General features: G+C 41.7%; 57 protein-coding genes (2 of these 57 cut by a window edge). 36 read left to right on the top strand and 21 right to left on the bottom strand.

Annotated features, from left to right (window positions below; all coding sequences use genetic code 11):
* Positions 1 to 132: the 5' end (the start) of a glycerol-3-phosphate 1-O-acyltransferase PlsY gene (gene plsY, locus KO511_RS06815; protein WP_215986710.1), read on the bottom strand. It extends 465 nt beyond the left edge of the window; the window shows 132 of its 597 coding nt (coding positions 1-132); it begins with the start codon at positions 130 to 132; the stop codon falls past the left edge of the window.
* 160 nt (positions 133 to 292) lie between these two features.
* Here plsY and folB point away from each other — a divergent pair, with 160 nt between their 5' ends.
* The 11 genes from folB to rpoS all read left to right on the top strand — a co-directional run bounded on the left by folB (position 293) and on the right by rpoS (position 7942).
* Positions 293 to 646: a dihydroneopterin aldolase gene (gene folB / locus KO511_RS06810; RefSeq protein ID WP_215986709.1), complete on the top strand. Its 354-nt coding sequence runs from the start codon at positions 293 to 295 to the stop codon at positions 644 to 646.
* Positions 643 to 1140 (top strand): 2-amino-4-hydroxy-6-hydroxymethyldihydropteridine diphosphokinase, encoded by a 498-nt coding sequence (folK, locus tag KO511_RS06805; protein WP_215986708.1) that lies wholly within the window; start codon positions 643 to 645, stop codon positions 1138 to 1140. The genes folB and folK (KO511_RS06805) overlap by 4 nt, the downstream gene beginning before the upstream one ends.
* Before the next feature lie 7 nt (positions 1141 to 1147).
* Positions 1148 to 1951 (top strand): undecaprenyl-diphosphate phosphatase, encoded by an 804-nt coding sequence (locus KO511_RS06800; RefSeq protein ID WP_215986707.1) that lies wholly within the window; start codon positions 1148 to 1150, stop codon positions 1949 to 1951.
* A gap of 92 nt (positions 1952 to 2043) precedes the next feature.
* A complete protein-coding gene (gene ftsB / locus KO511_RS06795) occupies positions 2044 to 2322 on the top strand; it encodes a cell division protein FtsB (RefSeq protein WP_215986706.1) in 279 nt (92 codons plus the stop codon).
* A gap of 2 nt (positions 2323 to 2324) precedes the next feature.
* Positions 2325 to 3029 carry a 2-C-methyl-D-erythritol 4-phosphate cytidylyltransferase gene (ispD, locus tag KO511_RS06790; protein WP_215986705.1) on the top strand — a complete coding sequence of 235 codons (705 nt, stop codon included), beginning with the start codon at positions 2325 to 2327 and terminating at the stop codon, positions 3027 to 3029.
* Between the two features lie 3 nt (positions 3030 to 3032).
* On the top strand, positions 3033 to 3509 hold the full coding sequence (gene ispF, locus KO511_RS06785; RefSeq protein ID WP_215986704.1) for a 2-C-methyl-D-erythritol 2,4-cyclodiphosphate synthase: 477 nt from the start codon (positions 3033 to 3035) through the stop codon (positions 3507 to 3509).
* Between the two features lie 32 nt (positions 3510 to 3541).
* Complete coding sequence (gene truD / locus KO511_RS06780) at positions 3542 to 4588, top strand: tRNA pseudouridine(13) synthase TruD (RefSeq protein ID WP_215986703.1); 1047 nt, start codon at positions 3542 to 3544, stop codon at positions 4586 to 4588.
* Positions 4585 to 5349, top strand: a complete 765-nt coding sequence (gene surE, locus KO511_RS06775; RefSeq protein WP_215986702.1) for a 5'/3'-nucleotidase SurE — start codon at positions 4585 to 4587, stop codon at positions 5347 to 5349. The genes truD and surE overlap by 4 nt, the downstream gene beginning before the upstream one ends.
* Entirely contained in the window at positions 5346 to 5972 is a 627-nt protein-coding gene (locus KO511_RS06770; protein ID WP_215986701.1) for a protein-L-isoaspartate(D-aspartate) O-methyltransferase, read from the top strand. The genes surE and KO511_RS06770 overlap by 4 nt, the downstream gene beginning before the upstream one ends.
* A gap of 2 nt (positions 5973 to 5974) precedes the next feature.
* The gene (locus KO511_RS06765; RefSeq protein WP_215986700.1) at positions 5975 to 6892 is read left to right on the top strand and encodes a peptidoglycan DD-metalloendopeptidase family protein; all 918 of its coding nucleotides are present in this window, start codon (positions 5975 to 5977) and stop codon (positions 6890 to 6892) included.
* A gap of 66 nt (positions 6893 to 6958) precedes the next feature.
* Positions 6959 to 7942 (top strand): RNA polymerase sigma factor RpoS, encoded by a 984-nt coding sequence (gene rpoS, locus KO511_RS06760; protein ID WP_215986699.1) that lies wholly within the window; start codon positions 6959 to 6961, stop codon positions 7940 to 7942.
* A gap of 53 nt (positions 7943 to 7995) precedes the next feature.
* Here rpoS and KO511_RS06755 read toward each other — a convergent pair whose 3' ends face one another.
* Together KO511_RS06755 and KO511_RS06750 are read right to left on the bottom strand one after the other, a co-directional pair.
* Positions 7996 to 9264 (bottom strand): HlyC/CorC family transporter, encoded by a 1269-nt coding sequence (locus KO511_RS06755; protein WP_215986698.1) that lies wholly within the window; start codon positions 9262 to 9264, stop codon positions 7996 to 7998.
* A 122-nt stretch (positions 9265 to 9386) separates the two neighbouring features.
* Positions 9387 to 10181, bottom strand: coding sequence for a cytochrome C assembly family protein (locus tag KO511_RS06750; RefSeq protein WP_215986697.1), 795 nt, complete (start codon positions 10179 to 10181; stop codon positions 9387 to 9389).
* A 210-nt stretch (positions 10182 to 10391) separates the two neighbouring features.
* Here KO511_RS06750 and ffh point away from each other — a divergent pair, with 210 nt between their 5' ends.
* The 5 genes from ffh (at position 10392) to rplS (ending at position 13992) form a co-directional block, all read left to right on the top strand.
* Complete coding sequence (ffh, locus tag KO511_RS06745) at positions 10392 to 11762, top strand: signal recognition particle protein (RefSeq protein ID WP_215986696.1); 1371 nt, start codon at positions 10392 to 10394, stop codon at positions 11760 to 11762.
* Positions 11763 to 11989: 227 nt separating this feature from the next.
* Positions 11990 to 12238, top strand: coding sequence for a 30S ribosomal protein S16 (gene rpsP, locus KO511_RS06740; protein ID WP_125319706.1), 249 nt, complete (start codon positions 11990 to 11992; stop codon positions 12236 to 12238).
* A 21-nt stretch (positions 12239 to 12259) separates the two neighbouring features.
* The gene (gene rimM, locus KO511_RS06735; protein WP_215986695.1) at positions 12260 to 12808 is read left to right on the top strand and encodes a ribosome maturation factor RimM; all 549 of its coding nucleotides are present in this window, start codon (positions 12260 to 12262) and stop codon (positions 12806 to 12808) included.
* A gap of 46 nt (positions 12809 to 12854) precedes the next feature.
* Complete coding sequence (trmD, locus tag KO511_RS06730; RefSeq protein WP_215986694.1) at positions 12855 to 13595, top strand: tRNA (guanosine(37)-N1)-methyltransferase TrmD; 741 nt, start codon at positions 12855 to 12857, stop codon at positions 13593 to 13595.
* A gap of 43 nt (positions 13596 to 13638) precedes the next feature.
* Positions 13639 to 13992 (top strand): 50S ribosomal protein L19, encoded by a 354-nt coding sequence (gene rplS, locus KO511_RS06725; RefSeq protein ID WP_045977783.1) that lies wholly within the window; start codon positions 13639 to 13641, stop codon positions 13990 to 13992.
* Between the two features lie 87 nt (positions 13993 to 14079).
* On the opposite strand, the gene yacG is transcribed toward rplS, so the two are convergent.
* The 8 genes from yacG to nadC form a co-directional block, all read right to left on the bottom strand.
* A complete protein-coding gene (gene yacG, locus KO511_RS06720; RefSeq protein ID WP_125319703.1) occupies positions 14080 to 14274 on the bottom strand; it encodes a DNA gyrase inhibitor YacG in 195 nt (64 codons plus the stop codon).
* Between the two features lie 33 nt (positions 14275 to 14307).
* Positions 14308 to 15048, bottom strand: coding sequence for a cell division protein ZapD (gene zapD / locus KO511_RS06715; protein WP_215986693.1), 741 nt, complete (start codon positions 15046 to 15048; stop codon positions 14308 to 14310).
* A 27-nt stretch (positions 15049 to 15075) separates the two neighbouring features.
* The gene (gene coaE, locus KO511_RS06710) at positions 15076 to 15690 is read right to left on the bottom strand and encodes a dephospho-CoA kinase (RefSeq protein WP_215986692.1); all 615 of its coding nucleotides are present in this window, start codon (positions 15688 to 15690) and stop codon (positions 15076 to 15078) included.
* Between the two features lies 1 nt (position 15691).
* On the bottom strand, positions 15692 to 16561 hold the full coding sequence (locus KO511_RS06705) for a prepilin peptidase (protein WP_215986691.1): 870 nt from the start codon (positions 16559 to 16561) through the stop codon (positions 15692 to 15694).
* Positions 16562 to 16610: 49 nt separating this feature from the next.
* On the bottom strand, positions 16611 to 17828 hold the full coding sequence (locus tag KO511_RS06700) for a type II secretion system F family protein (protein WP_215986690.1): 1218 nt from the start codon (positions 17826 to 17828) through the stop codon (positions 16611 to 16613).
* 12 nt (positions 17829 to 17840) lie between these two features.
* A complete protein-coding gene (locus tag KO511_RS06695) occupies positions 17841 to 19502 on the bottom strand; it encodes an ATPase, T2SS/T4P/T4SS family (protein ID WP_215986689.1) in 1662 nt (553 codons plus the stop codon).
* Complete coding sequence (locus KO511_RS06690; RefSeq protein ID WP_215986688.1) at positions 19499 to 19930, bottom strand: pilin; 432 nt, start codon at positions 19928 to 19930, stop codon at positions 19499 to 19501. Before KO511_RS06690 ends, KO511_RS06695 begins: the two co-directional genes overlap by 4 nt.
* Before the next feature lie 216 nt (positions 19931 to 20146).
* A complete protein-coding gene (gene nadC, locus KO511_RS06685; protein ID WP_215986687.1) occupies positions 20147 to 21034 on the bottom strand; it encodes a carboxylating nicotinate-nucleotide diphosphorylase in 888 nt (295 codons plus the stop codon).
* A 132-nt stretch (positions 21035 to 21166) separates the two neighbouring features.
* Here nadC and ampD point away from each other — a divergent pair, with 132 nt between their 5' ends.
* Positions 21167 to 21712 carry a 1,6-anhydro-N-acetylmuramyl-L-alanine amidase AmpD gene (ampD, locus tag KO511_RS06680; protein ID WP_215986686.1) on the top strand — a complete coding sequence of 182 codons (546 nt, stop codon included), beginning with the start codon at positions 21167 to 21169 and terminating at the stop codon, positions 21710 to 21712.
* A 94-nt stretch (positions 21713 to 21806) separates the two neighbouring features.
* On the opposite strand, the gene fldB is transcribed toward ampD, so the two are convergent.
* Entirely contained in the window at positions 21807 to 22328 is a 522-nt protein-coding gene (fldB, locus tag KO511_RS06675; RefSeq protein WP_215986685.1) for a flavodoxin FldB, read from the bottom strand.
* Between the two features lie 181 nt (positions 22329 to 22509).
* Between fldB and xerD the strand changes: the two genes are divergently transcribed.
* The 7 genes from xerD (at position 22510) to lpdA (ending at position 33517) form a co-directional block, all read left to right on the top strand.
* Complete coding sequence (gene xerD / locus KO511_RS06670; RefSeq protein ID WP_215986717.1) at positions 22510 to 23388, top strand: site-specific tyrosine recombinase XerD; 879 nt, start codon at positions 22510 to 22512, stop codon at positions 23386 to 23388.
* 37 nt (positions 23389 to 23425) lie between these two features.
* Positions 23426 to 24178: a thioredoxin fold domain-containing protein gene (locus KO511_RS06665; protein ID WP_215986684.1), complete on the top strand. Its 753-nt coding sequence runs from the start codon at positions 23426 to 23428 to the stop codon at positions 24176 to 24178.
* Between the two features lie 141 nt (positions 24179 to 24319).
* Positions 24320 to 26056, top strand: a complete 1737-nt coding sequence (gene recJ, locus KO511_RS06660; protein WP_215986683.1) for a single-stranded-DNA-specific exonuclease RecJ — start codon at positions 24320 to 24322, stop codon at positions 26054 to 26056.
* A gap of 394 nt (positions 26057 to 26450) precedes the next feature.
* On the top strand, positions 26451 to 27218 hold the full coding sequence (pdhR, locus tag KO511_RS06655) for a pyruvate dehydrogenase complex transcriptional repressor PdhR (protein WP_215986682.1): 768 nt from the start codon (positions 26451 to 26453) through the stop codon (positions 27216 to 27218).
* 48 nt (positions 27219 to 27266) lie between these two features.
* Positions 27267 to 29936 carry a pyruvate dehydrogenase (acetyl-transferring), homodimeric type gene (gene aceE, locus KO511_RS06650; protein WP_215986681.1) on the top strand — a complete coding sequence of 890 codons (2670 nt, stop codon included), beginning with the start codon at positions 27267 to 27269 and terminating at the stop codon, positions 29934 to 29936.
* Positions 29937 to 29955: 19 nt separating this feature from the next.
* The gene (gene aceF / locus KO511_RS06645) at positions 29956 to 31839 is read left to right on the top strand and encodes a pyruvate dehydrogenase complex dihydrolipoyllysine-residue acetyltransferase (RefSeq protein ID WP_215986680.1); all 1884 of its coding nucleotides are present in this window, start codon (positions 29956 to 29958) and stop codon (positions 31837 to 31839) included.
* 250 nt (positions 31840 to 32089) lie between these two features.
* Positions 32090 to 33517 carry a dihydrolipoyl dehydrogenase gene (lpdA, locus tag KO511_RS06640; RefSeq protein ID WP_215986679.1) on the top strand — a complete coding sequence of 476 codons (1428 nt, stop codon included), beginning with the start codon at positions 32090 to 32092 and terminating at the stop codon, positions 33515 to 33517.
* A 122-nt stretch (positions 33518 to 33639) separates the two neighbouring features.
* On the opposite strand, the gene KO511_RS06635 is transcribed toward lpdA, so the two are convergent.
* A complete protein-coding gene (locus tag KO511_RS06635; RefSeq protein WP_125319686.1) occupies positions 33640 to 34245 on the bottom strand; it encodes a LuxR/HapR/OpaR family quorum-sensing transcriptional regulator in 606 nt (201 codons plus the stop codon).
* Positions 34246 to 34549: 304 nt separating this feature from the next.
* On the opposite strand from KO511_RS06635, the gene hpt reads away from it, so the two are divergent.
* Positions 34550 to 35080 (top strand): hypoxanthine phosphoribosyltransferase, encoded by a 531-nt coding sequence (gene hpt / locus KO511_RS06630; RefSeq protein WP_215986678.1) that lies wholly within the window; start codon positions 34550 to 34552, stop codon positions 35078 to 35080.
* A gap of 102 nt (positions 35081 to 35182) precedes the next feature.
* On the opposite strand, the gene can is transcribed toward hpt, so the two are convergent.
* Entirely contained in the window at positions 35183 to 35842 is a 660-nt protein-coding gene (gene can / locus KO511_RS06625) for a carbonate dehydratase (protein WP_215986677.1), read from the bottom strand.
* 344 nt (positions 35843 to 36186) lie between these two features.
* On the opposite strand from can, the gene KO511_RS06620 reads away from it, so the two are divergent.
* Together KO511_RS06620 and KO511_RS06615 are read left to right on the top strand one after the other, a co-directional pair.
* Positions 36187 to 37101 (top strand): ABC transporter ATP-binding protein, encoded by a 915-nt coding sequence (locus tag KO511_RS06620; protein ID WP_215986676.1) that lies wholly within the window; start codon positions 36187 to 36189, stop codon positions 37099 to 37101.
* 1 nt (position 37102) lies between these two features.
* Entirely contained in the window at positions 37103 to 37873 is a 771-nt protein-coding gene (locus KO511_RS06615) for an ABC transporter permease (RefSeq protein ID WP_215986675.1), read from the top strand.
* A 68-nt stretch (positions 37874 to 37941) separates the two neighbouring features.
* Here the strand turns inward: KO511_RS06615 and panC are convergent, their stop codons facing one another.
* From panC to sfsA, 7 genes are all read right to left on the bottom strand, one after another.
* Positions 37942 to 38844 carry a pantoate--beta-alanine ligase gene (gene panC / locus KO511_RS06610; RefSeq protein ID WP_215986674.1) on the bottom strand — a complete coding sequence of 301 codons (903 nt, stop codon included), beginning with the start codon at positions 38842 to 38844 and terminating at the stop codon, positions 37942 to 37944.
* A gap of 10 nt (positions 38845 to 38854) precedes the next feature.
* Positions 38855 to 39649, bottom strand: coding sequence for a 3-methyl-2-oxobutanoate hydroxymethyltransferase (panB, locus tag KO511_RS06605; RefSeq protein WP_215986673.1), 795 nt, complete (start codon positions 39647 to 39649; stop codon positions 38855 to 38857).
* A gap of 22 nt (positions 39650 to 39671) precedes the next feature.
* Complete coding sequence (gene folK / locus KO511_RS06600; RefSeq protein WP_215986672.1) at positions 39672 to 40157, bottom strand: 2-amino-4-hydroxy-6-hydroxymethyldihydropteridine diphosphokinase; 486 nt, start codon at positions 40155 to 40157, stop codon at positions 39672 to 39674.
* Positions 40154 to 41524 carry a polynucleotide adenylyltransferase PcnB gene (gene pcnB, locus KO511_RS06595; protein WP_215986716.1) on the bottom strand — a complete coding sequence of 457 codons (1371 nt, stop codon included), beginning with the start codon at positions 41522 to 41524 and terminating at the stop codon, positions 40154 to 40156. The genes folK (KO511_RS06600) and pcnB overlap by 4 nt, the downstream gene beginning before the upstream one ends.
* A gap of 113 nt (positions 41525 to 41637) precedes the next feature.
* Positions 41638 to 42528: a tRNA glutamyl-Q(34) synthetase GluQRS gene (gene gluQRS / locus KO511_RS06590; protein WP_215986671.1), complete on the bottom strand. Its 891-nt coding sequence runs from the start codon at positions 42526 to 42528 to the stop codon at positions 41638 to 41640.
* Between the two features lie 70 nt (positions 42529 to 42598).
* The gene (gene dksA / locus KO511_RS06585; RefSeq protein WP_125319678.1) at positions 42599 to 43045 is read right to left on the bottom strand and encodes an RNA polymerase-binding protein DksA; all 447 of its coding nucleotides are present in this window, start codon (positions 43043 to 43045) and stop codon (positions 42599 to 42601) included.
* A gap of 138 nt (positions 43046 to 43183) precedes the next feature.
* Positions 43184 to 43897: a DNA/RNA nuclease SfsA gene (gene sfsA / locus KO511_RS06580; RefSeq protein WP_215986670.1), complete on the bottom strand. Its 714-nt coding sequence runs from the start codon at positions 43895 to 43897 to the stop codon at positions 43184 to 43186.
* Between the two features lie 81 nt (positions 43898 to 43978).
* On the opposite strand from sfsA, the gene hrpB reads away from it, so the two are divergent.
* The 9 genes from hrpB to KO511_RS06535 form a co-directional block, all read left to right on the top strand.
* Complete coding sequence (gene hrpB / locus KO511_RS06575) at positions 43979 to 46411, top strand: ATP-dependent helicase HrpB (protein WP_252724264.1); 2433 nt, start codon at positions 43979 to 43981, stop codon at positions 46409 to 46411.
* Positions 46408 to 48768 carry a penicillin-binding protein 1B gene (gene mrcB / locus KO511_RS06570; RefSeq protein ID WP_215986668.1) on the top strand — a complete coding sequence of 787 codons (2361 nt, stop codon included), beginning with the start codon at positions 46408 to 46410 and terminating at the stop codon, positions 48766 to 48768. Before hrpB ends, mrcB begins: the two co-directional genes overlap by 4 nt.
* A gap of 105 nt (positions 48769 to 48873) precedes the next feature.
* Positions 48874 to 51111, top strand: a complete 2238-nt coding sequence (locus KO511_RS06565; protein WP_215986715.1) for a patatin-like phospholipase family protein — start codon at positions 48874 to 48876, stop codon at positions 51109 to 51111.
* A 286-nt stretch (positions 51112 to 51397) separates the two neighbouring features.
* Positions 51398 to 53995, top strand: a complete 2598-nt coding sequence (gene acnB, locus KO511_RS06560; RefSeq protein ID WP_215986667.1) for a bifunctional aconitate hydratase 2/2-methylisocitrate dehydratase — start codon at positions 51398 to 51400, stop codon at positions 53993 to 53995.
* A 112-nt stretch (positions 53996 to 54107) separates the two neighbouring features.
* Positions 54108 to 54479 carry a YacL family protein gene (locus KO511_RS06555; RefSeq protein ID WP_215986714.1) on the top strand — a complete coding sequence of 124 codons (372 nt, stop codon included), beginning with the start codon at positions 54108 to 54110 and terminating at the stop codon, positions 54477 to 54479.
* A gap of 172 nt (positions 54480 to 54651) precedes the next feature.
* The gene (locus tag KO511_RS06550) at positions 54652 to 54990 is read left to right on the top strand and encodes a P-II family nitrogen regulator (protein WP_215986666.1); all 339 of its coding nucleotides are present in this window, start codon (positions 54652 to 54654) and stop codon (positions 54988 to 54990) included.
* Between the two features lie 25 nt (positions 54991 to 55015).
* The gene (locus tag KO511_RS06545) at positions 55016 to 56245 is read left to right on the top strand and encodes an ammonium transporter (RefSeq protein WP_215986665.1); all 1230 of its coding nucleotides are present in this window, start codon (positions 55016 to 55018) and stop codon (positions 56243 to 56245) included.
* Between the two features lie 143 nt (positions 56246 to 56388).
* The gene (locus KO511_RS06540; RefSeq protein ID WP_215986664.1) at positions 56389 to 57408 is read left to right on the top strand and encodes a Fe(3+) ABC transporter substrate-binding protein; all 1020 of its coding nucleotides are present in this window, start codon (positions 56389 to 56391) and stop codon (positions 57406 to 57408) included.
* Positions 57409 to 57546: 138 nt separating this feature from the next.
* Positions 57547 to 57671 carry the 5' end (the start) of an ABC transporter permease gene (locus KO511_RS06535; RefSeq protein ID WP_215986663.1) on the top strand. It continues 1501 nt past the right edge of the window, so the window shows 125 of its 1626 coding nt (coding positions 1-125); it begins with the start codon at positions 57547 to 57549; its stop codon lies beyond the right edge, outside the window.

Here is a 57671-nt window from a genome sequence, read left to right as displayed (position 1 = left end):
GGTGGCTCCCGGGTTTTGGGATCCAACACCACGTGGGTCAGGGAGTCTGAGCAATCGACAGATTAGAACCGCGCTCGATATCGAACCCAATAGATAAGCGAAGATGATCATGACAAGTGCGATAGTGGTCATAGTGCCGTTACTCATTATAAAGAGGTGTTAGCTGAGCAAGTAATTGATATCATATAGTGCTTGTAATCCCCAGACTACCAAGATAATGGTATTTGGAACAAAAATAGTACGACTTTTTATTTGATTTGGGTATCCGACCTCTTTAATAGGAATCAAACGCATGGATAAAGTATTTATCGAGCAGTTAGAATTGATCACAACAATCGGCGTCTATGATTGGGAACAGAGTATTAAGCAAAAGCTGATTTTTGATATTGAAATGGCTCACAATAATCAGGTTGCAGGTAAAAGCGATAATGTGGTGGATGCTCTTGATTATGCCAAAGTAAGTTCGGCGGTGTGTTCTCATATAGAACCTGGTCGCTTTTTACTTGTAGAGCGTGTCGCAGAAGAAGTTGCTGATATTATTGTTAATAAATTTAATGTGCCTTGGGTGAAGGTTCGTGTAACTAAACCTGGGGCTGTAGCGCAGGCTTCAGGTGTGGGAGTCGTTATTGAGCGAGGCCAGCGATGACAAAAGTATATATTGGTGTTGGTTCTAATATAGACCGACACAAGCATATCGAAGCGGCTATCCGTGAGTTGAATGACATTGGCCAAAATATACGCTTGTCAACGATTTATGAATGTGAAGCTGTTGGGTTTGATGGAGACGCTTTTTATAATCTCGTTGTTGAAATGACAACCTCATTGAGTTTACTAGATTTTTCGCAGCAACTACGTAATATTGAGCTAAAATGGGGCCGTGAAAACTACTCAGCAAAGCTTCAATCACGTACTATTGATTTAGATATTATTTTGTTTGGCCAGCTTATTTCGAGGCAAAGACCAGAATTACCACGTAGTGATATCTATAAATACGGGTTTGTTATTGAACCACTACATGAATTGTGCTCGGAACTTAATGTACCTAATGATGGTCGGACTATAAATCAAATATGGTCAGAACTCTCCTACCCAGAAACCTTAGTGAAAATAGACCTTTGGTTTGATTATTACTCTAGTTGAGAATCTAATGAGTTTTTTTGAAGCTTTTATGCTTGCCTTAATACAAGGCTTTACTGAATTTTTACCAATTTCTAGTTCGGCCCACTTAATTTTACCTTCCGCAATACTGGGATGGGAAGATCAAGGGTTGGCATTCGATGTTGCTGTACATGTGGGAACTCTTGCAGCAGTGATTATTTACTTTCGTAGTGAAGTCAAAACATTATTATCTGCTTTTTTGGCCTCTGTTTTCAGAGGTGAGAGTAGTAAGGAAGCTAAACTTGCATGGATGATTGTGATAGCGACAATTCCCGCGTGCTTCTTCGGCTTATTGATGAAAGATGTTATTGAACTTTATTTACGCAGTGCTTGGGTAATTGCCTCAACAACAATCATTTTTGGTTTACTACTTTGGTATGTTGATAAGTATGCGAGTCAAACTAAAGATGAGTATCAGGTTGATCGCAAGAAGGCTGTATTCATAGGTCTAGCTCAAGCAATAGCGATAATACCAGGTACATCTAGATCTGGGATAACTATGACTGCTGCACTTTATTTAGGGTTTACTCGTGAAGCGGCAGCTCGATTCTCTTTCTTGATGTCGATACCGATTATTTTGCTTGCTGGTGGATACTTAGGCTTGAAGCTTGTGAGTAGTGAGGCACCCGTTGATTTAAGGATGTTACTGACAGGTATTATGACTTCTTTTTTTAGTGCTTATCTGTGTATCCATATCTTCCTTAAGTTAATTTCTCGAATGGGAATGACGCCATTTGTGATCTATCGATTAATTCTAGGTTTAGGGCTATTTGTTTTTTTGTTGGCTCGGTGAGTACGTACGGTTACTTATAGCATTATGTCGCGTGACAGGCGGCGTTATGCTATACATGACTTTCCCCATCATTGTCATTGTTAGAATTATTTATGCGAATTTTTGCCCTTACTTTATTACTTTTACTAGCTTGGTTGCAGTATACATTATGGCTGGGCAAAAACGGTATTTCTGAGTTTAAATCTGTACAAGCAGAAATCGAGGTTCAGCACCAAGTTAATGGCAACTTACAAAATAGAAATAGCGAAATGTTTGCTGAAATAGATGATCTACGCCAAGGATTAGATGCAATAGAAGAGCGTGCTCGCCATGAGTTGGGCATGGTCAAAGATGGTGAAACATTTTATCGAGTCGTTGAAGAGAACCACTGATTATGATTCAAGCAACTGCTTCCATTTTTGCGATTGTTCCAGCTGCGGGCTTGGGTCGTCGAATGAAAACCGAACGTCCTAAACAATACCTTTTAATTCATAATAAAAGCGTACTTGAGCATACCGTAAATAAGTTATTGCAACACCCGAAAATTGCCAAAGTGATCGTGGTGCTTAATGATAAAGATCCTTATTACCCTCACTTGTCAATTGCTGATAATAAACGTGTTATACCTGTTCTAGGGGGAACGGAACGTTCGGAATCGGTATTGTCTGGTCTTACTTACGTTCGTGATAATGAGAAAGCTGAATGGGTTATGGTTCATGATGCAGCAAGGCCTTGTGTTAACGATCGCGACATAGATAAGTTGATCGAGGTGTCATTAAAGCATCAAGTCGGAGGTGTTCTTGCTTCACCTGTTAGAGATACGATGAAAAGGGCAAACTCGGTTGGTAATATTGAATCTACGGTTGATAGAGAAAGCTTATGGCATGCACTGACTCCGCAAATGTTTCGAACAGAACATTTAAACGCAGCTTTGAACAAAGCGCTTTCTGAGGGCGTTAATGTAACGGATGAAGCTTCAGCGATGGAATGGGTTGGATTATCACCTGCCCTCGTGCAAGGTTCAGCAGAAAACATAAAAATTACTCAGCCTGAAGATTTAGCTCTTGCTGAATTTTATCTCAACCGAAACAAAGGGTAACTCATGATTCGTATTGGCCATGGTTTTGATGTTCATAAATTTGGTGGCAATGGACCGATTATTATTGGGGGTGTGTCCGTACCATATGAATATGGGTTGGTTGCTCATTCTGATGGTGATGTAGCTTTACATGCCTTGTGTGATGCTTTACTAGGTGCGATAGCAGCAGGCGATATAGGTCGGCATTTCCCTGACACTGATGATAAATGGAAAGGGGCCGATAGTAGGAGTTTACTGCGTGATATCTATCAAAAGGTTAAGGAAAGGGGCTATGTGTTGGGTAATGCAGATGTCACTATTATTGCTCAGACACCTAAATTGTCAGGTTACATTGATGGTATGCGAGAAGTGATTGCCCAAGATCTTGAAACCGATATTAGCAATGTGAATGTAAAAGCTACCACAACAGAGCAACTAGGTTTTACCGGACGTAAAGAAGGCATTGCGACTGAAGCCGTCGTTTTACTTTTAAAGCAATAGCAAATGATCTCTCTTTTACTAGTGGTAATTTTATGATTGATATTTTATCTTCTCTTGCTTATCTGAATGGCAACCCTAAATCGACAGGAAAATTAAAAGTTGAACCTATGCATTTTCAGGTAAAAGAAAATTTGGGGTTTGATTTTTCCGGTGAGGGTGAACACCTAATGGTTCGTATTCGAAAAACTGGGGAAAATACGAGTTTTGTCGCCAATGAGTTGGCAAAGGCATGTGACGTTAAATCAAAAGATGTCAGCTGGGCAGGTTTAAAAGATCGCCATGCTGTCACTGAACAATGGCTAAGTGTTCATTTACCAAAAGGTGGTACGCCAGATTTGAGTTTCTTTCTTGCTCAGCATGCCAGTATAGAAGTTATTGAAACTAGACGTCATAACAAGAAGCTTCGACCTGGTGACTTGGTTGGAAATCATTTTAATATAACACTGGCAGAAGTCAGTGATGTTGAAGATGTCATTCAGCGTTTACATTCTATTAACCAGCATGGTGTGCCTAATTATTTTGGTAGTCAGCGTTTTGGTAATCAGGGAAATAATCTTGATGAAGCTAGACGTTGGGGAAGGGAAAATGTACGCACTCGTAACCAGAGTAAACGAAGTTTATATTTGTCTGCGGCGAGATCATGGATCTTTAACGCTATAGTATCAAGTCGTATCAATCAAGGCTTGTTTGCTCAGGTAATTGAAGGTGATTGTATTCAAACTCATGAAGGTATGGTTTTAGCTGAGCGACAGCTACTGGTTGCCTTAAATGAAAGTGTAGTAAACGGTGATGTGGCAATTACAGCTGCTATGGCTGGTGATAATGCTTTACCAACGCGCTCGGAAGCTCTTATGATTGAGCAGCCCCAGTTAGATGCTGAGCCTGATTTAATGGCTCTAATACGAGGTAATCGTATGCGACATGAACGACGCAATATAGTGCTTAAACCACAAAACTTAACTTGGAGTATTGAGAAAGATTCAGTTAAGTTAGACTTTTCTCTAGAAGCTGGTTGTTTTGCAACATCGTTAATTCGGGAGTTGATTCAAGAGCAGGAAGTGGAGCGCCGCTACCAATGACAGATAAAGTCTTAAAAATATTGATCAGTAATGATGATGGAGTACACGCTGAAGGTATACATGCTCTGGCCCGAGAATTAAGTGATTTGGCTGAAGTTACTATAGTGGCTCCTGATAGAAACCGCTCGGGGGCTTCTAACTCTCTGACATTAGAACAGCCATTGCGAGTAAAGGTATTATCTGAACGTATTTATTCCGTTCAGGGAACACCAACAGATTGTGTCCATTTTGCTTTAAATGAATTAATGAAAGAAGCTCTGCCTGACTTAGTTTTGACGGGTATTAACCACGGTGCCAACCTTGGTGATGACGTATTGTATTCAGGTACAGTTGCAGCAGCGATGGAAGGACATTTCTTGGGAGTGCAGTCAATAGCGTTTTCTTTGGCAGGGAAGGTTAATTTTTCTTCAGCTGCTCAAGTTGCAAAACAAATCGTCGTGCAGCATTTGAAAGCTCCGATCCCGACCAATAAGCTTATCAATGTGAATATTCCAGATATACCAATTGATAACTTAAAGGGGTTTTGTGCGACTCGCTTGGGGGCTCGTCATCATGCTGAATCTATGATTAAACAACAGGACCCACGTGGATGTGACATTTATTGGTTGGGGCCCCCGGGAAAAGAGCAAGATGCTGGAGAGGGAACTGATTTTTATGCCATTGAACAGGGTTTTGTTTCTGTTACTCCAATTCAGGTTGATCTCACCGCGCATGAATCTTTACCAACCATGGAGCATTGGTTACAGGAAAAATATCGATGACAAACCCTCATGCCGATAGATTGATTGATTTTCTGGTTGCTAGTGGCATTCAAGATAAAAGAGTGATTGATGCAATATATTCGATCCCACGTGAGCAATTTGTTTCTCAAGCGATGGAGCATCAGGCATATGATAACAATGCTCTGCCTATTGGGCAGGGACAAAGCATTTCTCAGCCTTATATTGTTGCAAAAATGACTGAGTTACTGGAACTATCACCAGAAAGTAAAGTTTTAGAAGTCGGAACGGGCTCAGGTTACCAGACTGCCGTTTTGGCTCAATTAGTTGAACATGTCTATTCGGTAGAGCGTATCAAGTTATTACAGTGGGAAGCTAAGCGCCGACTCAAGTATTTAGATATATACAATGTATCAACAAAGCATGGCGATGGTTGGAAGGGGTGGGTCATTAAAGGCCCATTTAACGCTATTATTGTAACAGCCGCAGCCGTATCTGTTCCGCCAGTGTTATTAGAGCAGTTAGCAGAAGGTGGCGTTTTAGTTATTCCTGTCGGTGAAGATGAGCAGCAGTTGTTTAAAATTACCCGCTGTGGAAGTGATTATGTATCTCAAGTAGTGGAAGACGTGAGGTTTGTACCTTTGATAGCAGGTGAACTTGCTTAACTATGATCCGTAAGCCTAACCCTATTATTTTTTTTGTTTCAGTTGTTAGCGCAATGCTTTTTGGGTGTTCTGCTCACTTCCCAGCACCAGTTTCAGGCTTAAATAAGGACTATAGCTCTATTGCTCGTGGTAGTTATAGAGGAAGTTATTACCAAGTTGACGAAGGGGATACGCTTTACTTTATTGCATATGTCACAGATAGAGATGTAAATGACATTATTCGTTACAATGATTTAAGAAAGCCATATACCATCTTTCCTGGTCAAAAACTTAAACTTTGGCAGCCAGCTTATAAGCCTCCCGCGTACGGTGGGGCGGGCGTTTCAGCAGTATCAGCACCTATCGTTACCGCGTCAACTTCGTTATCTAGTTCTAAGCCAAGTAAAAGCTCTAATCAAATAGTTAGCAGTAAAAAGGTACAAAATAAGCCAACAGTCTCCTCAAAAGCTGCTGTGAATGAGGTTGATCAATACAATTCAAAGGAGTATGTTGGAGCTAAAAGTAAAATAAATGTTAACAAACCCGTCAGTTATGCGAATCCAAATAGTGAGAAAGTTTCTAGATGGTTATGGCCAGCCAAAGGGAGGGTAATTACAAATTTCTCAGCTGGAGACCAAGGGAATAAGGGCATTGACATTGCAGGGCAGCGAGGTCAGCCAATTTCGTCGACAGCTAATGGAACCGTTGTATATTCGGGTAATGCGCTACGAGGTTATGGAAATCTTGTGATCATCAAACACAATGATAACTACCTTAGTGCTTATGCGCATAATGAACGGTTGCTCGTACACGAAGGGCAAAGTGTAAAAGCAGGGCAGAAAATCGCAACGATGGGCAGTTCTGGAGCAAACAGTGTTCGTCTACACTTTGAAATTCGTTATCAAGGTAAGTCAGTGAATCCTAAACGCTACTTACCCTAATACTTTATAGGTATATAGCGACATTAGAAGTAGTAATGTCTTGCTAGCTCGCCAGGGGGAGGCACTATGAGTATCAGCAATGCAGCAACGAAAGTCGAAGAACTAGAGCTTGAAGCAGAAATGGAATCTACTCAAGTTAATGAAGAGACAACTACAAATAGCACCCAAGCGGAGGAGACTAAAGAAGAGTTTGAGGTATCCACCAAAAGCTTGGACGCGACACAGCTTTATTTAGGAGAAATTGGTTTTTCACCACTACTTACTGCAGAAGAAGAAGTGCTATATGCACGGCGAGCTCTTAGAGGAGATGAAGCTGCACGTAAGCGAATGATTGAAAGTAATCTACGCTTGGTGGTTAAAATTTCACGTCGTTATAGTAATCGAGGTCTAGCATTACTGGATCTCATCGAAGAAGGTAATCTTGGTTTAATCCGTGCTGTTGAAAAATTTGATCCTGAAAGAGGCTTTAGGTTTTCAACTTACGCGACTTGGTGGATAAGGCAAACCATCGAGCGTGCTCTTATGAATCAAACTCGTACTATTCGATTACCCATTCATGTTGTAAAAGAGCTTAATATCTATCTCCGTACTGCTAGGGAGCTGTCTCAAAAGCTTGATCATGAACCGACGGCTGAAGAGATTGCTTTACAGCTTGATAAGCCAGTTGATGATGTTAGCAAGATGCTGCGTCTAAATGAGCGTATCAGCTCGGTGGATACCCCGATCGGTGGGGATGGTGAGAAAGCCCTTCTTGATATTATCCCTGATGTTAACAACTCAGACCCCGAAGTTTCCACTCAGGATGATGATATTAAATCTTCATTAATTGACTGGCTTGATGAACTGAATCCCAAGCAGAAGGAAGTTCTTGCTCGTCGTTTTGGATTGCTAGGCTATGAACCTTCAACATTAGAGGAAGTTGGGCGCGAAATTAACCTAACTAGAGAGCGAGTACGCCAGATACAGGTTGAAGGACTACGTCGTCTGCGGGAGATTCTTATTAAGCAAGGGCTGAATATGGAAAGTTTATTCAGTATTAATGAAGAATAATTGGACTCGCATCGAAAAAAGCCTTGGTAATACCAAGGCTTTTTTGTAGTGGATTACTTGTCTTTACTAGGGAACACTTTAACCAATTTGATTCTATTTTCTTCTAAATCAACAATTTCCATTGGATGGCCAGAGACTTGAACGCTAATGTGACTTTCTGGAATATCTTCTAAATGTTCAAGTATCAATCCATTTAAAGTTCGTGGGCCATCGGTAGGTAACTTCCACATCAGTCCTTTGTTGATATCTCGGATGTTGGCACTACCTTCAATAAGGAAGCTACCATCCCCCTGTGGGGTTATTTCATCAGATAGGCTGGGAGTGATTGAGGTGGTAAATTCTCCGACAATTTCCTCTAAAATATCTTCAAGGGTAATTAGGCCGATTATATCCCCGTACTCATTAACAATAAGGCCAATACGCTCTTTGTTACGTTGAAACTTAAGTAATTGAATATTGAGTGGTGTTCCTTCCGGGATGAAATACACTTCATCCGCTGCACGTAGCAGTGTTTCTTTATTAAATTCATTTTTTTCTAGCATGAGGCGATAAGATTCCCGCAGCCTCAGCATACCAACGACTTCATCAATTTGGTCTCGGTACAACACTACGCGGCCATGTGGTGAGTGAGTTAGCTGCCTTACAATAGATTTCCAGTCATCATTGATATCGATTCCGGTTACTTCATTTCTGGGAATCATAATATCGTTCACCGTCACATGCTCTAGATCGAGTATTGAAATTAGCATATCCTGGTGTCGTCTAGGAATAAGGCTTCCAGCTTCATTGACCACTGTACGTAATTCTTCAGAGCTTAAGTGATCATCACCGCCATGATTTGCTCGAATTCCCAACAGGCGAATAAAACCATTAGTGATAAAGTTAACCAGCACAACTAGTGGGGATAATAGTTTCATTAAGACAGCTAACAGAATGCTGCTTGCATAAGAAACTCGTTCTGGGTACAGAGCTGCAAGAGTTTTAGGTGTGACTTCTGCAAAGACAAGAATGACCATGGTCAGTGCGCCCGTTGCGATAGCTACACCAATATCTCCATACAAACGCATCCCCAATATAGTTGCAATAGCAGAAGCTAGAATATTAACTAGGTTGTTGCCTATTAGGATTAAGCCAATAAGACGATCAGGACGATCTAGTAATTTTTCTACACGTTTTGCGCCTTTGTGACCATTGTTGGCTAAATGTTTGAGTCGATACCTATTCAAGGTCATCATGCCAGTTTCTGAACCCGAAAAATATCCTGAAACAATAATAAGACACGCGAGTAGGGTAAATAAAACACCCGTTGATATGTCGTCCAAAACTGGTTTTTTCCTTTTGAAGTTTGATTAATTTATGACCCAAGCTAAGCGCGAAGTCAATCTCAGGTTGCAGGTAAAGTATTGTAAAAGAAAGGTGCAGTCTGTGCACCTTTAAATATCAATTAGTTAAGTATGATTTCTCGAACAAATCGACTGCCGAAATACGCTAAAGTTAATAGGGTTGCGCCAGCGACAGCAAACCAAGTGACTTTGCGACCTCGCCACCCTCTGCGATAATGACCCCAGAGCAATATCGAGTATACGACCCAAGCGATAAAAGAGAGGATACCTTTATGTGCCTTGCCTTGAGCAAACATATCGTCAACAAAAATAAATCCTGTTAGTAGGGTTCCTGTGAGTAATAGATTACCCGTGAGAATAATCTTAAATAGCTGCCTTTCGACCATAAGTAGTGGCGGTAAGTTAGAGTTGATACTCAACGCTTTTTTTGATTTGAGTTTATGATCCAGCCAAGCTAATTGAAGTGCATACAATGCGCCAATGGTTAAAGTTGAGTACGAAAATAGTGCCAAAGAAATATGAATGAGTAATTTAGGGTCTTGTTCTAAATGGGTGATAAAAGTACTGGGTAAGAATGCTGCTGCAGATAGGTTAATTGCTGAAAAACAGTACACGACCGGAAGTAGAAACCACAAACGCGTTTTCAGCATTGCGAAACTTAAGACCAAAGAAATAATGAAACTTATCAATGAGGCGACATTGAGAATGCTGAGGTTTTGTCCAGAGCCTTCAATGATTAGGTCACCTAACAGCCAACCGTGAAAGGCCAGAGCTAAGAATGCACTGACTGTGACGGTTTTGGTGCGAATGCCGACCTGATGTACTAGGCCAGGAACTATGGTTGCAATTGCTAAAACATAGAGTATTGCAGCAGCAACGGCGATTATGTTGTCCATGCTTCCCTGTGGTCTGGTTAATTTTTGACAACAAATTATACCTTGCATCAAAAGCTTGGGCTATGACTTATATAGTCGATTTGCGTGTTGTGATAGATCAAAAGTTATTACAGCAGTGCAAAGGAGTGCCTGGCTAAGGTATACTGACAGTAATTTTGTCGCCAATTTATAGGCGGTGGCATTTAGAGTCGCTCAGATAAAGAGACTAAGATGTTTGATAATTTAACGGATAGGTTATCCAAAACCCTGAAGAATATCAGTGGTAAAGGTCGTTTGACCGAAGACAATATTAAAGACACATTGCGTGAAGTGCGGATGGCTTTACTGGAAGCAGATGTTGCTCTTCCGGTTGTGCGTGATTTTGTGAAGCGTGTAAAAGAAGGCGCGGTTGGTGTTGAGGTTTCAAAGTCTTTAACTCCAGGTCAAGAGTTCATTAAGATTGTTCAGTCTGAGCTTGAAGCTGTAATGGGAGAATCAAATGAGTCTCTAAATCTTGCCGCTCAGCCGCCAGCAGTTATTTTGATGGCTGGTCTTCAAGGGGCGGGTAAAACTACCTCTGTCGGTAAGCTTTCTAAGCTTTTATCCGAAAGAGATAAGAAAAAAGTACTGGTCGTTTCTGCTGACGTATATCGTCCAGCTGCGATCAAGCAATTGGAAACGCTAGCTTCAGATGTTGGTGTTGATTTTTTCCCTTCCACAGCTGACCAAAAGCCACTTGATATCGCAAATGCTGCTATAGAGCACGCTAAGAAAAAGTTTTATGATGTTTTACTTGTTGATACAGCTGGTCGCTTAGCTGTTGATGAGCTCATGATGGCTGAGATTCAGGCACTTCACACAGCCATAAGTCCAGTTGAGACTCTTTTTGTCGTCGATGCTATGACAGGACAGGATGCGGCAAATACTGCAAAGGCGTTTGGTGATGCATTACCATTGACAGGCGTTATTCTGACTAAAGTCGACGGTGATGCTCGTGGTGGTGCAGCCTTGTCAGTACTGCAGGTGACAGGCAAGCCTATAAAGTTTTTAGGCGTTGGTGAGAAAACCGATGCTTTAGAGCCATTTCACCCAGAGCGGATCGCTTCACGAATTCTTGGTATGGGAGATATGCTCTCCCTTATCGAAGATTTGCAGCGTAACGTTGATACTGAAAAAGCTGAAAAGTTAGCTAAGAAATTTAAAGAGAAAAAAGGTTTCGATCTTGAAGATTTCCGCGAACAGCTTGGTCAGATGCAGAATATGGGGGGCATGATGGGTATGTTAGATAAGTTACCCGGAATGTCACAGCTGCCCAATGACGTCAAAGATAAAGTGGATGACAAAATGTTTAAGCAGATGGAAGCCATTATTAACTCGATGACGATGAAAGAACGCCAACGCCCTGAGCTCATCAAAGGTTCGCGCAAAAAACGTATTGCGGCTGGCTCAGGTACTCAGGTCCAAGATGTAAACCGCTTACTTAAACAATTCACCCAAATGCAAAAAATGATGAAGAAAATGCAAAAGGGCGGTATGAAAGGCATGATGCGTAATATGCAAGGTATGATGGGAGGCGGTGGTATTAACCCATTTGGCCGTTAGTCTTTTACTAATTTAAAATTCAAGTAGTTAGCTAGATCACAAAAGAACGCTCTTTTACCATAAGATAAAGTTACCAGTTTTACTGGTGAGAAAATAGCTAAATACCTTGCATTACTACGGAATAAGAGTAAAATTCCGGAGCTTTATTTTGGCACGAGACCCCAAGCTGTTTTTATATAAGCAGCCCCTGGGGTTAATTTTATTTTTGAGAAAGCAAAGAGGACGACATGGTAACCATTCGTTTGGCACGTCACGGCGCGAAGAAGCGTCCATTCTATCAAATCGTAGTAGCGGACAGCCGTAATGCTGCAACTGGCCGTTTTATCGAAAAAGTGGGTTTCTTTAACCCAACGGCTAAAGGTCAAGAAGAAGGTCTACGTTTAGACCTAGAGCGTGTTAACCACTGGGTTGGTCAAGGCGCATCTCTATCTGACCGCGTAGCTAAGCTAGTTAAAGATGCTCAAAAAGCAGCTTAATTTTAAAGAAGTAATTAGCTTATGTCGATGAAAGGTAAAGAAACAATGAGCAGTGATAAGATTGTAGTAGGTAAGTTTGGAGCTTCTTACGGCATTCGTGGCTGGCTTAAGGTTTTTTCCTACACAGACAATGCCGAAAGCATATTTGATTACTCACCATGGTATATAAACCAAAAAGGTGAGTGGGTTGAGCATAAGGTAGAAACTTGGAAGCGCCATAATAAAAGTTTGGTGGTGAAAGTGGATGGTCTCAATGTACGTGAAGACGCACAGTTATTGACTAACTTTGAAATTGCGATAGATCCTGCTGTATTACCAGAGTTGCCAGAAGATGAGTTCTACTGGCGTGATCTTATTGGAATGCAAGTAGTGACCAACAACGGTTACGACTTAGGTATTGTCTCTGACATGCTCGAAACAGGTTCCAATGATGTTTTGGTAGTGAAAGCAAATCTGAAAGATGCTTTTGGGCAAAAGGAACGACTAATTCCGTTCCTTGAAGAGCAAGTGATCAAATTAATTGATCGCCAAGCTCAACGGATCGAAGTTGACTGGGATCCTGGATTCTAACTCCAAGTAACGGAGCGATTGAACCAAGTTTATATTGGTGAGAAACATGTGGGTTGGCATAATTAGCCTTTTTCCTGAAATGTTCCGCAGCGTTACTGATTATGGGGTAACAGGTCAAGCGGTAAAAAAAGGTCTCTTGTCAGTTGAGACATGGAATCCTCGTGATTTCACCTATGACAAGCATCGTACTGTCGATGATAGACCTTACGGTGGTGGCCCTGGCATGTTGATGATGGTTCAGCCTTTGCGCGATGCTATTCAAACTGCTAAGAAAGCCTCACCGGGAACGACGAAAGTGATTTACTTATCTCCTCAAGGTCGAAAACTCGATCAAAAAGGGGTGGAAGAGCTGGCAAAAAATGAGAATTTACTTCTGATTTGTGGCCGCTATGAAGGAGTAGATGAGCGTATCATCCAATCAGAAGTTGACCAAGAATGGTCTATCGGAGATTTTGTGATGACGGGGGGGGAAATACCAGCCATGACGCTAATTGATTCGGTCTCTCGGTTTATTCCGGGGGTATTAGGGGATTTTACGTCGGCAGAAGAAGATTCTTTTGCTAATGGTTTGTTAGATTGCCCTCATTATACGCGACCTGAAGTGTTAGATGGTAATCCAGTACCACAAGTACTGACATCTGGTAACCATAAAGGTATTCGTCGTTGGCGACAAAAACAGTCGCTGGGCCGTACTTGGCTGAGAAGACCAGAGCTCTTGGAAAACCTAGCTCTGACTGACGAACAGGAACAATTACTGGCTGAGTTCATTAAAGAACACAAAGCTTAGTAACCTATTAAATTTAGTATCAGTTTATTCTAGGAATAGTAAAATGAGTAACATCATCAAGGCTCTTGAAGAAGAGCAAATGAAAAAAGACCTACCTAACTTTGCACCTGGTGACACAGTTGTAGTTCAAGTTAAGGTAAAAGAAGGTGATCGTGAGCGTTTACAGGCTTTTGAAGGCGTTGTAATCGGTATCCGTAACCGTGGTCTACATTCTGCATTCACTGTACGTAAGATTTCTAACGGTGAAGGTGTAGAGCGTACGTTCCAAACTCACTCTCCAATGGTTGATAGCATTGAAGTTAAACGCCGTGGTGCAGTACGTCGTGCCAAGTTGTACTACCTACGTGAGCGTTCTGGTAAGTCTGCTCGTATTAAAGAGAAACTTGCTAAGAAGTAATGCTTTAACTAGCGTTCTCATAGTATTAGCGGAGACCAATTGGTCTCCGCTTTTTTATAAATCGTAGTGAAATTTATCGAGCGTCAATTAGTATGGTTCTTCTGACCAACTATCTGTATCGGACATATCCGGTGCTCCTGGAATCGAATTTTCTTCGTCAGCCCAGCCTCCAAAGTCTATCATTTGACACTGCTTACTACAGAATGGGCGATGAGGACTGCTCTCACCCCATCTAACATCAGTGCCGCATTTTGGGCAAGCAACGGTAAAAACTCTGGACATGATGACCCTCTTTGCAAAAGTATTTATCTAAGATTAGCTACAGACGGCTAGTTTGAAGTCAATATTATCACAGGAAGCTTGACTAGAAGCAAAAAAGATAAATTTGATAGCAAAGCGATTTTTGTGACCTGAAATCATTGGGTATACACCGTAACCCATTGGAATTTCCAAGCGAAGTATGTTGGCATCTTCAGCGTCACTTTGATAAAAACCAGAACGAGCTTCTTGTTGTTGGAAGTGCCCAGTTTCTCTTGTAAGACGTAACCAGAGTTTAAGTGCATCTGTTAGAGGCTGAAGATTTTCGATCCATTGATTGCTGTCTGTAGTTTTTTGTTTGATGGGCAGATGTAGCCAGTGATGAAGGGCAGGTAAGTCGAAACAGCATGAGCCTCCAGGTAAGTTGAATCTTTGCCTGATAGTACTGAGGAAACGATCTTCTTTTAGACTTTGACCGAAGCGTTCAGCAGCCATAAGTTTGCTATGCACATCATCGACCTCGGTTAGGATATTGTTGAGCATTTTCTGATCAACACCCTCTACATGCAGCCATGAACGATATGATAGGCGTTGTTTTTCTATATCTTTTGCTAACTCACTTTTGAGTTGTATTTGTTCAAAAATTTCAAGCAAGTCAAATAGAGAGCGGAAAAATAACAGATGCTGCATGTCATCACTAAATTGGGATGATATATTCAATTGATTGAGTAGTGCTTCAACGCGCAAATATATGCGCGTTTTCTCATTCAATGGATGTTCAAAATAGTGCGTCGTCATTCCATGCAGCCTTTGATTATTCTTCCTCTATTCTGACCGATTTACCCTACATATTTCTAGGTACTTTTGATGTAATTCTGTGATTTGAGGCAAAAGTTCCTTGTTTGTTGCAGCATTTTTTATCACATCATCAGCAATTGCTAGTCTTTGTGAACGACTTGCTTGAGCCGCCATGACTGATTTCGCTTGTTCAAGCCCTACCTTGTCTCTTTCCATTGTTCTGTGTAACTGTGTTTGTTCATCTACATCGACTACCAAGACTCTATTGGTCAAGCTTTGTAGATTATTCTCCACCATCAATGGGATCACCAGTAATGCATATTGTGAAGAAATGTTTGCAATATCTAATTGCATCTTTTCTCTAATCATAGGGTGAAGTAACTCATTGAGCCATTTCTTATTCTCTTCACAAGTAAAGACTATATTTCTTAGTTTAGCTCGATTTAATGTTCCGTCACTCAATAAGATGTTAGGCCCAAAATGAGATCTTATAGTTTCCAGCCCGACAGAGCCTTTTTCTACTACTTGTCTGGCTACTATATCGGCATCAATAATCTCAATACCAAAGTGAGAATTGAACAGGTCTGCAACGGTAGTTTTTCCACTGGCAATACCACCTGTGAGGCCTACAACAAAAGGCATATCAGACTCCAATAACTTGAGTAAAGTACCAGCTTAAAATCTGCTCTCCCCAGAGTGCGCTTATCCATCCTGCAATAGCCAAGTATGGTCCAAAAGGAAATGCTTTATCAATTCCTTGTTTTTTCGAGCGTAGTTGAATAATCCCCAAGACTAATCCAACTAAAGAAGAAAGTAAGACGATAATGGGTAAATATTGCCAACCAAGCCAAGCCCCCAAAGCTGATAATAACTTAAAATCGCCATAGCCCATTCCTTCTTTGCCAGTCAAAAGTTTGAATCCCCAGTAGACAGTCCACAAACATAGGTAACCACCAATGGCACCTATGACAGAATCTTGCAAAGAAACTGGGCTTACCCCGATTAGAGAAATATATATACCTGACCATACAAGCGGAAGAGTTAGTTGGTCCGGTAACAACATAGTGTCTAAATCGATGAAAGTTGCAGCGATTAGGACAAAAGTAAAGCATAGCAATGCAACAGCAAAGTAGCTGAACTCAAACTGGTATGCGACGGTAAAGCTTGCTAGTGCCGATAGCAGTTCGACAAGTGGGTATTGTACGCTGATTTTGGCTTGGCAATGATTACATTTACCTCTTAACATCAGCCAGCTAATGAGAGGAATATTATCAATGTTTCTAATTTTAGTTTTGCAACTTGGGCAGTGAGAACGTGGGCTACTAAGGCTATAGCTTTCTTCTGGAGGTGATATTTGATACTCAGGGAAACATTCCGCGCATTCTTTACGCCATTCTTGCTCCATAATCTTAGGCAATCGATGAATGACGACGTTGAGGAAGCTTCCGATGATCAGACCAAATATGGTCGCAAGGGTTGGAAATAACCACGGATAATAAAAAAAGAGATTCATATATAATTCAGCCGATTTAGGATGTAGGCAGTGGTTTAAGAGGATTATATTAGCTCATTACACTCACTAAGTTAAAGATAGGTAGGTACATAGCGATCACTAAACTGGCGACAACTGATCCGAGTATTACTATCATAATAGGTTCAAATGCTTGGCTCATGTGCTCTATAGTCTTTTCAATTTCAGTCTCATATTCATCGGCAACACGGTTGAGCATATCAGCAAGTCGTCCAGACTCTTCACCGAGCATGACCATTTGCAGCATAAATTCAGGGAAGATACCACTATGGCGCATAGCAAAGTTAAGGGCTAAGCCAGAGTTAACTTCTTGAGTTAATTTATGAACCTTCTGTTGGTAGTAAGTGTTTTTGAATATTCTCGCTGAAGTATGTAAACAAGGTGTGATGGAAACTCCAGACTCAAAACAGGTTGCTAGCGTTCGGCTAAACAAAGTAAAACCAGCTTGGCTGTATAGTTTACCAAATAAAGGGATTTTTAGCTTTAAACGATCCAGACTATGTCTAAAGCGATTTGAATGACAGTATCCAAATTGAATGGTGAAGGTTATAAAAATAGCGACAGCTCCAGTGTAAATACCATAATCTAGGGTTAATCTCGATAGTTTAATTACCTGTTGAGTAAACCAAGGTAATGGTGAATTATAGCTAGTAAACATGCGCTCAAGTTCGGGTATAACTTGTGTAAGCATTAGAATAGTAACCAGTATAGTGGTTGCTAAAACCAAACTGGGGTATATGGCAGCTCCTATCACTTTTGAGCGAAGATATTCAGCTTTTTCTCTATAATTGGCAGCTCGTTCAAGAGCTTCAGCAAGTCGTCCAGTGTTTTCACCTGCATTAACAATGGCTAGAAATATGGAGTCAAAGGCTTCTGAGGACTGCTGTAGAGCCTGAGTCACGGATAACCCTGCTTCGAGCTTCTGACGAAGTAGCCAGATGAGTGATTTAACCCCCGCTCTCTGGGAGTTATTTGCGATAAGTTTGAGCGATGTTGCAATCGGTAATCCTGAAGCTGTCATGCTTGCCCACTGACGTGTAAGGCGGGTGATTTCTTTTGCATTAGCTCGCTCTCGAATTTGCTTGTAGACTGTGAGCGGTCGTTTCTTGACTAATCTTACTTGAATATTTCGTTCGTTGAGTTGCTCCATGATTTGTGCTTGACATGCAGCCAGCGTTTTTCCGTTTATTTTTCTTCCACTTGAATCTATTCCATACCACAGGTAAGTATTTAATTTATGATTTGACATCTTTTATTTTTTTCATCGTACCAGCACTCGTTGCAGCTCTGCGTGACTGGTGACACCTTCACAAACTTTTTCTATTCCTAACTGGTTAAGTGTTTTCATACCTTGTTTTTGAGCAAGTTTATCGAGCTGTGGTTGAGTATCTTGTTTGAGTATCGATTGGGTTAACTCAGGGGTAATACTTAACATTTCATAGATACCTATTCTCCCAAGGTATCCTTGATTACAAGCATTGCATCCACTTGCTGATGCTTGATAATAAATGGCCCCTTTTACTTGAGGTGGGTGTGTAGGCATTGTGTCTGGGCATTTACAGAGAGGGCATAGTCGGCGTACTAATCTTTGAGCAATGACAAGGTTGAGTGAAGCTGCGATGTTATAAGATTCAATACCTATATTCTTTAAGCGTACAAGAGCTTCAGTGCTTGAGTTAGTGTGTAGAGTTGCCAAGACAAGGTGACCAGTTTGAGCAGCCTTTGTAGCAATGTCTGCGGTTTCTTTATCACGTATTTCACCCACCATAATTACATCAGGGTCTTGACGGAGAAAGGCTCGCAGTGCTTGAGCAAATCCAAATCCAATTTGAGGCTGAATCTGAACTTGGTTAATACCAGATAAGCTGATTTCCACAGGGTCTTCTGCTGTCGAAATATTGATACTCTCTTTATTTAGTATGGTTAGACCACTGTACAAAGAGAGCGTTTTACCACTACCCGTTGGGCCTGTAATAAGTATCAGGCCTTGAGGCTTGTGGAGTGCTTGGGTAAACATTTGACGTTGGAATGAGTCGTATCCCAGAAAGGAAAGATCAAGGTTTGTTACTTGATTGTTTTGTAGTCTTAATACTATCTTCTCGCCCCACATGGTGGGTAAAGTTGAAATGCGGATGTGAATAATATTCGACTCTGCTAAGTTGAAAGTGATACGGCCGTCTTGAGGTTGTCGGCGCTCAGAGATATCGAGCTGCGCTAAGATTTTGAGCCTAGAGACTACCCTTTGATAAACCTTTTGAGGGGGTTTTTGTGTTTCTATCAATAACCCGTCGCAGCGAAATCGGATTCTAAACCAGTCATCGTAGGGTTCAAAGTGAATATCTGAAGCTTTTTTGTGTACGGCTTCCAATATTATTTGATTTATAAAACGGCTAATAAGAGAATTATCTTGCCCAATATCTTCTTGAGATCTGGCGTTATCGACTAAATGTTCTAGCTCTTTATTGCTTATATGTTTGGCGTTGTATTGTTGATTAGCACTATCTGAACCATATAGTGAGTGTATGGTATGCATTAATTGACTGACTTCGACGAGCACGCGTTTGACATTTAAGCCCGTCATAAAGTTAAATTCTTGTTCTGCAATTGAGTTTGAGGGGTCAGCAACCGCAATCAGCAACTGATAGGGTGTAATTTCCAACGGTAAAGCCAAATGTTGGTGGATTAAATGGTTAACCCCTAATCGCTCACAACATGACTGGTAGTCAAAACTGTCCAGTGAGACAATGGGTAGATTAAATAATTTACTTAGAGTTTCGGTGAGTGTTATAGGCGTAACAATATCAAGTTGAGTTAGAGCAGAGCAAGCGTCAATTTGTTCGGCTTTCATTATCGTAAGAGTTGCTTCAACTTGCTGAGCGTTAATAATATTGGCGTTGTACAGTAATTGAGGAAGTTGGCTCATTTGGCATGTCTCGGACACCAGCTTTGATTATCGACACCAGAGCAATTAACTTCCCAAACAAGACCAGTTGTCGATATTGGGCTGGTTAAAGAGATGACTGAATCAGAGGGTAGTGAGCCTTTTGAACTTATGGTTACGGCTTTGATGATATTATCTTCATCAGTTGATAGGGCCTCAATAGAATAGCTGTTGAAGTCTTGTTTTTCTGGAACTCCATTTTGGCCGGAAGTGCAATGTATTGATGAGCCTGTTGTCGATATACAAATGCCAACGGCTATCTTCAAAGCTGACATTGTACTTAATATCTCACTTGCGTGTGCACGTTTTGTGTAGTTTTGGTAGGTTGGAATAGCAAATGATGACAAGATACCAACGATAGCGACAACTATCATTAGCTCTATAAGTGTAAAGCCTAGTGGTTGTTTCATTGCTGGTGGCACCGCTAATCGTTTGCTGAAATGAGTCAACGATGATTATATGGAGACAAAGCAATACTCGCTTTGACAATGATAAGATAAGTGAGAATGGTTAGTGGAATTAATTAATTACGCACATTACTTTTGCATAATGATTCAAGACGTAACTACTTTTATGTCCCTTATTTGAGACTTGAGAGAGAGCTTCTGTCCCTCTCAATATTATCTCTATTTGAAGCGCATCGATAAGTCGAGTGCTTTGATATGTTTGGTTAACGCTCCAACCGAAATATAATCGACACCGGTTTTCGCATATTCTCGCAGAGTCTCTAGAGTAACGTTACCCGAATTCTCCAATGCAGCGCGACCTGCGTTAATTCTGACAGCCTCACGCATCATATCAGTGGTGAAATTATCCAGCATAATAATGTCAGCACCAGCATTAATGGCTTCCTTCAGCTCCTGCAAGCTTTCCGTTTCGACTTCAATAGGCTTGCCTGGGTGAAGCTGCTTTGCCGCATGAATGGTTTGGCTAATCCCACCATTAGCAATAATGTGGTTCTCTTTGATGAGATAAGCATCGAAGACACCAATACGATGATTAAATCCTCCCCCACAGGTGACGGCATACTTTAAAGCACTGCGTAAGCCGGGAATCGTTTTTCGGGTATCGAGAAGGCGACAGCCTGTTCCTTCCAGCTGTTTGGCATATTGGGCTGTAACAGTGGCGCAACCTGACAATGTTTGTATAAAGTTCATTGCGTTGCGTTCGCCAGTTAATAAAGCCCGAGATGGACCAGAAAGATGGCAAAGGACTTGGTTTGGTTCGACGGTATCTCCGTCTTTGACAAGCCAGTCGATATTAACTTCACTTCCTAGCTGTTTGAAAACTTCATCTGCCCAAGCGCGACCGCAAAATATACCGTGCTCACGAGTAATAATAGTTGCTTCATTGCGAGCGCTTTCTGAGATTAAACTTGCAGTAATATCAGCGGCAGGATCAAGCGTGCCGCCCAAGTCCTCTTTGATTGCTTTGGTTACCGAGTGAGAAATTTCTGTTGGTAATTGTTGTTTTAAATACTCAAGGCGTTCGTTGCTGTTATGGGGATGCGTCATCACAAATTTAATAGGCAGTTGTACATGAGTCGGGCATGATACGATGACTTGAGGGGAAATTCAGCCATTATTCTGGTATTTAGTGTCCAAAATTATAAAATCAAGAACTTAACAACAGTATAGGAGATGAAAATGATCGATGAAAAAGGTTGGTATCAAGAAGCGCGACACGTCCCATCTCCATTTTTTGATCATAGACCGAATATTCAAGATATCTCTTTATTGGTGATTCATAATATTAGCTTGCCACCCGGACAGTTTGATGGACCTTTCATTGAGCAGTTATTTACCGGTCAGCTTGAGCCTAAAGCCCACCCTTTTTTTGAATTTATCTATCAAAGTAGGGTTTCCGCTCATTGTTTAATTAGGCGGGATGGTGAAGTAGTTCAGTTTGTTCCATTTACAGCTAGAGCTTGGCATGCAGGTGTTTCCAGCTTTGCTGGGCGAGAAAAATGCAACGATTATTCGATCGGTATTGAGCTGGAAGGCAATGATTTTATCGCGTATACCGATGAGCAATATCAGGCACTGACAGTCTTAACTCAAGTTATACAAGCATGTTTTCCTAAAATTACCTTGCCCAGAATTACAGGGCATCAATATATTGCGCCAATGCGTAAAACTGATCCTGGGTTGGTATTTGATTGGGCAAGGTATCGAAGTGGGTTAAGTGGCTAAATTATCGCGTATTATTATGGTGAAAGATAATTGATTAAACTTCTCGCTCAGATGAGCAGGTTGATGTTTGGCCACCAACCTAATGAGGCTTACTTTAAAGAGTCTCTTGGTATTCGATCAACACCTGTTCAACCCATGTTGCAATGCGTTCATCACTGAGCTCATACTGGGAGTCTTCATCCAAAGCAAGGCCAACAAAGTGTTTTTTATCGTCAGTGAGGGCTTTAGATGCATCAAATTGGTAACTCTCATCATTTGGCCAATAGCCGATGATATTCGCACCTGTTTTTTGTAGTTGTTCATGCAGCATACCCATCGCATCTAGATACCATTCGCCATAGCCCTCTTGATCGCCAAGCCCATATAATGCGATGGTTTTATCATTTAGCGATAAGGTTGAAATATCATTCCAAATTTCATCCCAGTCTTCTTGAATTTCTCCAAAGTCCCAAGTAGATATGCCTAGAATGAGTAAATCGTAATTTTCCGCCTCAGTTAGAGGTGTTTGTTTGACATTAAAAATATCAACCAGATCTTCGCCTAAAATTACTCGCATTTTTTCTGCGGCCATTTCGGTATAGCAGGTGGTTGAACCGTAAAACAGACCAATTTTCATCACTTTCTTTTTCACTCATTCTAAATAATAGTGAATTCTAACCATAAAATGGCGAGCTTTGCAGCGAATATGCAGAATAAAAAGCAATTTTTATAGCTTTATTACCTCATGACACTTACATTGAGCGCATATCTTACAGTTGAGGATTAATGTGTCAGATAAGATTTCTTTTGAGCAGGGGATGATTGAGCAGTTTCTTGATGCGATGTGGATGGAAAGAGGATTGTCTGAAAACACTTTGATGTCTTATCGTAATGACTTGTCGAAGCTGATTCAGTGGATGAACGATAACAATTATCGTCTTGATTTCATAAGCCTATCTGGTCTGCAGGATTATCAAAGCTGGTTGATGGATCAAGAATATAAACAGACCTCCCGCGCAAGAATGTTGTCAGCTATACGACGCTTATTTCAGTATCTTCATAGAGAAAAAGTGCGAGCCGATGACCCTAGTGCACTTCTGGTCAGCCCTAAGTTACCCAAGCGACTTCCTAAAGATCTTAGTGAGGAGCAAGTTGAGGCATTATTAAATGCTCCGAACACTAATGATGCTTTGGAGTTAAGAGATAAAGCGATGCTTGAACTGCTCTATGCGACTGGACTTCGCGTAACCGAACTTGTCAGCCTGACGATGGAAAATATTAGTCTTAGACAAGGTGTTGTGCGCGTGACTGGTAAGGGAGGAAAAGAGCGCTTGGTTCCTATGGGAGAAAATGCTGTTGAATGGATTGAAACTTTTATCCAGCAAGGGCGGTCTGAGTTGCTAGGAGAAACAACGTCTGATGTAGTTTTTCCGAGCAAAAGAGCACGTCAAATGACGCGCCAGACGTTTTGGCATCGCATCAAGCATTATGCCATTATGGCTGGAATTGAGACTGAACTGTTGTCGCCACATGTGTTGCGTCATGCATTTGCCACCCATTTGCTCAATTATGGAGCAGACCTTAGAGTTGTGCAAATGCTATTAGGACACAGTGACTTATCGACAACACAAATTTATACTCACGTGGCAACAGAGCGATTAAAGCAGTTACACAGTGAGCATCATCCAAGAGCATAGGGGATGCCCTTTGTCAGTAAATAATAAGGTGAATTCAATGAGCGTATTACGCCGAATGACTCTACTTACCCTTCCTTTACTAGTGGCCGCACAAACGGTCTCAGCAGCAGAGATAAAAGTAGATAAAGCTCAACTTGAAAAACGTTTTTCTAAATTAGGTTTAGAAATTAGCAAAGTAGTACCAGCCGATATTAAAGGTTTGGTGGAGGTTCAAACCAGTGGTGGGGTTCTTTTTGCTTCGCCAGACGGTGAATATTTTTTAGCTGGGACCTTATATAAGCTTGATAAAGATGGCCAGTATGAAGATGTATTAGCCAAACGTCAGGCTCCTATCAATGCGGCTAAAATTAACAAATTCCAAGACAGCATGATTGAATTCAAAGCTAAAGATGAGAAATATGTTGTTACAGTATTTACCGATATAACCTGTGGCTATTGTGTACGCCTACACAATCAAATTAAAGACTATAACAATCTTGGTATCACCATTCGCTATATGGCCTATCCGCGTCAAGGAGGAGTAGGCTCAGTTGCCGATAAAATGGCGACTATTTGGGGAGCAAAAGACCCGCAAAAATCGATGGATATCGCAAAGGAAAAAAGTGAATTCCCAGACAAGAGCAAAGACTTTGCTAAATTCCAAGATATTATCAAAAAACACTATAATTTGGGTCGAGAGTTGGGTATCAGTGGCACTCCTGCGATCTTTTTGCCAGGCGGTGAAATGGTGGGCGGTTATCTGCCACCAGATCAAATGCTAAAACGTTTACAACAGACTCAAAAGTCGTAAAGTATCAGCGTTGACTCGTTAGAGTTATTGAAAAGTAGCGGTAACCACCTTGCCTCAATTTATTTAAACAAATGGTGGTTGTCCGCTTTCTGTACTTTCCATTTCTAGTTCCTCCTAAAGCACAAGTTTGATTTTATAGTTATGATCGAGATTCAACGTCGTCCAGAAGCAAATCTGAGTTTACTCGAGGCTGATATTACGCCTCTTCTTAAACGTATCTATATTTCTCGTGGGATTACTTGCTCCCAGCAGCTAGAAACAGCAGCCCGTTATCTGCATTCATATCAAAATTTACATGGGATTGATAAAGCGGTAAAACTTTTACATGAGGCAATATCAGTCAATAAACGAATTATCGTGGTCGGTGATTTTGATGCAGATGGAGCAACCAGTTCGGCTTTATCCGTGATAGCGCTAAGAACGCTTGGTTCAGAAAATGTTGATTATTTAGTACCAAATCGTTTCGAAGACGGTTATGGATTGAGTCCTGAAGTTGTGGATCAGGCTATTGAGCTTGGTGCTGAAGTGATCATGACGGTTGATAATGGAGTGTCTTCTATTGAAGGAGTACGCTATGCCAAATCACGAGGTCTAACGGTATTGGTTACGGATCATCATTTACCGGGCAATGAACTCCCTATTGCAGATGCTATGGTTAACCCGAATCTCGAGTCTTGTCGTTTTCCATCTAAAGCATTAGCCGGGGTTGGTGTTGCATTTTACTTGATGATGGCGCTTTGTGTGTACTTGCGCGATTTAGGCTGGTTTTCTCAGCGAGGTATAACAGAGCCGAAATTAATGGGATTATTAGACCTTGTGGCACTGGGAACCGTTGCTGATGTGGTTCCCCTCGATGAAAACAATCGAATTTTGGTTCATCAAGGCTTACAGCGTATTCGCGCAGGTAAATCTAGACCAGGAATTTTGGCTCTAATTGAAGTCGCAAAGCGAGACCCTCGCAGGTTGGTTGCCGCTGATTTTGGGTTTGGATTAGGCCCGCGTATTAATGCTGCTGGGCGCTTGGATGATATGTCATTTGGTGTTGAACTTTTACTGACTGATAATATTCATGCTGCGCGTCGAATGGCGAATGAGTTGGATGGGCTGAATCAAACTCGAAAAGAGATTGAAGAGGGAATGAAGCAAGAGGCGATGGCATTTTGTGAGCGCTTGCAATTTGGTGATAATAACATGCCCCATGGGCTAGTATTATTTCAGCGTGATTGGCATCAAGGGGTGATTGGTATTCTTGCATCCCGAATTAAAGAAAAGTTTCACCGCCCGGTTATTGCTTTTGCTGATGGTGGTGATGGTATGCTAAAAGGTTCATGCCGTTCAATACCAGGTTTGCATATGCGTGATACTTTAGACCATATTGATACCCAAAACCCAGGTCTCATTATTAAGTTTGGTGGCCATGCAATGGCTGCTGGTTTAACTATTTTAGAAAAAGATTTTGAGCGATTCTCTCCGCTTTTTGATGTTGCCGTTAAGGCAGAGCTCGATGAAGCGACTCTTAAAGGTATTATTCTCTCCGACGGTGAACTTAAACCAGAAGAATTTTCTATGCATACTGCAGAGTTACTTCGCGCTGCTGGACCTTGGGGACAAGCTTTTCCTGAGCCTGTCTTTGATGGTGAGTTCAAGCTGCTTCACCAAAAACTGGTGGGTGAAAAACATCTAAAACTTATGCTAGAGCCTTTATATAAGGGTCATCCAACCAATATTATGTTAGACGGTATTGCTTTTAATGTTGATTTGCGGCGCTGGCCTGATGCTTCAGTAAAAACAGTTCGCTTGGCTTTTAAACTTGATATAAATGAATTTCGAGGTAATCAATCATTACAACTCATGATTGATCATCTTGAAGCCAAATGATCAACAACAGAATGGTAATAGGTAATCCCCCCTCTTTTATGCCTATGAAACCTTGTAGGCAATCTATGTACTGGCTTTTTCTCTACATTACTTAACACTTAGTTATCAACTTTGAGTAGGTAATTGGGTTTTTTGGTTGAAACTTAGTGCCGATGGTCGGCTCTAAGTTTGATCTAGCTGGGACTTCAAAATTTAATTGTTTATTCATTGTAATTGGTCTGACCAATTGAGTTGCTGTTTTAATCAGCTATTGTTATCAGAGTGTTGATGGTTATCTTGTTCAATGATATGGGTCAACTTTTGACTGGAACTTGCGTTTTAATTATGTTAGTTTCTTGGCCAATATGAAATTGGTATTACCAATTGACTGCAAAAAAATAGAAGAACAACAACTATGGCTTATCAAAGGATTCGTCAGCCAAAACTTTCTGATGTTATAGAACAAGAATTAGAAAGGCTGATTGTGGAAGGAACCTTATCTCCGGGGCAGCAGTTGCCACCAGAGCGAGAACTGGCAAAACAGTTTGATGTTTCTCGACCCTCAATCCGAGAAGCCATACAGCGCCTAGAAGCCAAACGCCTTCTAACGCGTCGCCAGGGTGGTGGTACATTTGTTAGTGAGAAAATTTGGACGAGTTTCTCCGATCCTCTGCTAAATTTATTGTCTAGCCATTCGGAAACACAGTTGGACTTGCTTGAAACGCGTCATGCGATGGAAGGTATTTCCGCTTATTTTGCAGCAGTTCGTGGTACCGAACAGGACTTTGCCCGTATCCAAGCATGCTTGAGAAATATTAGTGAAGAGCAAACGAAGAAGAACGTTGAGGCTGAAGCCACTGCAGTTATGCAGTTTTTGATAGCCTTAACTGAAGCGGCCCACAACGTGGTTTTATTGCACATTGTGCGCAGTTTGGCACCACTATTAGAGCAAAATGTCCTGCAGAATCTCAAACTCTTACATCGTCGTGATGAAGTGGTTGAAAAAGTAAGTAGACACCGAGCTAATATTGTAGATGCGATTGTTTCAGGTCAGCCTGAAAAGGCACGTGAAATGTCACACTCTCATTTAGCTTATATCGAAGAAACATTGTTGGATTTGAGTCGTGAAGAATCCCGCCGTGAGCGGTCTTTGCGTCGAATTCAACAGGGTAACGACTCATAACAGCGTTACTTAAATATATAGATCCAACCAACAGAAGGATAGATCGCCATGTCTGATATGAAGCATGACGTAGACGCACTGGAAACTCAAGATTGGCTAAAAGCTCTTGAATCCGTTGTTCGTGAAGAAGGTGTAGAACGTGCCCAGTTTCTACTAGAAACCGTTCTAGAAAAAGCACGTTTAGATGGTGTTGATATGCCTACGGGGATCAACACTAATTACATTAACACTATTCCAGCCGCACAAGAGCCAGCATACCCGGGCGACACCACGCTTGAACGTCGTATTCGTTCAATCATTCGCTGGAACGCAATCATGATTGTCTTGCGTGCCTCTAAGAAAGACCTAGACCTAGGTGGTCATATGGCTTCTTATCAGTCTGCAGCGTCATTCTACGAAGTATGTTTCAACCATTTCTTCCGTGCTCCAAATGACACGGACGGTGGCGATCTGGTTTACTACCAAGGTCATATTTCCCCTGGGATATACTCGCGCGCATTTGTTGAAGGGCGTCTGACTGAAGAACAGTTAGATAATTTCCGTCAAGAAGTCGATGGAAAAGGTATACCATCATACCCGCACCCTAAACTTATGCCTGAGTTCTGGCAGTTCCCAACAGTATCGATGGGCCTTGGCCCTATCTCTGCTATCTATCAGGCGCGCTTCCTCAAGTATCTTGAAGGACGTGGTCTGAAAGATACGTCAGCGCAACGCGTATATGCGTTTCTCGGTGACGGTGAAATGGATGAACCAGAATCCCGCGGTTCTCTTTCGTTTGCTGCACGTGAAAAGCTAGACAATCTGTGTTTTCTTATCAACTGTAATCTACAGCGTTTAGATGGCCCTGTTATGGGTAACGGTAGCATCATCCAAGAACTAGAAGGTCTATTTAAAGGCGCTGGTTGGAATGTTGTTAAAGTTATTTGGGGTAGTAACTGGGATTCCCTACTGGCTAAAGACACGTCAGGTAAGCTACTTCAGCTAATGAATGAAACGGTAGACGGTGATTACCAAACCTTTAAGTCTAAAGATGGTGCGTACGTACGTGAACACTTCTTTGGAAAATACCCAGAAACAGCCGCACTTGTTGCTGATATGACAGACGATGAAATTTTCGCTCTTAAGCGTGGTGGTCATGAGTCATCTAAGCTGTTCGCCGCATATAAAAATGCTGCGGATACAAAAGGCCGCCCAACCGTTATTTTAGCGAAGACGGTTAAAGGCTACGGAATGGGTGAAGCGGCTGAAGGTAAAAACATCGCACACCAAGTTAAGAAAATGGATATGACTCACGTATTGCACTTACGTGATCGTCTAGGGCTTCAAGACATCCTCACGGATGACGCAGTACAAGCGTTACCGTATCTGAAACTAGAACAAGGTTCAGCGGAATACGAATACCTTCATGCTCGTCGTAAAGCACTGAAAGGTTATACGCCACAGCGCTTACCTAGATTTACTCAAGATCTTCAAGTGCCTGAACTTGAAGAGTTTGCTCCTCTGCTTAGTGAGCAAAAGCGTGAAATTTCGACCACAATGGCCTATGTACGTACGCTAAACATTCTTCTAAAGAATAAAGGTATTGGCAAAAATGTTGTGCCTATTATATGTGATGAAGCACGTACCTTTGGTATGGAAGGCTTATTCCGTCAAATTGGTATTTATAACCCACATGGCCAAGAATACACACCGGAAGACAAAGGCATTGTTTCTTATTATAAAGAAGCGACGTCTGGTCAAGTGCTCCAAGAAGGTATCAATGAACTAGGGTCTATGGCTTCTTGGGTTGCTGCTGCAACATCATACAGCACCAATGACCTGCCTATGATCCCATTTTACATTTACTACTCAATGTTTGGTTTCCAACGTGTAGGTGATATGGCTTGGATGGCGGGTGATCAACAGTCACGTGGTTTCCTATTAGGTGCTACAGCAGGCCGTACAACCCTAAACGGTGAAGGCTTACAGCACGAAGATGGGCACTCGCACATAATGGCGAATACAATTCCTAATTGTATTTCCTACGATCCGACTTTTGCCTATGAAGTTGCCGTCATCATGCAAGATGGTATTCGTCGCATGTATGGTTCAGAGCAAGAAAATGTGTTCTATTACTTAACACTGATGAACGAAAACTACGCAATGCCAGCAATGCCTGAAGGCGCGGAAGAAGGCATTCGTAAAGGTATCTACAAACTTGAAAGTTACTCAGGTAAGCGCGGAAAAGGTAAAGTTCAGCTCATGAGCTCTGGTACTATCATGAACGAAGTACGCAAGGCTGCTCAAATCTTAAGTGATGAGTATGGTGTTGCTTCTGATGTTTACTCAGTCACATCATTCAACGAAATTACTCGTGATGGTCAAGCCGTAGAGCGCTTTAACATGCTGCATCCAGAAGCAAAAGCTCAGGTGCCATACATTACGCAATTGATGGGTAAAGAGCCTGCAATCGCAGCCACTGACTACATGAAAAATTACGCAGAGCAAGTTCGTGCATTTATGCCTTCTGAATCATTTAAAGTGCTTGGCACGGATGGTTTTGGTCGTTCAGATAGCCGTGAAAACCTACGCCGTCACTTTGAAGTGAATGCAGGTTATGTGGTGGTTGCAGCACTAACAGAACTCGAAAGGCTTGGTAAGGTTGATAAATCAGTGATCGTGGAAGCGATTAAAAAATTCGATATCGACACTGAGAAAACTAACCCGTTGTACGCTTAATTGGAAAGGTAGATAAGAAATGGCAATCGAAATTAATGTACCAGATATCGGTGCGGATGAGGTTGAAGTTACTGAAATTCTTGTAAGCGTTGGTGACAAGGTTGAAGTAGAGCAATCTCTGATAACAGTTGAAGGCGATAAAGCTTCTATGGAAGTGCCTGCATCGACAGCGGGTATCGTTAAAGAAATCAAAGTTGCAGAAGGCGATTCTGTTTCTACTGGTTCTCTTATTATGATCTTTGAAGCAGAAGGTGCTGTAGCGGCGCCTATTGCCCCAGTAGTTGAAGCGGCGGCATCTGTTGCAGCTGTTCCTACAGCGGCAGCCGAGCTTAAAGAAGTTCATGTCCCAGATATCGGCGGTGATGAAGTTGAAGTCACTGAAATCATGGTTGCTATCGGTGATTCTGTAGAAGAAGAACAATCCCTTCTTACAGTTGAAGGCGACAAAGCTTCAATGGAAGTACCTGCACCATTCGCTGGTGTGGTTAAAGAAATCAAAATCGCTTCTGGTGATTCGGTATCTACTGGTTCTCTAGTCATGGTATTTGAAGTGGCTGGTTCTGGCGCCGCAGTTGCAGCGGCTCCTGTTGCAGTAGCGGCACCAGTTGCAGCGCCTCTAGCAACCTCAGCTGAGAAAGAAGTGAACGTTCCTGATATCGGTGGCGACGAAGTCGAGGTGACTGAAATCATGGTAGCGGTTGGTGATACAGTAGAAGAAGAGCAATCTCTAATTACTGTTGAAGGTGACAAAGCTTCAATGGAAGTGCCTGCCCCATTCGCTGGTACAGTAAAAGAAATCAAGATTACCGCTGGCGACAAAGTGTCAACAGGTTCTTTAATCATGACGTTCGTTGTTGAAGGCGCGGCTCCCGCTCCTGTTGCAGCTTCTGTACAAGCAGCAGCTCCGGCACCTGTTTCTAAAGCAGAAGCCGCAGCGCCAGCAGCAACTGGTGATTTTCAAGAGAACGGTGACTACGCGCACGCTTCTCCAGTGGTGCGTCGTCTTGCTCGTGAATTTGGCGTTAACCTTTCTAAGGTTAAAGGTACGGGTCGTAAGAGCCGTATCCTTAAAGAAGACGTTCAGTCTTACGTTAAAGATGCGCTGAAGCGTCTTGAGTCTGGTGCTACTGCATCTGGTAAAGGCGGCGACGGATCTGCTCTTGGTTTACTACCATGGCCAAAAGTTGACTTTAGTAAGTTTGGTGAAACTGAAGTTCAGAAGCTTTCTAAGATTAAGAAAATCTCTGGCGCTAACCTGCACCGTAACTGGGTAATGATCCCCCATGTTACACAGTGGGACAACGCAGACATCACTGAGCTAGAAGCATTCCGTAAAGAGCAGAACGCAATCGAAGCGAAGAAAGACACTGGGATGAAGATCACACCGCTTGTGTTCATCATGAAAGCGGTTGCTAAAGCGCTTGAAGCATTCCCATCGTTTAACTCTTCTCTTTCTGAAGATGGCGAAAGCATCATTCTTAAAAAGTACGTAAACGTGGGTATTGCGGTAGATACGCCAAACGGTCTTGTTGTTCCTGTTTTCAAAGATGTGAACAAAAAAGGCATTTACGATCTATCTGAAGAGCTAATGGTTGTTTCTAAGAAAGCACGCTCTGGCAAGCTAACAGCGGCAGACATGCAAGGCGGTTGTTTCACCATTTCTAGCCTTGGCGGAATTGGCGGTACAGCATTTACACCTATAGTAAACGCACCAGAGGTGGGTATCCTTGGGGTATCTAAATCTGAAATGAAGCCAGTATGGAACGGTAAAGACTTTGAACCGCGTCTACAATTACCTTTGTCTCTGTCATATGACCACCGTGTTATCGATGGTGCTGAAGGTGCACGTTTCATCACCTACTTGAATGCATGTCTGTCAGACATTCGTCGTTTGGTTCTTTAACCAAATTTACTAACCTAGAGGCGGCGATTTACGCCGCCTCTGTTGATATAAATGCGTGGCAATTGAGTAAAATAAAAATTTTCCTTACTGAATTGCTGACTAGCTCACAGGCTAACTGGAATTGCTTTTCACACCATTAACATCTCTGTAAACTGTTGGCGGTCTGAAATAATGGTTTAAACTAACCACTCTTAAACATAAGAATCAATACCCACTCGCCTGTTAGGGATAATGACTACAAGAGGTCAAAATGAGCAAAGAAATTAAAGCCCAAGTTGTTGTACTTGGTTCTGGTCCTGCTGGTTACTCCGCTGCATTTCGTTGTGCAGACTTAGGTCTTGAAACCGTACTTATCGAACGTTACAGCACTCTTGGTGGCGTATGTCTTAACGTAGGCTGTATCCCATCCAAAGCGCTTCTTCACGTTTCTAAAGTAATTGAAGAAGCTAAAGCGATGTCGGATCATGGCGTTGTATTTGGTGAGCCACAAACAGACATCAATAAAATTCGTATTTGGAAAGAGAAAGTTGTTAATCAGCTAACTGGTGGTCTTAGCGGCATGGCTAAGATGCGTAATGTGACTGTTGTTAGTGGTTACGGTAAATTTACTGGACCTAACTCAATTCAGGTTGAAGGTGAAGGTGAATCTACGTTAGTCAACTTTGATAATGCGATTATTGCGGCTGGCTCTCGTCCTATCAAACTACCATTTATTCCACATGATGACCCTCGTATTTGGGACTCGACTGATGCACTAGAATTAAAAGAAGTGCCAGAAAAGTTATTAGTTATGGGTGGTGGCATAATTGGACTAGAAATGGGCACCGTCTACCAGTCTCTTGGTTCAAAAGTTGATGTTGTAGAGATGTTTGACCAAGTCATCCCTGCGGCGGATAAAGATATTGTTAAAGTGTTCACTAAACGTGTTAAAGATAAGTTCACTTTAATGCTTGAAACAAAAGTGACAGCGGTTGAAGCGAAAGATGATGGTATTTATGTGTCAATGGAAGGTAAAAAAGCACCGGCTGATGCAGAGCGCTATGATGCTGTTCTAGTGGCAATCGGTCGTGTACCTAATGGCCAATTATTCGACGCTGAAAAGGCTGGAGTTGCAGTAGATGAGCGTGGTTTCATCAATGTTGATAAGCAGTTACGCACAAACGTTCCCCATATTTTTGCTATTGGCGATATCGTTGGTCAGCCAATGCTTGCCCATAAAGGGGTGCATGAGGGGCATGTTGCTGCTGAAGTTATTGCTGGCAAGAAACATTACTTTGATCCTAAGGTTATTCCTTCTATTGCTTACACCGAGCCAGAAGTTGCCTGGGTAGGTAAAACTGAAAAAGAAGCAAAAGAAGAGGGCATTAAGTACGAAGTGGCGACTTTCCCTTGGGCGGCATCTGGTCGTGCAATCGCCTCCGATTGTGCTGACGGTATGACCAAGCTGATTTTTGATAAAGAAACTAATCGCGTGATTGGTGGTGCTATTGTTGGTACAAATGGTGGTGAACTACTTGGTGAAATTGGTCTAGCCATTGAAATGGGCTGTGATGCTGAAGACATGGCATTAACCATCCATGCTCACCCAACTCTGCATGAGTCAGTTGGCCTAGCTGCTGAAGTCTTCGAAGGATCTATTACCGATTTACCGAATAAGAAAGCAGTGAAAAAGAAATAATATTTTTCTTACATTTAAATAAAAAACCGCTGATATTTCAGCGGTTTTTTTATGTTTTAAAATCAGGAGAGCATAAAAAAGCCGCCTATCATTGATACGCGGCTTTCATTTCAGTCAGTGCTTTATTTGTAGATACAAAGCATGTCTAGATAACTTTGTGTTAGACGGTTAACTGAATCATCATCTTGAGTACGGTTTGCTTGTACAAATAGTGAGTAGCAGATGCCGTGGAACAGGGTTGCTAAATCTGCGGGGTCATGAATATCACAGACTTCGCCTCGTTCAATTGCTTTGATAAACATGTTTTGAACCAGAAGCTGGTTAGTACGGTTTGTCGTTACAAATAGTGGCCATACTTCATCGCGCGTTGATGCACTCCACTCGAACCAGACTTTAAGCCAATGACAGTCATTGACGACTAGGTCAACCATGGCTGAAGTTAGGTTGCGTAGGTTTTCTTTAGCGTGAATGTCTAGGTCAATGTTGTCAGAGAGGAAGTTAGAGAACTGACGTACAACGTAGTTTAATACATCGTCTACCAGATCTTCTCTAGTAGGGAAGTAATTAAATACTGTTGCAACAGAAACTTGTGCAATTTCTGCAATGTCAGCGTGACCGCCTCGGCCAATACCACGACGAGCAAACACCTCTAATGCAATTTCCATTAGTTGCTGCTTACGTTTTTGTGGGGATAGACGCGTACGCGGTCTTTTAGCTATAGAATCCATAGTTTTATTTCCTTGCCAATTGAGTTGTATATATGGGCTTATGCCCTAATTAGAATATTATTATTGCTTTCGCAGGTATGAGTGTAATGGTGCATATCAATTAGGTCAACGATTTCAGTTTATTTAATAATCATTTTTATTAATACCGTGCTGGAGATCATGTAGTTGCATATATTTATTGCAGCCTTTAATCAGGCAAACGTTTTACCTATGAGATAGTGATGATAAAATATGTGCATAAACCTTAGGTTGGTCGTTAATTCCTTGCCTGATGAATTGTCATTAAATGAAAAATGAGGTTGATATGAAGCATACAATAGAAGTAATGATTTCTGAACAAAAGGTTCAGGATAGGGTAAGTGAATTGGGTCGAGAAATTACAACCTATTTCCAAGGTAGTGAAAATTTAGTATTAGTTGGCTTACTGCGAGGATCATTTGTCTTTATGGCTGATTTGACGAGAAAAATTGAATTAACTCATCAAGTCGATTTTATGACAGCATCTAGCTATGGAAATAGTATGGAAAGTTCTCGTGATGTTAGAATTTTGAAAGATCTTGATGATGATATCAAAGGTAAAGATGTGTTGATCATCGAAGATATTATCGATACAGGAAACACCCTCAACAAAATACGCGAGATACTATCTTTACGTGAGCCTAAGTCGATTTCTATTTGTACTCTTTTGGATAAGCCTTCACGCCGTGAGGTTGAAGTGCCTATAGATTGGGTTGGCTTTGCTATTCCTGATGAGTTTGTAGTTGGCGTCGGTATCGATTATGCGCAAAACTATCGTCACTTACCTTATATTGGCAAGGTTATACCGCAAGAGTAAACCTTCGGCTGCTTAGATGAGCTAACTAAAGCCCTGATTAGATGAAATGTCTAACTTCATGAGAAAGCTTCATGCATGACAGGGCTTTTAGTGGTCGATTTTTTAACCAAGTACTGGCGAAGATAAAATGTTATTTAAAGCTTCTTGGTGACTTGACTCTAGAGAATCACGATTAGAGCAACGTACCCCTAAATCTTGTAATTTACCATTTCCAATACCATAGACAACGCCGTGGATTTCTATCTCTTGACCACGTTCCCAAGCACTTTGTAAAATAGTTGAGTTGCCCAAGTTATAGACTTGTTCAGCGACATTAATTTCACATAATTTATCACCCCACTGATCACGTGGCAGAGACTCAATGTGGTTTTTGTATTTACGGTAGTTGTCACGAATGTGTAATAGCCAATTATTGATTAGGCCCAGTTGAGGATTATCAATTGCGGCATTGACGCCACCACACCCATAGTGGCCACAGACAACAATGTGTTTTACTTTCAGAACTTCAACTGCATATTGTACTACTGACAGGCAATTTAGATCAGTATGAATCACCTGGTTTGCAACATTTCGGTGTACAAATAGTTCACCAGAATATAAACCTGTGAGGCGTTCCGCTGGAACTCGGCTATCTGCGCAGCCAATCCATAGGAAATCAGGATTTTGTCCTTCTTTTAGTTTTGTAAAGTACTCTGGTCGCTCAGCCTTAATGGATTCAGACCACTTTGAGTTGTTTTCAAAAAGCTGTTTTATTTCCGGCATTTTACAATTATTCCTTAACGAACATTATCCCACTATACACAATCTTGGGTCCTCGTTCTCGTCAAATTATCACGATAATTAACTCATCTGATGTCCCAGTCAGCCCTAATATTCCCAGTTGTAATTGAGGGGATTATGGAATTTCATATAGTGTAATTAGATTAATATTCTATATTTCCAGATTGACCGAAATATTTATTGTGTAAGCTTGAATTCAAAGATAAACTCATTTTAGTAGTGGTGGTATTGGGTAAGTTGGCTATGTTTTGTCGTAATCAACGCTTCTACTTAAAGAAAACCTTAACTGAAATATGCAATTAGCCTTATTAATGACAGTGGATACTATGTACGCATTAGAAATAGAACAGCTTCACAAAACATATTCGGGGGGATTTGAGGCTTTAAAAGGTATTAGCCTGAATGTTACTCAAGGAGATTTTTTTGCCCTTCTTGGACCCAATGGTGCTGGTAAGTCAACGACTATAGGAGTGATCTCATCTCTAGTTAACAAGACATCTGGAAGAGTGAAAGTGTTTGGTTTTGATATGGATCAAAGTCTTGAATTAGCTAAGCAACATCTTGGTTTGGTTCCACAGGAGTTTAATTTTAATCCGTTTGAGACAGTAGAGCAGATTATCCTTCAACAAGCGGGTTATTACGGGGTGCCCCGAGAGCTTGCTAAGGAAAGAGCTCAAAAATATCTAACCCAACTTGAGTTGTGGGATAAGAGAAGTGAACGGGCTCGAAACCTATCAGGTGGAATGAAACGGCGACTAATGATAGCTAGGGCCTTAATTCATGAGCCTAAACTATTGATTTTAGATGAACCTACTGCGGGCGTTGATATTGAACTACGTCGTTCTATGTGGGAGTTTCTTAAACAGATAAATCAGCAGGGGATCACAATCATTCTAACGACACATTACCTCGAAGAGGCTGAGATGTTGTGTCGTAATATTGGCATTATTAGTAAAGGTGAGCTGATCGAAAATACGACGATGAAATCTTTGCTTAATAAACTTCATGTGGAAACTTTTATTCTCGACTTAGAAGAGGGGGTTGAAATACCTCAGTTGGATGGTGTAACTAGTCAGAATGTAAAAAATGGCTCGCTCGAAATTGAAATTGAAAAGAGTCAGGGGCTGAATACCATTTTTAGTCAGTTAACCTCTCAGGGAATTAAGGTGTTATCGATGCGAAATAAAGCTAATCGGTTGGAAGAGCTTTTTGTCAATATTGTTCGTCAAGGGGGACAGTAATATGTACCGCCTATATTGGACTGCGTTTTGTAGTCTCATGAGTAAAGAGATACATAGGTTTACCCGTATTTGGGTTCAGACTTTGGTCCCGCCCGCTATTACAATGACGTTATATTTTATTATCTTTGGTAATTTAATTGGGTCGAGAATTGGTGAAATGGGAGGGTTCAGTTATATGGAGTATATTGTTCCAGGCCTGATTATGATGTCAGTGATCACCAATTCATACTCTAATGTAGCTTCCTCATTTTTTAGTGCTAAATTTCAGAAAAATATTGAAGAGTTATTGGTTGCTCCCGTGCCTAATTATGTGATTATCATTGGCTTTGTTATGGGAGGCGTCACTCGTGGACTATTGGTTGGCCTAATCGTAACCTTAGTTTCCCTCTTGTTTGTTGATCTTCAGATTGACCATTGGGGGGTAATTATTATGACAGTGTTCATGACTTCAGTTGTATTTGCTCTTGGTGGTTTAATCAATGCGGTTTATGCAAAAACATTTGATGATATTTCTATAATACCTACCTTTGTTTTGACTCCCCTTACTTATCTTGGTGGGGTTTTTTATTCGATTAGTTTACTACCTGAATTTTGGCAATGGGTATCAAAAATCAATCCAATTGTGTATATGGTCAATGGTTTTCGTTACGGTTTTTTAGGTATTTCTGACGTAAGTATTGCTACATCATTCAGTGTTTTGACGGTATTCGTTATCGTACTTTATGCGATTGCACATTATTTGGTGTCAAAAGGAATTGGTTTGAGAAGTTAGAATAAAAGATAAAATTATTAACCTGAATAAGATCAAGGCTTGACTTTATTCAGGTTAATCTTGCCTGTCTATTCAGGTATTTCTGAAGATTGCTCTGAAATTAGTTCTTCTTTTGTTTCAACTGTAAGATCTACAACTTGGTTATCGATAAGGCGAGCTTGGCCCAAAAACGCTGACATCAGGATCACTGCCTGAGTTGTCTCAGTTGTCACACTTGCTAAATTTTGAGAGTCACGGATAAAGATTTCATCGGGCTGTAACCCAGCAGCACGAAGTTGGTCATTGGCATCTTCAATGACTGATGCATAATCATCACGTCCGCCACGTATTGCACTACTTATCCAGCGCATAGTTCGCGCTAAAACAGGTGCACGCTGACGTTCATCCATTGTTAACAAATTATTACGTGAACTCATGGCAAGGCCATCAACTTCACGAACTGTAGGAACGCTGATTACTTTGATGTCCATTGCTAAGTCTGTGGTCATTTTTTGAATGATAGTTAGCTGTTGGAAGTCTTTTTCACCAAAAAGTGCTACGTCAGGATTAACAATATTGAATAACTTTGTCACTACGGTTGCTACGCCGCGAAAGTGACCTGGGCGAGAGACGCCTTCAAGGATATTAGATAAGCCAGGTACATCAATAAAAGACTGTTTTTCTATTCCGTTGGGGTAGATAACTTCTGGGTCTGGAGTAAAGACCAGTTCAATACCTTCATTCCCCAACTTGTTGAGATCGTCTTCAAGTGTTCTTGGGTAATTACTGAGATCATCACTGCGATCAAATTGCATGGGATTAACGAAGATGCTGACAATAACAACATCAGCATGTTCACGGGCTTTGCGCATCAATGTTAGATGGCCTTCGTGCAAATTACCCATTGTTGGTACAAAAGCGATGCTTCGACCGTCGCGTTTGTACTGCTTAATTTGCTCACGTAATGTGGCAATCTCGGCAAAAGTTTGCATCTTTAAGTCCTTACGCAATTGTGTGGGTATTGCTAGGGAAAATACCACTTTCAACTTCGTCTTTATACATGGCGACGGCTTTACGCATATCTCCTGTTTCAGCAAGGAAGTTTTTTGAAAATTTAGGCATATAGTTAACTGATATTCCGAACATATCGTGCATGACGAGTATTTGGCCATCTGTAGCATTGCCTGCACCAATACCGATAACGGGTACATCACATATATCTGTGATACGCGCTGCTAGGTCTCTAGGAATGCATTCTAATAATATAACTTGAGCTCCTGCTTCCTGTAGAGCAATGGCATCGCGAACGATACGTTCAGCTTTGTCTTGGTCACGTCCTTGAACTTTAAAACCACCAAAAATATGCACCGATTGCGGAGTTAAACCTAGATGAACACAAACAGGTACCGCACGCTCTGTTAATACTTTTACTGTTTCGACTAGCCAATCACCTCCTTCAATTTTGACCATGTTTGCTCCTGCACGCATTAGCTTAGCTGCATTCTCACAGGCCTGCTCAGGTGTGGCGTAGGTCATAAATGGCATGTCAGCCATTAAAAGACAATTAGGGCTACCAGTACGTACACAGCGAGTATGATAGGCCACATCCTCAATTGTGACAGGTAAGGTGTCAGGAGCGCCTTGTAGAACCATTCCTAAGGAGTCTCCAACAAGAAGGACGGGCATTTCTTCACTTTCAAATAATTGAGCAAAGCTAGCATCATAGGCAGTAGAGGTCGCAAATTTACGACCTTCTTGCTTCCATTTCATCAGGTCAGATATAGTGACTTTTTTCATGATTTTACCTTTAAGGAGTTGGCTATGATTGCCAAATACGCAGACCATTTTTTGAGACAATAGAGACTAAGTCTTCTAGTCTGCTCCCACATGGGAGGGTTATATTTGGTGCGATTTCAGCGAGTGGGAAAAGCACAAATTCACGTTCTTTCATCCCGTAATGAGGAATGGTCAAACGCTCGGAATTAATCACCTCATTGCCGTAAAGGATGATATCTAAATCTAGGGTTCGGGGCCCCCAGCGGTCGTCTTTACGAACTCGCCCTTGTTCTAGCTCAATAGCTTGTGTGCAGTCGAGTAGTTCAATAGGTGTTAATTCTGTTTGAATTTCGACGACGGCATTTATGTAATCTGGTTGGTTTTGTGGCCCCATTGGCGTGCTAGTGTATAGCATGGAGCTTCGTTTGAACTCAGATTTTGGTAATTGCTTGAGTGCATTAATGGCACTTTTTGTTTGAGCTACTGGTTCAGATAGATTACTGCCAATAGCGACATAAACCGTACTCATGAGGGCGAAACCTTGTTCTTTTTGTTGCGAGATGGCTTGCGACGACGTTTCTTACCTTGTTCTGGTGTATCTGAATCTAAATCAGAAACCATCGCTTGTTTCATATCACGCCCCGCATTTTGGAATGTTTGCCACCATTGTGCCAGCTGCTGAGTTTCATCTGCTTCGACTTCTCCTCTCATTTCAAGGAAATCGAAGCCTGCACGAAACTTGTTAAGTTCCATTAAGCGAAAAGCACGTTTCCCAGTTCTACGGGGCATTCGGAGCTGTAATTGCCAAATTTCTCGAATAGTCGCAGTATGGCGACGAGGTATGGCAATGGTACGAACTTGTTCGTCAAGAATATAATTGCTTGCCTCCATAATAGCGTCGTAATCTGAAAGCTTACGTTTTGCCATTAACATGTCAGCACGCGCTAGAAGGGGATACCACAACATAGCAGCAAACATGAATGCTGGATTTATGCGTTTGCCTTCTTCAATTCGGATATCAGTAGAGTCTAAAACTAAGTCAAGCATTTGCTCAGTTTTGGAAGAGTAGTCTTGAGTAAAGTCCTCAGCAATAGTAGGAAACAACTGTTGAAATAGATTGTATTCACGCATCAGGTGGTAGGTTTCCAAACCAAAGCCTGATTGCAACATTTTTAAAGACTCTTCGTACAGTCGTGCCGATGGTATGTCTCGTAAAAGTTGAGACATTTCTTCAATGGGGGCGGCAGTGTCTTCTTCAATATCGAAGTCTAATTTAACGGCAAAGCGAACAGCACGAAGCATGCGAACTGGGTCTTCACGATAACGTGTTTCAGGATCGCCAATCAAACGAACTAACCGTTCTTCAAGATCTCCATGTCCGCCTGCATAATCATGAATAGCATAATCACCAATGTTGTAGTACATGGCGTTTATTGTGAAATCGCGACGTTCTGCATCTTCATCTATGGTTCCATAAACGTTATCGCGAAGCAGCATCCCTTCTTTGGATTGTTGAGAAATATTTTTACTGCTCTCTTGGTGGTGACCTCTAAAAGTAGCGACTTCGATAATATCGCGGCCAAACATGATATGTGCAAGCCTAAAGCGACGGCCAATGAGACGACAGTTCTTAAATAACTGACGAATTTGCTCAGGGGTTGCATTTGTCGCTATATCAAAATCTTTTGGTCTTTGGTCTAGCAATAAGTCTCGTACGCCGCCACCAACAAGGTAGGCTTCAAAGCCTGCGCCATGGAGTCGGTATAACACCTTCAATGCATTGTCACTGATATGTTTACGAGAAATATTATGTTCTTGTCGTGTAATGACATCCAGAGATAGTTCTGGATATACATCGCTTTTGCTTGGTGTTTGATTGTTTTTATTCATGTTTATAAATTACTCGTATTTCTGGCGGCTCTCATCACCAGTACTCGAGTGTGCCTATTTTGGGCCTGGCTTATGGTTCCGTTTGCGTCGTTAGGGCTCATTTCGCGGCTAATAATAGCCTACAGTGAGCTATTTGAGAATCGCGGTGTTATTTCAGTTGTATTTGGTACTTGTTCCATGTTCCAGTTTGCAATACCCCAATCAATGATCTCACTTACATTACACTGCTCAATTTCTTTATTTATATCAAAACCTAAAAACCGCATAGCACTTATTAAATCAGGTTTAGGGTGTTTAAGATTGAGCGAAGGAGCATGGTTTTGTTTGGACAGTTTTTGGCCAAGATTATCTAAGGCTAAAGGGAGGTGAATGTAGTCAATGGGCTGCTGATTCAGAATGTGGTACAAACTGATTTGTCTACCTGTAGGCTCAATTAAATCTGCGCCACGTACTACTTCAGTAATTCCCTGAGCGATATCATCAATAACAACAGCCAGGTTATAGGCAAACAAACCGTCTCTTCGCTTAACAATAAAATCTTCGTGAGCAAGTTGAGAAGGGATAGCTAATTGGCCATGTTTACTATCTATAAATGACTCGACTGGGTGCGTCATGACTAAGCGAATCGAGCAATTATTAATATCACTTTTTGTGCGATGACGGCAAGTACCATCATAATATCCACCCATGGTTTTCACTTGCTTACGAGTGCATTGGCAGTAATACGCTTGTTTTGATGCGAGCCAGTGTTCTAGTTGCGCCTGATAAAGAGAGTGGCGCTGACTTTGATAGATGACTTCTCCATCCCAATATAGATGGTAGGCTTCTAAAGTACGCAAAATTAAATCTGCCGATCCAATGACTTCTCTTGGGGGGTCGAGATCTTCTATACGTACCAGCCATTTTCCTTGCTGAGATTTTGCCTGAAAGTAGCTGCCTAAAGCCGCGACAAGCGAACCAAAATGCAGAGGTCCTGAAGGAGATGGAGCAAAACGGCCAATATAAGTCATCTTAAAAATCTAATATATCAAATCAAAAAGGGAGCCAAGGCTCCCTCTGTAATTAGTGCTGTTTTCACACTTAACCTTGCATCTGCTTTTCTTTGATTTCCGCCAGAGTTTTACAATCAATACAAAGATCAGCAGTAGGACGGGCTTCTAAACGACGAATACCAATTTCAACCCCACAAGACTCACAGAAACCAAAATCGTCTTCTTCAATTTTATTGAGTGTTTTTTCAATTTTCTTAATAAGACGGCGTTCTCGATCTCGATTACGGAGTTCTAAGCTAAATTCTTCTTCTTGAGATGCGCGATCAACAGGATCAGGGAAATTTGCTGCTTCGTCCTGCATATGGTGCACGGTGCGATCAACTTCTTCCCTGAGCTGGTTACGCCACGCTGTCAAAATTTTTGTGAAATGAGCCAGTTGATCTGATGACATGTACTCTTCACCAGCTTTCTCTGTATATGGCTCAACCCCTGCAATGGCTAGGATGCCTAGCGCTTTTTTTTTCGATTCTGACATGCAGCATCTCCTACTTACACCTAATCCACTGCCTAGCAGTTGGATTTTAAGGCGGCTATCTATAGCAAAAAGAACAAAGTGAGGCAAACTCTGTAGAGTAAACTTGCTGTCAATGTGAAGATGACACCATTTTTTCTCTTAACTGATGAAACGGATAGATTTTGTCAGCTTCATCTCAGTGTTTGATAGTTGTGCGGTATAGCACAGTACTTCTACGCCTTGTTCTTGCGCACTCTTCAATAATTTTGAATATTGTGGGTCTATATGGTGTGCAGGAGAGACTTTTTCAATACCAGAATGCAAAACTGTGAATAAAAGTACTGCTCTGTATCCATTTTGAACCATTTTTGTGAGCTCTCTCAGGTGCTTCTGTCCACGAGTGGTTACTGCATCGGGAAAGTATCCCTGACCTAGATTGAACTCATCAAGTAAAGTCACGCTTTTCACTTCTATATAGCAGTTAGGTCGATTTGATGACATGAGCAGTATATCAATCCGGCTATTTTCATCACCATATCGAACTTCTGTTTTGAGTTGTTCGTAGCCTGTTAGCTCGTGGATTATGCCTGTTTCTACCGCTTCTACTGCGAGTTGATTTGCTCTAGCAGTATTCACGCAAATTGTGTCACCTTTATTGGTTTGGGTTAGCTCCCAGCTATGTGGATATTTACGCTTGGGATTGCTAGAGGTTGAATACCAAATTGTATCTCCAGTCATTGCACAGCCTGTCATAGCGCCAGTGTTCGCGCAGTGTATGGTAATGTCTTCATTATTGGGTAAATGAATGTCGGCAAGGAAACGTTTGTAGCGTTTAATCAATACCGCGGGTTGTAATTGAGGTTCAAACTTCATTTGAGGCTGGATTTATGTACAATATTTACATTATTACATCATAAGGCTTTTCAATTGTCACAGCTTCCCATAGAGAGCGTGATGCCAGAATTACTATCTGGTATTCGAACTCACTCCCAAGTGATCCTTAAGGCTGCTCCTGGTGCAGGTAAATCGACTTATTTCCCATTACAGTTATTGGCTGAAAATCTAGTTGATGGAAAGATCATCATGCTAGAACCTAGACGCTTGGCTGCACGTAACATTGCTTATTATCTTGCTCAGCAGCTTGGAGAAAAGCTCGGCCAACGCATTGGTTATCGAGTGAAAGGGGAATCTAAAGTGAGCGCTAACACCAAGCTAGAGATTGTCACTGAAGGGGTTTTAACCCGCATGATCCAAACTGATCCTGAGCTCACCAACGTCTCTTTACTAATTTTTGATGAGTTTCACGAACGTAGTATTCATGCTGATACAGCTTTGGCGTTTTCTCTGGAGGTTCAGGACGTATTGCGAAGTGATTTGAAGTTAGTAATTATGTCAGCGACATTGGACCAAGATGCCCTTAGTCAATTGATGCCTGACGCGATATATATTGAGTCCCAAGGTCGACATTTTCCGGTTGAATATCGCTACCATCCTTTAAAGCTAAACCAGAGCTATGAACACGCTATGGTGGCACAAATCCATTTTTTGCTAAGTAAAGAAATAGGATCAATATTAGCGTTTCTTCCCAGTATGGCTGCTATTAAACGTGTTGCCCAGAGTTTAACAGGCTTGCCGGAAAATGTAGATGTTTGCCCTTTGTATGGGCAACTGGACGTTAAGCAGCAGCAGGCCGCTATTCAAGCTTCTACTAATGGTCGACGTAAAGTTGTGTTAGCCACCAATATCGCTGAAACCTCCTTAACGATAGAAGGTGTACGTATTGTGCTTGATTCTGGCTTGCAGCGAACTGCGAAGTTTGATGTTAAAAATGGAGTCACTAAGCTTGAGCAAATTCGTATTGCTCAATCATCGGCAGAACAAAGAGCTGGACGAGCGGGGCGACTAGAACCAGGTATTTGTATCAGGCTGTATTCTGAGAGCCAAATGAAACAGCAGCCAGAGGTTCCTTCCGCAGAAATTATTTCTTCAGACTTATTGAGTTTAACGTTTGAGTTAGTGCAATGGGGGACGACTGAACCAACGGACTTAAAGTGGCTTGATGTTCCTCCAAAGGGGGCTATTGAACAATCAAAACAGTTACTTATTCGGCTTGGTTTATTGGATAGCAAATATCAGCTAACCCCACAAGGCAAGTTGGCTTGTGAACTTGGGGTAGAACCAAGAATTGCAGCAATGTTGACCTATTCAAAAGTACAATCATGGCAAGATACGGCACCCGCAGTCGCTGCATTGTTGGAAACGCCAGAGCGGGATTGTGTGAATTTTTTACATTCGGTTGATCGTTTTAAGCGAGGGGTACATGCTCAGCAGAACGTTGTTTATCAGCGAGGTTTAGCCTTAGCGCGCAAACTCTCGTGCAACTTTTCACATTCTTTTATCGATGAGTCTCTAGTTGCAGTTATGTTGGCCACTGCATTTCCAGACCGAATAGCACAATTGCGTAAAGGGCAAGTCGGTCAGTTTTTGCTTTCTAACGGCCATGGAGCAGAGATGAGTAATGACGATGGACTAGAAACATCAGAATATATAGTTATTGCCGATCTTATGCGTGGTCATACAGGTTCTTCTCGGGTTTTTTTAGCGATAGAGCTGCAATTGGTGATACTTGAGAAATGGTGTCATCAATTTTTCCTTACTCAAGAAAGTATTGATTGGGATGATGCGAAAGGGCGCTTGAAAGCTGAGTCTCAAAAATGTATTGGTCGCTTGGTCATTGAGAGAGTGGCTCTACCAAGTCCTGAAGCAAAAAAAATCACTCAAGCTTTACTCAACTATGTAAGACGCAAAGGCTTAGGTGTATTAAACTGGTCGGAGAAAAGTAAGCAAACGTTGGAACGGATTCGTTGTGCTGCCGATTGGTTACCTGATTATTCATGGCCGGACCTGACTGAAGACGAACTATTAGAAAATCTTGAGCAGTGGCTGGAGCCGTACTTAATTGGAGTTACTTCATTAAAGGCAATGCAAACCATCGATATTGAACCAGCGTTAATGTCCTATCTTTCTTGGCCACTAAATCAGAAAATAGATCAATGGTTACCTGTGTATTTCGTCTTACCAACAGGGACGAAAAAAAAGATTCGCTATCAGTACGGTCAAGAAGCTGTGCTTTCTGTTCGGATGCAGGAAATGTTTGGTGAGCAAGAGTCCCCCCAAATAGCGCAGGGGAATAAAACGTTACTTGTGGAACTATTGTCTCCTGCGCAGCATCCGTTACAAGTCACACGAGATTTGGCAAGCTTTTGGGCTGGTGCGTACAAAGAAGTGCAAAAAGAAATGAAAGGGCGTTACCCCAAGCATGTATGGCCTGATGATCCTGCCAATCACGTGGCGACGACAAAAACTAAGCGGCAACTAAACTCATGAGCAAGAAATCAACTTCGAATAATAACAAAGCAAAAACCAGTAACAAATCACCACGTAAACCATCATCGGTAAAGCGTAAGCGTTCAAAGAAAAATCAACGCAGTTGGTTAAAGATGCTTTGGGGTGTCTCTTGGAAAGTATGCTTGGCGGGCTTGGTTTTAATTGTATTCGTTGGCGTGTATTTGGATAGCGTGGTTAGGCAGCGCTTTGAGGGGCAACTCTTTGATTTACCTACTGTGGTCTATGCACGGATTCTAAATCTTGCTCCAGGTGATAGTATATCAATACAAGAAGTACGTAATGAGTTGGATGTGCTCAATTATCGTAAAGTTAGCCACCCTCGTTACCCTGGAGAATATTCTTCCTCCTCCACCAAGATAGAATTATTTCGCCGTCCGTTTGAGTTTACTAATGGGCCAGAACCTGATCGCCATGTCATGCTGTATTTTGGTACCGCAGGCTTGAAACAGATTAAATCATTAGAGAAATCTGCTGATCTTGGTTACTTACGTATTGAACCTAAAATGTTGGGAATGCTTGAAAAAGACCATGATGAGCAACGCTTGTTCTTGAGGAGAGATCAATTTCCAGAAATTATGGTTGATGCTTTGTTGGTGACGGAAGATAGGGATTTCTATCAGCATGATGGAGTATCACCGTTAGCCATTGCTCGTGCTATGGTAGCGAATCTCAAAGCTGGGAGAACGGTTCAAGGCGGAAGTACCCTGACTCAGCAGTTGGCGAAGAATATCTTCCTTTCTAGTGATAGAACATTGTGGCGTAAGTTACGTGAAGCTTATATGGCGCTAATTATTGACTATAGATACAGCAAAGATCGTATTTTAGAGGGGTATCTCAATGAAGTTTACTTAGGTCAAAGCCGTGGTGAAGCGATTCATGGTTTTGGCTTGGCCTCTAGGTTGTATTTTGGTCAACCTATTCAAGAGCTTAGAATTGATCAGCTTGCACTATTGGTGGGTATGGTAAAAGGACCTTCATATTACAACCCAATCCGCTACCCTGAACGAGCTAAAGAACGCAGAGATCTTGTGTTACGTTTGATGATGCAGCAAGGGGTTTTAAGTGCAAGCCAGTATGAAATAGCGGCTAGTCGACCTCTAGATATACAAGATAATCCTCGAATTGCTAGTCGTCAGCCAGCTTATTTTCAGCAGCTTAAAATAGAACTAAAACAAAAAGTAGGGGGCGTATTTCAATCTGATGTCGGACTTAGGGTCTTTACTTCTCTTGATCCCGTATCACAACAGGAACTTGAGTTGGCAATCGCAAGAAAAATACCTCAGCTGAGTCAAGTTGCAGGTAAATCTTTAGAAGGTGCTGCGATTGCAGTTGACCGCCATACTGGTGAAATACGCGCTATGGTTGGAGGAAAACGTACTGGCTATGATGGTTTTAATCGTGCTCTAAATGCCAGTCGCCAAATTGGGTCACTAGTTAAGCCTGCTGTCTATTTAACCGCTTTAGAGCAGCCCCAAAAGTACAATCTAGCAACTACTTTGCATGATAAGCCTATTAGCCTAAAAGGTTCTAAAGGCAGTGTTTGGTCGCCACGTAACTATGATCGAAAATTCAGAGGTGATGTACCTTTGTATTTAGCACTTGCTAAGTCATTAAATGTACCTACGGTTGAATTAGGCATGCAGTTGGGTATTTCGAATGTCATTGATACACTTGCCAAGCTTGGTGTCGATCGTAATGAAATTAGACCTGTTCCTTCGATGTTCCTCGGTTCTTTCACGTTAACACCTTTCCAGGTGGCGCAAATGTATCAAACATTGACCAATTCTGGTAAGCGCTCTCAGTTATCCGCATTGCGCTCTGTGGTTGATAAAGAGGGCAATGTGTTATTTCAATCTTTACCTAGAACGGCACAAACTATTGATCAGCAAGCTGCTTGGTTGACAACTTATGCAATGAAGCGAGGTGTATTGGAGGGAACTGGTCGATATCTTAATAGTCAATTTGGCTGGGCAGCATTAGCAGGCAAAACTGGTACTAGTAACGATACTCGTGATAGTTGGTTTGTTGGTATTGATGGCCGTGAAGTGACGACTATCTGGCTTGGCCGCGATGATAACCAGCCGACCCAATTGACAGGTTCTAGCGGTGCATTGAGAGTGTATGCGGAATACCTAAAACATCGTATTCCTGAAGCCTTGTCTTTACCTTGGCCGCAAGGAATAAGTACTCTCGGCTTTACTTATAATGATAACGGAAGCCTCCAACTAGATTGTGAAAATGCATTTAAACTCCCTATGTGGGATGTCGATAACCGACTTAAACAAGAGTGTGAAAGTCAGCCTACACAATGGATCAAAAAGTTATTCAGTTGGTAGTTCTCAATTCATTAAGTGTTACATGCGTATTATCTAAAAGGGAATTGGAGAGTGAAGAAGGTATTGTTTTTTTTACTTATCAATGTTTTGTCGCTATCAAGCGCTATGTCGGCAGTGCCTCAACAACCTGATGAGGTAAAAAGGCCAAAAATCGCAGTGGTACTTGCTGGAGGAGGAGCTAAGGGAGCAGCTCATATCGGGGTGCTCAAAGCTCTAGAAGAACTCAAAATTCCAGTGGACTATATTACTGGAACCAGTATGGGGGCATATGTCGGTGGTTTGTATTCAACGGGTATGAGTTCTGACGAGATCGAGAGCTTTATTACGACGGTGGACTGGAACAGTGGCTATCGTGATAGGGTCGATCGTAGTCAGAGACGTGTGCGTGATAAAGAATATGAAGATAGGTATCAACTTACGACGGATTTAGGCTTGCGTTGGGGGGAGGTTCATGCTGCTCGGGGAATAGTCCAAGGGCAAGGGATGCTGAAAATTTTACGTGAGACTTCAGGTAACCTACCACCGTTTACGTCTTTCGATGATCTCGCCATACCTTATCGCTCTGTTGCAACCGATATTATTGAATTGAAGCCTGTTGTTATTGGGGATGGGTATTTAGTTGATGCCATGATGGCGAGTATGTCTGTGCCAGGGGCATTGCCTCCTTATGAGCTTAATGGCCAATTGTTAGTGGATGGTGGCGTAACCAATAATATGCCCGTTGATGTAGCCAGAGCATTGGGAGCTGATGTTGTCATCGCTGTTGATATCAGTACGGATTACAGAGAAGAAGAGGAGTTTACAACCTTATTTACTGTTGCCGATCAGTTGTCAAATTATCTAGTGCGGAGTACAACAAATCGTCAGGCTAAAACATTGACAGATAGGGATGTTTTCCTTAAACCTCAAGTTGGAGATATGGAAACAACTGCATTTGAAAAAATGCCGTTTGCTTTTCAGCAAGGTTATCAAGCTGCAATCACCAATAAGCTAAAGCTTGCACAATATAGCGTGTCATCATCCGAGTATCAGGACTACATTGACCATAAAGAAGATGCTAGGCGAAAACTTCGCTATGGCGATGAAATAATAGTCGAACAAATTGTTATCCATAATCACAGTCATTACAGTGAAGAGGCACTTAAAAAATACCTTAAACTCGATCAGGGTAGACGCTATTCAACAGCTGAAATTGAAAATAGCATCCAAAATCTTTACGCATTAGATAGATTTGAGCTTATTACCTATCGCTATGAAGAAATTGATAATCAAAATTCTTTAGTACTGAATATTCGTGAGAAGTCATGGGGTCCAAACTATGCCAACTTCCGCTTCTTTTTGGAAGATGATTTCGATACGGATAGCCAATATTCAATAGGTGTATCGACCAATTTTACTGACTTAAACTCTTTGGGAGCAGAATTCAGACTCAATGTAGAGATGGGGTCTGACAAACTCGTATTAGGAGAACTTTACAGTCCATTGCTATTTAATACTGATATGTTCACGACAATAGCGGCCTCATACAGCAGTGAAAAAGTCAACTTACCCAGTAGAGGAATGACGGATACTTCATTGAATGCAACTCGAGATTATATACCTATTGCTTTTAATGAATGGGGAACTGAGTGGGCTGTGGGTTATCAAAATGCATTATGGAGCCGGATTAAACTTGGTGTTAGATACACTGATGGGACTGGTGAGCTGGCTTCGCTTCCTTCTCTTGGGGATGTGTCTTACAAACGTGTTGGAGGATTTATAAATTATCGTATTGACACGTTAGACAGCTTCAGTGTGCCTACCAAAGGATTGTATTTAGATCTAGATTACCTCGTATCGCATGATGACAGTATTGGTACGACTGGCAGTATATTCGAAGGACATAATGAGGATACTGCTCTTGAATACGGAGCTAAGGTGATTTATGCCCAGAGTTTTTCCCGCCACACTTTAATTGGTAATTTGGATGTTGGTGTTGTTGAAAGTAAAAATTCAGCATTAATTATTAACCCTAAAGAGCTTGGAGGCTTTTTAAACTTATCTGGGATCCCTCGAAATAGCCTTATTGGTCAAAATAAAATTTTTGGCAGTTTAGTATATCGATATCGTTGGTTTGATAATGATTTCGGCCTATTTTCGTCGCCTTTTTATCTTGGATTATCAATAGAATATGGAGGTGTGTGGTCAGATCCCAGTATTAGTGCTGATAAAGCACCCTTGTATGGTGCAGGGTCTATATTTGCCGGCATTGACTCCCCTGTAGGGCCAATTATGTTAGGTTACGGCAGGACGGAGCAGAGCTATGATTCTTTCTATCTTATTATTGGAACCAGTTTTAAATAATTATCCCATAATTAGTAGTATGAATTATTGACTAACAGAGTGTGCGAATAGGGAAACAAAGTAAAGAAAATCATAGGACTTTAGTTATAACTTGCTATGTTGGTCAAGATGATGAGATTTTAATTTATCGTTAATTTTGCTATCCTAGCGCCCAAAGTTTGGTCTCTTTAATACAGTTTTTAGATAATAATGTTATTAGTGAGAACCAAGTTTCCAAGGATGTTCACTTCGTTACTTTTGAATAATAGTAATAATAACGGAGGAACCGCAATGAGAGGAAAAAGTCGTGCTTGAAGCCTACCGTAAACACGTCGCAGAGCGTGCTGATGAAGGAGTTGTTCCGAAACCACTAGACGCTGAACAAGTCGCTGGTCTTGTTGAACTACTGAAAAATCCCCCTCAAGGTGAAGAAGCCGTACTTCTTGACTTGCTTGAGAATCGTATCCCTCCTGGTGTGGATGAGGCGGCCTATGTCAAAGCTGGTTTTCTCACAGCGGTGACTAAAGGTGAAGTGAAATCCCCTCTAGTTAGCCGTGAAAAAGCAGCTCAGCTTCTGGGAACAATGCAAGGTGGTTATAACATAGCACCCCTTGTAGAACTGATTGAAGATGATGCTTTGGCTCCAATTGCAGTAAAAGCTTTATCTCACACCTTACTGATGTTTGATGCTTTTTATGATGTAGAAGAAAAAGCGAAAGCAGGTAACGAGCATGCTAAGAAAATTATGCAGTCTTGGGCTGATGCCGAATGGTTTTTATCCAAGCCTGAGTTAGATAAAAAAATTACTCTAACTGTCTTTAAGGTGACAGGTGAAACGAATACGGATGACCTTTCACCGGCTCCAGATGCTTGGTCACGACCAGATATCCCTGTTCATGCTCTCGCCATGTTGAAAAACGAGCGCGATGGTATTATCCCAGACCAACTAGGAAGTATCGGCCCAATAGCTCAGATTGAAACACTGAAGAAAAAGGGCCATCAGTTGGTATATGTTGGAGATGTAGTCGGAACAGGATCGTCACGTAAATCGGCAACCAATTCAGTGTTGTGGTTTATGGGGGATGATATTCCTAATGTGCCGAATAAGCGTGCTGGTGGATATGTTCTCGGTGGTAAAATAGCGCCTATCTTCTTCAATACAATGGAAGATGCTGGAGCTTTACCTATTGAAGTTGACGTATCTGAACTCAACATGGGCGATGTGATTGATGTTTATCCATACGAAGGTAAAGTATGTAATCATGCGACTGGTGACACTTTAGCTGAGTTTGGTCTGAAAACCGATGTGCTTATTGATGAAGTCCGTGCTGGCGGCCGTATCCCGCTCATCATTGGGCGTGGCTTGACAGACAAAGCGCGGCAATCGCTTGGCCTTGAAGCTTCAGATATTTTCCGTAAACCAGGTGCTGTTGCTGATTCGGGTAAAGGGTATTCTTTAGCTCAAAAAATGGTTGGCAAGGCGTGTGGCGTTGACGGTATTCGCCCTGGTACATACTGTGAGCCTAAAATGACTACTGTAGGCTCTCAAGATACTACAGGCCCTATGACGCGAGATGAACTGAAAGATCTAGCCTGCTTAGGTTTCTCAACTGATTTGGTCATGCAATCATTCTGTCATACCTCTGCGTATCCCAAGCCTGTTGATGTCAATACTCATCATACATTACCAGATTTTATTATGAACCGTGGTGGGGTATCTTTGCGCCCTGGAGATGGTGTTATTCACTCTTGGCTAAACAGAATGCTTCTCCCGGATACTGTGGGAACTGGTGGTGACTCGCATACTCGCTTCCCTCTGGGTATTTCTTTCCCAGCAGGATCCGGTTTGGTTGCATTTGCCGCCGCTACAGGCGTCATGCCATTGGATATGCCTGAATCGATTTTGGTTCGCTTTAAGGGCGAGATGCAGCCTGGAATTACACTGCGAGATCTTGTACATGCCATTCCATATTATGGTATTAAGCAAGGCCTACTTACAGTTGAAAAAGCAGGTAAGATAAATGAGTTTTCAGGTCGAGTACTAGAAATTGAAGGGGTTGAACACTTAACCGTTGAGCAAGCATTTGAGTTATCTGATGCGTCAGCTGAGCGTTCTGCTGCTGGTTGTACAGTCAAGCTCTCTCAGAAGTCGATTGAAGAGTATCTAAACTCGAATATTGTCATGCTGAAATGGATGATTTCTGAAGGTTATGGCGATCGCCGTACTATAGAGCGCCGCATCACAGCGATGGAAGAGTGGGTAGCCAATCCTGAACTCATGGAAGCGGATGCGGATGCTGAGTACGCACACGTAATTGACATTGATTTGGCTGAGATTACGGAGCCGATTCTTTGTGCGCCAAATGATCCAGATGATGCTCGCTTACTATCTGATGTCCAAAATACCAAAATTGACGAGGTATTCATTGGCTCATGTATGACTAATATTGGTCATTTCCGCGCAGCTGGTAAATTATTGGAGCAGTTTGGTGGTCAGTTAGATACCCGCCTTTGGGTTGCACCTCCAACCAAAATGGATAGAGATCAGCTTACCGCTGAGGGGTACTACGGAATTTATGGACGTGCAGGGGTTCGTATTGAAACTCCTGGGTGCTCCCTGTGTATGGGCAACCAAGCAAGAGTGGCGGACAAAGCGACAGTGATCTCAACGTCTACACGTAACTTCCCTAACCGTCTTGGTAATGGGGCCAATGTCTACTTATCTTCTGCTGAGTTGGCAGCGGTTGGAGCAATTCTCGGAAAAATCCCAACCAAGGATGAGTACCTAGAATATGCCAAGCAAATTGATGCGACGGCAGCTGATACATATCGCTACTTGAACTTTCACAAGATGGAAGAATACACTAAGAAAGCAGATACAGTCATCTTCCAAGAGCCTGTTTAATTACCCAAAACAGTACTAACATTGTGAGCGCCTGTTACTGACAGGCGCTTTTTTTTGAGCTTTATAAACGCTGTCTATATACTCTGCGTGACACTTGTATAAGGCTGAAATGATGGAATTCGAATTTATCCGCAACACACTCATGGGCAAATACTATGTTAAACCTAGTATGGGACATGAAATCCTTGGCCGCTGGCTTGAAGAAGAAATTGGCAAAGACAGGCAAAAAATACAGCAAGTGGACGAGTTGTTAGAGGCTGTAAAGTACTCCCCTCTGCTAGAGCACAAGTATGCAGGATGTGAAATATCGCTCATTATTCAAGGGGATGAAGTGACAGTGCAGGAGAATGTTTTGAGCCATGGTGACGTTTTGCTGGAAGACAGTGAGCTGAATTATTACAACAGTGAGAGTACAGCATCTTGTGGTCTGCAAGACTTCTCATCTTTGTTTAAACAATGGCAAGATTTCCTACAGTCTCGGTAGATAAACGGTATTTAATTTCTGCCTCATGATTGTGAAAAGGGCGCACTGTAATGGTGCGCCTTTTGTTTTTTTGTCCTACTTATAATTTAAATCATTTATATATTAAGAGCTTAATAACTTGGCATGTTGTTTGGATTATTGATTACAAGGTATATCAGCTTGAGAGGGTAAGATGAAAATCATTAATGCGATCATAAAGCCATTTAAATTGGATGATGTGAGAGAAGCTTTAGCAGATGTGGGTATAGAAGGAATGACAGTATCAGAGGTGAAAGGTTTTGGGCGGCAAAAGGGGCATACGGAGCTTTACCGTGGTGCTGAATATAAAGTTGACTTCTTGCCTAAAGTTAAGCTTGAAATTGCGACTCATGCAGAGAATGTCGATCACGTTGTTGAGGCCATATCTCAATCTGCGCACACTGGAAAAATAGGTGACGGAAAAATATTTGTTTACGATTTAAGCCAAGCAGTGCGTATACGTACTGGTGAAATGGATGCGGAAGCGCTTTGAGAATTCAAGGAATGGAGAAAATACAATGGAACTCACATCTACGGTAGCAGAGCTACGTTATGCACTGGATACTTTTTTCTTTCTAATTTCGGGCGCGCTTGTCATGTGGATGGCAGCGGGTTTTGCTATGTTAGAAGCGGGCTTAGTTCGCTCAAAAAATACTACTGAGATATTAACTAAGAACGTATGCCTTTATGCAATTGCTTGTACTACGTATCTCGTTGTTGGATATAACATCATGTATGTCGATAATACTGAAGGTGGTTGGCTTCCATCAATTGGTGCTCTGATAGGAGTGCAAAGTATAGGAGCTGACCATTCTTTAGAGTCGGACTTTTTCTTTCAAGTTGTGTTTGTTGCTACGGCGATGTCTGTTGTTTCAGGGGCTGTTGCTGAAAGGATGAAGCTGTGGTCATTTCTGATTTTTTCGGCGGTGCTAACCTCTTTTATTTACCCAATGGGAGGGTATTGGACCTGGGGGGGAGGCTTCCTATCACAAGCTGGATTTAGTGATTTTGCTGGTTCAGGAATTGTGCATATGTCTGGTGCAGCAGCAGCTTTCGCTGGGGTGTTACTGCTTGGAGCGCGGCGTGGAAAATATGGAAAAAATGGTGAGATTTATCCTATTCTTGGCTCAAATATGCCACTGGCAACCTTAGGTACTTTTATTTTATGGTTTGGGTGGTTTGGGTTCAACGGTGGTTCTCAGCTGATGGTGTCGGATTTTTCTAATGCGACAGCGGTTGGAAAAATTTTTCTAAATACCAATGCTGCTGCGGCGGCAGGTGCATTTTCGGCATTGTTGGTGTGTAAAACAACATGGGGAAAAGCGGATCTTACTATGGTTCTAAATGGTGCTTTAGCTGGTTTGGTTGCTATTACTGCAGATCCTTTGTCCCCATCCTCGATGCATTCGGTTGTTATTGGTGCTGTTTCCGGTGTTTTGGTGGTATTTAGCATCATTGCATTGGATAAACTTAAGATCGATGATCCTGTTGGCGCTATATCGGTACATGGTATATGTGGATTTTTTGGTTTGATGATTGTGCCGTTGAGTAATGGTGAAGCAAGTTTTGGTACACAGTTCTTTGGTGCTGTAACCATTTTTACTTGGGTATTTGTGAGTAGTTTGGTTGTATGGTCGATACTCAAAGCAACGCTTGGCATTCGCGTATCTGAAGAGGAAGAACTTGAGGGTATGGATTTGCATGATTGTGGTGTTGGGGCCTATCCAGAGTTTGTGAGCTTAAAATAAGTCATAACATGTTACAAATAAAGTACTCAAAAACCTGGCACGAATGGCAGGTTTTCTGGTTTCAATGATTGAGTTCTAAATCGTGATACATATAATAACGCAACTGATAAACGTTATCATTACGAAATTAAAGGACTGAACCAATGAACAAAGTGCTGACTCTTTCGGCTTTGGCGTGCGTAACTTTAGCACCAACAGTAATGGCTAGTGAGACTGAAGAGGTGAACGTCTACTCATACCGTCAACCTTTCCTAGTTGAGCCTATGTTCAACGAGTTCACTAAAGATACGGGTGTAAAAGTGAACGTTAAATTTGCTAAAAAAGGTTTAGCGGAAAAGTTGGCTCAAGAAGGTGAGTATAGTCCAGCGGATGTGATTTTAACGGTAGATATTAGCCGTTTGGCCGAACTAACAGAGAAAGGTTTGGTTCAGTCTGTGAAGAGTGACGTGCTTGAGAAGAACATTCCAACACAATACCAAGATGAAGATAATGGGTGGTTCGCACTAACGACACGAACTCGTAGTGTTTATTCTTCACGTGATCGTATTGGTAAACTAGGTGATGACTTTACGTATGAAGATCTAGCTAAGCCTGAATTCAAAGGAAAAATTTGTACTCGTAGTGGTAAGCACCCTTACAATATTTCACTGGTTTCATCGATGATTGCTCATCAAGGTGAAACTGAAACTAAGAAGTGGCTAGAGGGTGTCAAAGCGAACCTAGCGCGCAAGCCTCAAGGTAATGATCGTGCTCAAGTAAAAGCGATTAAAGAAGGTCTTTGTGACGTATCTTTAGGTAACAGTTATTACCTAGGTAAAATGTACAATGATAAAGAGCAAAAAGCTTGGGCAGATGCTGTCTACATTAACTTCCCCGATCAAAAAACCACTGGCACACATGTGAATATTTCTGGTATGGCGATGGCTAAGTATTCACCGAACAAAGACAACGCTCTAAAACTGATGGAGTTTTTATCTGGCGACATAGCCCAGAGCATGTATGCTGAAGTTAATTATGAATATCCCGTTAAAAATGGGGTCAAGCGTTCCGATCTCGTTGCATCTTGGGGCGACTTCAAAGCGGATAGTATCCCTCTAGATGAAATCGCTGATCATCATGCTGCCGCTATCAAATTGCTAGATGAAGTGAAGTTTGATCTGTAAATATGTAACGTTTCTTTTGTTCAGCCTAAAATGATTCTTTACCCGAGTAACTTGAGGTTACTATTATATAAGGGTATAAAATACCTTTGAGCGTGTTAAAGGTGCGTTGTCTATATACGCATCTATGATTGTTGGGCGATGAAAGAGAAAATATATTTGTGGAAAACCAGTAGTGGGATGCTAGCTCTGCTACTGGTTTTGCCGATCTTGGCGATATTTATGACCGCTATTGGTGAGACAGATGAACTCTTCTCTCACCTTAT

The organism is Vibrio hepatarius, assembly GCF_018860525.1.
In the GTDB taxonomy this organism is placed as follows: Bacteria; Pseudomonadota; Gammaproteobacteria; order Enterobacterales; family Vibrionaceae; genus Vibrio; species Vibrio hepatarius_B.
This window is presented reverse-complemented; position numbering and strand designations above follow the sequence as displayed.

Excerpts from the sequence above, each read along its gene's own strand:
- ispD (WP_215986705.1), top strand. The coding sequence starts at position 2,325 with ATGATTCAAGCAACTGCTTCCATTTTTGCGATTGTTCCAGCTGCGGGC.
- KO511_RS06555 (WP_215986714.1), top strand. The coding sequence starts at position 54,108 with ATGGAATTCGAATTTATCCGCAACACACTCATGGGCAAATACTATGTT.
- KO511_RS06665 (WP_215986684.1), top strand. The coding sequence starts at position 23,426 with ATGAGCGTATTACGCCGAATGACTCTACTTACCCTTCCTTTACTAGTG.
- hpt (WP_215986678.1), top strand. The coding sequence starts at position 34,550 with ATGAAGCATACAATAGAAGTAATGATTTCTGAACAAAAGGTTCAGGAT.
- aceE (WP_215986681.1), top strand. The coding sequence starts at position 27,267 with ATGTCTGATATGAAGCATGACGTAGACGCACTGGAAACTCAAGATTGG.
- fldB (WP_215986685.1), bottom strand. The coding sequence starts at position 22,328 with ATGAAAATTGGTCTGTTTTACGGTTCAACCACCTGCTATACCGAAATG.
- KO511_RS06690 (WP_215986688.1), bottom strand. The coding sequence starts at position 19,930 with ATGAAACAACCACTAGGCTTTACACTTATAGAGCTAATGATAGTTGTC.
- rplS (WP_045977783.1), top strand. The coding sequence starts at position 13,639 with ATGAGTAACATCATCAAGGCTCTTGAAGAAGAGCAAATGAAAAAAGAC.
- sfsA (WP_215986670.1), bottom strand. The coding sequence starts at position 43,897 with ATGAAGTTTGAACCTCAATTACAACCCGCGGTATTGATTAAACGCTAC.
- rpoS (WP_215986699.1), top strand. The coding sequence starts at position 6,959 with ATGAGTATCAGCAATGCAGCAACGAAAGTCGAAGAACTAGAGCTTGAA.
- KO511_RS06700 (WP_215986690.1), bottom strand. The coding sequence starts at position 17,828 with ATGTCAAATCATAAATTAAATACTTACCTGTGGTATGGAATAGATTCA.
- hrpB (WP_252724264.1), top strand. The coding sequence starts at position 43,979 with ATGCCAGAATTACTATCTGGTATTCGAACTCACTCCCAAGTGATCCTT.
- ftsB (WP_215986706.1), top strand. The coding sequence starts at position 2,044 with ATGCGAATTTTTGCCCTTACTTTATTACTTTTACTAGCTTGGTTGCAG.
- KO511_RS06540 (WP_215986664.1), top strand. The coding sequence starts at position 56,389 with ATGAACAAAGTGCTGACTCTTTCGGCTTTGGCGTGCGTAACTTTAGCA.
- KO511_RS06695 (WP_215986689.1), bottom strand. The coding sequence starts at position 19,502 with ATGAGCCAACTTCCTCAATTACTGTACAACGCCAATATTATTAACGCT.
- KO511_RS06615 (WP_215986675.1), top strand. The coding sequence starts at position 37,103 with ATGTACCGCCTATATTGGACTGCGTTTTGTAGTCTCATGAGTAAAGAG.
- rpsP (WP_125319706.1), top strand. The coding sequence starts at position 11,990 with ATGGTAACCATTCGTTTGGCACGTCACGGCGCGAAGAAGCGTCCATTC.
- lpdA (WP_215986679.1), top strand. The coding sequence starts at position 32,090 with ATGAGCAAAGAAATTAAAGCCCAAGTTGTTGTACTTGGTTCTGGTCCT.
- gluQRS (WP_215986671.1), bottom strand. The coding sequence starts at position 42,528 with ATGACTTATATTGGCCGTTTTGCTCCATCTCCTTCAGGACCTCTGCAT.
- folK (WP_215986708.1), top strand. The coding sequence starts at position 643 with ATGACAAAAGTATATATTGGTGTTGGTTCTAATATAGACCGACACAAG.
- ispF (WP_215986704.1), top strand. The coding sequence starts at position 3,033 with ATGATTCGTATTGGCCATGGTTTTGATGTTCATAAATTTGGTGGCAAT.
- coaE (WP_215986692.1), bottom strand. The coding sequence starts at position 15,690 with ATGCCTTTTGTTGTAGGCCTCACAGGTGGTATTGCCAGTGGAAAAACT.
- ffh (WP_215986696.1), top strand. The coding sequence starts at position 10,392 with ATGTTTGATAATTTAACGGATAGGTTATCCAAAACCCTGAAGAATATC.
- aceF (WP_215986680.1), top strand. The coding sequence starts at position 29,956 with ATGGCAATCGAAATTAATGTACCAGATATCGGTGCGGATGAGGTTGAA.
- panB (WP_215986673.1), bottom strand. The coding sequence starts at position 39,649 with ATGAAAAAAGTCACTATATCTGACCTGATGAAATGGAAGCAAGAAGGT.
- KO511_RS06750 (WP_215986697.1), bottom strand. The coding sequence starts at position 10,181 with ATGGACAACATAATCGCCGTTGCTGCTGCAATACTCTATGTTTTAGCA.
- KO511_RS06705 (WP_215986691.1), bottom strand. The coding sequence starts at position 16,561 with ATGAATCTCTTTTTTTATTATCCGTGGTTATTTCCAACCCTTGCGACC.
- yacG (WP_125319703.1), bottom strand. The coding sequence starts at position 14,274 with ATGTCCAGAGTTTTTACCGTTGCTTGCCCAAAATGCGGCACTGATGTT.
- surE (WP_215986702.1), top strand. The coding sequence starts at position 4,585 with ATGACAGATAAAGTCTTAAAAATATTGATCAGTAATGATGATGGAGTA.
- KO511_RS06545 (WP_215986665.1), top strand. The coding sequence starts at position 55,016 with ATGGAACTCACATCTACGGTAGCAGAGCTACGTTATGCACTGGATACT.
- rimM (WP_215986695.1), top strand. The coding sequence starts at position 12,260 with ATGTCGATGAAAGGTAAAGAAACAATGAGCAGTGATAAGATTGTAGTA.
- folB (WP_215986709.1), top strand. The coding sequence starts at position 293 with ATGGATAAAGTATTTATCGAGCAGTTAGAATTGATCACAACAATCGGC.
- KO511_RS06620 (WP_215986676.1), top strand. The coding sequence starts at position 36,187 with ATGTACGCATTAGAAATAGAACAGCTTCACAAAACATATTCGGGGGGA.
- KO511_RS06770 (WP_215986701.1), top strand. The coding sequence starts at position 5,346 with ATGACAAACCCTCATGCCGATAGATTGATTGATTTTCTGGTTGCTAGT.
- nadC (WP_215986687.1), bottom strand. The coding sequence starts at position 21,034 with ATGACGCATCCCCATAACAGCAACGAACGCCTTGAGTATTTAAAACAA.
- KO511_RS06800 (WP_215986707.1), top strand. The coding sequence starts at position 1,148 with ATGAGTTTTTTTGAAGCTTTTATGCTTGCCTTAATACAAGGCTTTACT.
- mrcB (WP_215986668.1), top strand. The coding sequence starts at position 46,408 with ATGAGCAAGAAATCAACTTCGAATAATAACAAAGCAAAAACCAGTAAC.
- ampD (WP_215986686.1), top strand. The coding sequence starts at position 21,167 with ATGATCGATGAAAAAGGTTGGTATCAAGAAGCGCGACACGTCCCATCT.
- KO511_RS06635 (WP_125319686.1), bottom strand. The coding sequence starts at position 34,245 with ATGGATTCTATAGCTAAAAGACCGCGTACGCGTCTATCCCCACAAAAA.
- zapD (WP_215986693.1), bottom strand. The coding sequence starts at position 15,048 with ATGACGACGCACTATTTTGAACATCCATTGAATGAGAAAACGCGCATA.
- dksA (WP_125319678.1), bottom strand. The coding sequence starts at position 43,045 with ATGTCAGAATCGAAAAAAAAAGCGCTAGGCATCCTAGCCATTGCAGGG.
- KO511_RS06765 (WP_215986700.1), top strand. The coding sequence starts at position 5,975 with ATGATCCGTAAGCCTAACCCTATTATTTTTTTTGTTTCAGTTGTTAGC.
- KO511_RS06565 (WP_215986715.1), top strand. The coding sequence starts at position 48,874 with ATGTCGGCAGTGCCTCAACAACCTGATGAGGTAAAAAGGCCAAAAATC.
- can (WP_215986677.1), bottom strand. The coding sequence starts at position 35,842 with ATGCCGGAAATAAAACAGCTTTTTGAAAACAACTCAAAGTGGTCTGAA.
- trmD (WP_215986694.1), top strand. The coding sequence starts at position 12,855 with ATGTGGGTTGGCATAATTAGCCTTTTTCCTGAAATGTTCCGCAGCGTT.
- truD (WP_215986703.1), top strand. The coding sequence starts at position 3,542 with ATGATTGATATTTTATCTTCTCTTGCTTATCTGAATGGCAACCCTAAA.
- folK (WP_215986672.1), bottom strand. The coding sequence starts at position 40,157 with ATGAGTACGGTTTATGTCGCTATTGGCAGTAATCTATCTGAACCAGTA.
- xerD (WP_215986717.1), top strand. The coding sequence starts at position 22,510 with ATGATTGAGCAGTTTCTTGATGCGATGTGGATGGAAAGAGGATTGTCT.
- panC (WP_215986674.1), bottom strand. The coding sequence starts at position 38,844 with ATGCAAACTTTTGCCGAGATTGCCACATTACGTGAGCAAATTAAGCAG.
- recJ (WP_215986683.1), top strand. The coding sequence starts at position 24,320 with ATGATCGAGATTCAACGTCGTCCAGAAGCAAATCTGAGTTTACTCGAG.
- pdhR (WP_215986682.1), top strand. The coding sequence starts at position 26,451 with ATGGCTTATCAAAGGATTCGTCAGCCAAAACTTTCTGATGTTATAGAA.
- KO511_RS06550 (WP_215986666.1), top strand. The coding sequence starts at position 54,652 with ATGAAAATCATTAATGCGATCATAAAGCCATTTAAATTGGATGATGTG.